45 protein-coding genes and 1 tRNA gene (1 of these 46 only partly in view) are annotated in these 50540 nt (G+C 72.2%); 19 read left to right on the top strand and 27 right to left on the bottom strand.

Annotated elements, in window-relative coordinates; translation table 11 throughout:
* Positions 1-374: hypothetical protein (locus MUE36_06965; GenBank protein MCU0310666.1), on the bottom strand; the 374-nt coding region annotated here is incomplete at its 3' end.
* Positions 375-727: 353 nt separating this feature from the next.
* Between MUE36_06965 and MUE36_06960 the strand changes: the two genes are divergently transcribed.
* Together MUE36_06960 and MUE36_06955 are read left to right on the top strand one after the other, a co-directional pair.
* The gene (locus MUE36_06960; GenBank protein MCU0310665.1) at positions 728-1972 is read left to right on the top strand and encodes a hypothetical protein; all 1245 of its coding nucleotides are present in this window, start codon (positions 728-730) and stop codon (positions 1970-1972) included.
* A 132-nt stretch (positions 1973-2104) separates the two neighbouring features.
* On the top strand, positions 2105-3373 hold the full coding sequence (locus MUE36_06955) for a cytochrome P450 (GenBank protein MCU0310664.1): 1269 nt from the start codon (positions 2105-2107) through the stop codon (positions 3371-3373).
* A 25-nt stretch (positions 3374-3398) separates the two neighbouring features.
* On the opposite strand, the gene MUE36_06950 is transcribed toward MUE36_06955, so the two are convergent.
* The gene (locus MUE36_06950) at positions 3399-5033 is read right to left on the bottom strand and encodes an NAD(P)/FAD-dependent oxidoreductase (protein ID MCU0310663.1); all 1635 of its coding nucleotides are present in this window, start codon (positions 5031-5033) and stop codon (positions 3399-3401) included.
* Between the two features lie 152 nt (positions 5034-5185).
* On the opposite strand from MUE36_06950, the gene MUE36_06945 reads away from it, so the two are divergent.
* The 3 genes from MUE36_06945 (at position 5186) to MUE36_06935 (ending at position 8832) form a co-directional block, all read left to right on the top strand.
* Complete coding sequence (locus MUE36_06945) at positions 5186-6934, top strand: amidohydrolase family protein (protein ID MCU0310662.1); 1749 nt, start codon at positions 5186-5188, stop codon at positions 6932-6934.
* Between the two features lie 76 nt (positions 6935-7010).
* Positions 7011-7853 carry an SDR family oxidoreductase gene (locus MUE36_06940; GenBank protein MCU0310661.1) on the top strand — a complete coding sequence of 281 codons (843 nt, stop codon included), beginning with the start codon at positions 7011-7013 and terminating at the stop codon, positions 7851-7853.
* Between the two features lie 7 nt (positions 7854-7860).
* Positions 7861-8832, top strand: coding sequence for an LLM class flavin-dependent oxidoreductase (locus MUE36_06935; GenBank protein ID MCU0310660.1), 972 nt, complete (start codon positions 7861-7863; stop codon positions 8830-8832).
* Between the two features lie 57 nt (positions 8833-8889).
* Here MUE36_06935 and MUE36_06930 read toward each other — a convergent pair whose 3' ends face one another.
* Together MUE36_06930 and MUE36_06925 are read right to left on the bottom strand one after the other, a co-directional pair.
* Positions 8890-9594 (bottom strand): DUF2071 domain-containing protein, encoded by a 705-nt coding sequence (locus MUE36_06930; protein MCU0310659.1) that lies wholly within the window; start codon positions 9592-9594, stop codon positions 8890-8892.
* Positions 9595-9735: 141 nt separating this feature from the next.
* Positions 9736-10566 carry an SDR family NAD(P)-dependent oxidoreductase gene (locus MUE36_06925; protein MCU0310658.1) on the bottom strand — a complete coding sequence of 277 codons (831 nt, stop codon included), beginning with the start codon at positions 10564-10566 and terminating at the stop codon, positions 9736-9738.
* 96 nt (positions 10567-10662) lie between these two features.
* Here MUE36_06925 and MUE36_06920 point away from each other — a divergent pair, with 96 nt between their 5' ends.
* Together MUE36_06920 and MUE36_06915 are read left to right on the top strand one after the other, a co-directional pair.
* Entirely contained in the window at positions 10663-13293 is a 2631-nt protein-coding gene (locus MUE36_06920) for a glycosyltransferase (protein ID MCU0310657.1), read from the top strand.
* 26 nt (positions 13294-13319) lie between these two features.
* Positions 13320-14378 (top strand): alpha/beta fold hydrolase, encoded by a 1059-nt coding sequence (locus tag MUE36_06915; protein MCU0310656.1) that lies wholly within the window; start codon positions 13320-13322, stop codon positions 14376-14378.
* A gap of 6 nt (positions 14379-14384) precedes the next feature.
* Here the strand turns inward: MUE36_06915 and MUE36_06910 are convergent, their stop codons facing one another.
* Entirely contained in the window at positions 14385-15209 is an 825-nt protein-coding gene (locus MUE36_06910) for an SDR family oxidoreductase (GenBank protein ID MCU0310655.1), read from the bottom strand.
* Between the two features lie 138 nt (positions 15210-15347).
* On the opposite strand from MUE36_06910, the gene MUE36_06905 reads away from it, so the two are divergent.
* The 6 genes from MUE36_06905 to MUE36_06880 all read left to right on the top strand — a co-directional run bounded on the left by MUE36_06905 (position 15348) and on the right by MUE36_06880 (position 21658).
* The gene (locus tag MUE36_06905; protein ID MCU0310654.1) at positions 15348-16166 is read left to right on the top strand and encodes a TauD/TfdA family dioxygenase; all 819 of its coding nucleotides are present in this window, start codon (positions 15348-15350) and stop codon (positions 16164-16166) included.
* Positions 16167-16247: 81 nt separating this feature from the next.
* On the top strand, positions 16248-17069 hold the full coding sequence (locus MUE36_06900; protein MCU0310653.1) for a hypothetical protein: 822 nt from the start codon (positions 16248-16250) through the stop codon (positions 17067-17069).
* A 4-nt stretch (positions 17070-17073) separates the two neighbouring features.
* Positions 17074-18279 (top strand): NADH:flavin oxidoreductase, encoded by a 1206-nt coding sequence (locus MUE36_06895; protein MCU0310652.1) that lies wholly within the window; start codon positions 17074-17076, stop codon positions 18277-18279.
* Between the two features lies 1 nt (position 18280).
* On the top strand, positions 18281-19345 hold the full coding sequence (locus MUE36_06890) for a phosphotransferase family protein (protein ID MCU0310651.1): 1065 nt from the start codon (positions 18281-18283) through the stop codon (positions 19343-19345).
* A 30-nt stretch (positions 19346-19375) separates the two neighbouring features.
* Positions 19376-19873 (top strand): flavin reductase family protein, encoded by a 498-nt coding sequence (locus MUE36_06885; protein ID MCU0310650.1) that lies wholly within the window; start codon positions 19376-19378, stop codon positions 19871-19873.
* Positions 19874-20044: 171 nt separating this feature from the next.
* A complete protein-coding gene (locus MUE36_06880) occupies positions 20045-21658 on the top strand; it encodes an HNH endonuclease (protein MCU0310649.1) in 1614 nt (537 codons plus the stop codon).
* Positions 21659-21775: 117 nt separating this feature from the next.
* Here MUE36_06880 and MUE36_06875 read toward each other — a convergent pair whose 3' ends face one another.
* The 8 genes from MUE36_06875 to gltX form a co-directional block, all read right to left on the bottom strand.
* Positions 21776-22678: an alpha/beta hydrolase gene (locus MUE36_06875; GenBank protein MCU0310648.1), complete on the bottom strand. Its 903-nt coding sequence runs from the start codon at positions 22676-22678 to the stop codon at positions 21776-21778.
* Positions 22679-22894: 216 nt separating this feature from the next.
* Positions 22895-23362: a nuclear transport factor 2 family protein gene (locus MUE36_06870; protein MCU0310647.1), complete on the bottom strand. Its 468-nt coding sequence runs from the start codon at positions 23360-23362 to the stop codon at positions 22895-22897.
* Entirely contained in the window at positions 23359-24222 is an 864-nt protein-coding gene (locus tag MUE36_06865; GenBank protein ID MCU0310646.1) for an SDR family oxidoreductase, read from the bottom strand. Before MUE36_06865 ends, MUE36_06870 begins: the two co-directional genes overlap by 4 nt.
* Before the next feature lie 48 nt (positions 24223-24270).
* The gene (locus tag MUE36_06860) at positions 24271-25446 is read right to left on the bottom strand and encodes a D-alanyl-D-alanine carboxypeptidase family protein (GenBank protein ID MCU0310645.1); all 1176 of its coding nucleotides are present in this window, start codon (positions 25444-25446) and stop codon (positions 24271-24273) included.
* A 189-nt stretch (positions 25447-25635) separates the two neighbouring features.
* Positions 25636-26847, bottom strand: coding sequence for a geranylgeranyl reductase family protein (locus MUE36_06855; protein ID MCU0310644.1), 1212 nt, complete (start codon positions 26845-26847; stop codon positions 25636-25638).
* Between the two features lie 94 nt (positions 26848-26941).
* Positions 26942-27013 (bottom strand) — tRNA-Gln (locus MUE36_06850).
* Between the two features lie 57 nt (positions 27014-27070).
* The gene (locus MUE36_06845) at positions 27071-27667 is read right to left on the bottom strand and encodes a YdcF family protein (protein MCU0310643.1); all 597 of its coding nucleotides are present in this window, start codon (positions 27665-27667) and stop codon (positions 27071-27073) included.
* Between the two features lie 7 nt (positions 27668-27674).
* Entirely contained in the window at positions 27675-29123 is a 1449-nt protein-coding gene (gene gltX / locus MUE36_06840; protein ID MCU0310642.1) for a glutamate--tRNA ligase, read from the bottom strand.
* Between the two features lie 24 nt (positions 29124-29147).
* Here gltX and MUE36_06835 point away from each other — a divergent pair, with 24 nt between their 5' ends.
* Complete coding sequence (locus MUE36_06835; protein ID MCU0310641.1) at positions 29148-30008, top strand: L,D-transpeptidase; 861 nt, start codon at positions 29148-29150, stop codon at positions 30006-30008.
* Between the two features lie 33 nt (positions 30009-30041).
* On the opposite strand, the gene MUE36_06830 is transcribed toward MUE36_06835, so the two are convergent.
* Genes MUE36_06830 through MUE36_06815 form a run of 4 tightly spaced genes read right to left on the bottom strand, consistent with a single transcriptional unit; the run spans position 30042 to position 34187 of the window.
* A complete protein-coding gene (locus MUE36_06830) occupies positions 30042-30605 on the bottom strand; it encodes a hypothetical protein (GenBank protein ID MCU0310640.1) in 564 nt (187 codons plus the stop codon).
* 32 nt (positions 30606-30637) lie between these two features.
* Positions 30638-32284, bottom strand: coding sequence for a citramalate synthase (gene cimA / locus MUE36_06825; protein MCU0310639.1), 1647 nt, complete (start codon positions 32282-32284; stop codon positions 30638-30640).
* Complete coding sequence (locus MUE36_06820) at positions 32274-33191, bottom strand: branched-chain amino acid transaminase (GenBank protein MCU0310638.1); 918 nt, start codon at positions 33189-33191, stop codon at positions 32274-32276. The genes cimA and MUE36_06820 overlap by 11 nt, the downstream gene beginning before the upstream one ends.
* A gap of 9 nt (positions 33192-33200) precedes the next feature.
* A complete protein-coding gene (locus tag MUE36_06815) occupies positions 33201-34187 on the bottom strand; it encodes a 3-isopropylmalate dehydrogenase (GenBank protein MCU0310637.1) in 987 nt (328 codons plus the stop codon).
* A gap of 228 nt (positions 34188-34415) precedes the next feature.
* Here MUE36_06815 and MUE36_06810 point away from each other — a divergent pair, with 228 nt between their 5' ends.
* Together MUE36_06810 and MUE36_06805 are read left to right on the top strand one after the other, a co-directional pair.
* Positions 34416-34883 (top strand): transcription elongation factor GreA, encoded by a 468-nt coding sequence (locus MUE36_06810; GenBank protein ID MCU0310636.1) that lies wholly within the window; start codon positions 34416-34418, stop codon positions 34881-34883.
* 4 nt (positions 34884-34887) lie between these two features.
* Complete coding sequence (locus tag MUE36_06805; GenBank protein ID MCU0310635.1) at positions 34888-35835, top strand: alpha/beta hydrolase; 948 nt, start codon at positions 34888-34890, stop codon at positions 35833-35835.
* A 14-nt stretch (positions 35836-35849) separates the two neighbouring features.
* Here MUE36_06805 and MUE36_06800 read toward each other — a convergent pair whose 3' ends face one another.
* Positions 35850-37433, bottom strand: a complete 1584-nt coding sequence (locus tag MUE36_06800) for a Ppx/GppA family phosphatase (protein ID MCU0310634.1) — start codon at positions 37431-37433, stop codon at positions 35850-35852.
* Positions 37434-37501: 68 nt separating this feature from the next.
* The gene (locus tag MUE36_06795; protein MCU0310633.1) at positions 37502-38161 is read right to left on the bottom strand and encodes an IclR family transcriptional regulator; all 660 of its coding nucleotides are present in this window, start codon (positions 38159-38161) and stop codon (positions 37502-37504) included.
* 96 nt (positions 38162-38257) lie between these two features.
* Between MUE36_06795 and leuC the strand changes: the two genes are divergently transcribed.
* Both leuC and leuD read left to right on the top strand, forming a co-directional pair.
* Positions 38258-39661: a 3-isopropylmalate dehydratase large subunit gene (leuC, locus tag MUE36_06790; GenBank protein MCU0310632.1), complete on the top strand. Its 1404-nt coding sequence runs from the start codon at positions 38258-38260 to the stop codon at positions 39659-39661.
* 12 nt (positions 39662-39673) lie between these two features.
* Complete coding sequence (gene leuD, locus MUE36_06785) at positions 39674-40279, top strand: 3-isopropylmalate dehydratase small subunit (GenBank protein ID MCU0310631.1); 606 nt, start codon at positions 39674-39676, stop codon at positions 40277-40279.
* On the opposite strand, the gene MUE36_06780 is transcribed toward leuD, so the two are convergent.
* The 5 genes from MUE36_06780 to MUE36_06760 form a co-directional block, all read right to left on the bottom strand.
* A complete protein-coding gene (locus tag MUE36_06780) occupies positions 40280-41881 on the bottom strand; it encodes a 2-isopropylmalate synthase (protein MCU0310630.1) in 1602 nt (533 codons plus the stop codon).
* Positions 41882-42115: 234 nt separating this feature from the next.
* Positions 42116-43675, bottom strand: a complete 1560-nt coding sequence (serA, locus tag MUE36_06775; GenBank protein ID MCU0310629.1) for a phosphoglycerate dehydrogenase — start codon at positions 43673-43675, stop codon at positions 42116-42118.
* Between the two features lie 41 nt (positions 43676-43716).
* Positions 43717-44157, bottom strand: a complete 441-nt coding sequence (locus MUE36_06770; GenBank protein ID MCU0310628.1) for a hypothetical protein — start codon at positions 44155-44157, stop codon at positions 43717-43719.
* A gap of 45 nt (positions 44158-44202) precedes the next feature.
* The gene (locus MUE36_06765; protein ID MCU0310627.1) at positions 44203-46239 is read right to left on the bottom strand and encodes a prolyl oligopeptidase family serine peptidase; all 2037 of its coding nucleotides are present in this window, start codon (positions 46237-46239) and stop codon (positions 44203-44205) included.
* Positions 46236-47432: a pyridoxal phosphate-dependent aminotransferase gene (locus tag MUE36_06760; GenBank protein ID MCU0310626.1), complete on the bottom strand. Its 1197-nt coding sequence runs from the start codon at positions 47430-47432 to the stop codon at positions 46236-46238. Before MUE36_06760 ends, MUE36_06765 begins: the two co-directional genes overlap by 4 nt.
* A 118-nt stretch (positions 47433-47550) precedes the next feature.
* Between MUE36_06760 and serC the strand changes: the two genes are divergently transcribed.
* Positions 47551-48684 carry a phosphoserine transaminase gene (gene serC / locus MUE36_06755; protein ID MCU0310625.1) on the top strand — a complete coding sequence of 378 codons (1134 nt, stop codon included), beginning with the start codon at positions 47551-47553 and terminating at the stop codon, positions 48682-48684.
* Positions 48685-48694: 10 nt separating this feature from the next.
* Here the strand turns inward: serC and MUE36_06750 are convergent, their stop codons facing one another.
* The 3 genes from MUE36_06750 to MUE36_06740 all read right to left on the bottom strand — a co-directional run.
* Complete coding sequence (locus MUE36_06750; GenBank protein ID MCU0310624.1) at positions 48695-49660, bottom strand: SDR family NAD(P)-dependent oxidoreductase; 966 nt, start codon at positions 49658-49660, stop codon at positions 48695-48697.
* On the bottom strand, positions 49653-50417 hold the full coding sequence (locus MUE36_06745) for an SDR family oxidoreductase (protein MCU0310623.1): 765 nt from the start codon (positions 50415-50417) through the stop codon (positions 49653-49655). The genes MUE36_06750 and MUE36_06745 overlap by 8 nt, the downstream gene beginning before the upstream one ends.
* 103 nt (positions 50418-50520) lie before the next feature.
* Positions 50521-50540 carry the 3' portion of a bifunctional o-acetylhomoserine/o-acetylserine sulfhydrylase gene (locus MUE36_06740; GenBank protein ID MCU0310622.1) on the bottom strand. Its footprint extends 1294 nt past the window's final position, so 20 of the gene's 1314 nt are visible here — the last part of the coding sequence; the start codon falls outside the window, past its right edge; the stop codon is at positions 50521-50523.

Raw genomic sequence — 50540 nt, 5'->3', positions numbered from 1 at the left:
ACCGGCTCGACCATCGCCCGGTTGTACCAACTCCGGTCGAACAGGACCATCTCCCCGCCGTGGGGGAACTGGGCGACGTAGCGCTGGAAGTACCACTGGGTGCGCTGCTCCTCGGTGGGCTTGCCGAGGGCCACGACCCGGTAGTGCTTCTCGTTCATGTACCGGGTGACCCGCCTGATGGTCCCACCCTTGCCGGCCGCGTCGCGCCCCTCGAAGAGCACGATCATCCGTCGCTGGTGCTGCTCGAGGTGCACCTGCAGCTTCAAGAGCTCGGCCTGGTAGGGCTTGAGCTCCTCCTCGAGGAGGTAGCGCCGGACCGCCTTGCGCTTCTGCGCCGGGGTGGGCCCGGCCGTGGTGGTGTCGTCGCCGGGCACGCCCGCCTCCTGGTCGTCTGCCCCGCACGATATTCCCCCCGCCCGCGCCGGGCCGACTGCACCCGGGCGAACTGACCGAAGACCCTGTGCGAGCGCACGACCCCGACGGATGGTGGACACGAGAGCGACGCCTCGAGAAGGGCAGTGCCATGAGCACTCTTCCTCCCCCACCCCCCGGCGGTCCGGGTTCGCCCCCTCCGCCCCCCACCCCCCCGGCGGGCGGCTGGTCCCCCCCGCCGGTCCCCCCGGGTCCCCCGCAGGCGCCGCCACCGGGCTGGGGAGGCGGCCCACCCCAGCCGCCCGGCGGGTGGCAGCCCCCGCCGGCGACGCCGCCCCCGGCGCGCCGCTCGCCGGTGCTGCTGATCATCGTCGCCGTCGTCGCGGTGATGGCCCTCGTCACCAGCGCCGTCGTGGCCTTCGTCGTCCTGGACGACGACGAGACCGCATCCGGGGAGATCTTCCTCGAGGAGGCGGGGAGCACGGGCCAGGACCCGTTCGGGTCCCTCCCCGGCCCCGTGATCCCGGTCTCGGCGACCACCCCCGCCCCCCAGGCCACGACCGCACCGGCCACCGTCGCCACCCGCACGGTCAACGGCGGCGAGCGCGGCCTGTACGGCGGGTCGCTCGACGGTGGTCGCTGCGACCCGGAGGGCCAGATCGCCTTCCTCGCCGCGAACCCGTCGCTGGCATCGGCGTTCGTCAACGCCCTCAACCGTGACCCCGCCCTGCGCTGGAGCGGAGGGACGACGGTGAGCACCGCCCAGCTGCCCCAGTACATCCGCGAGCTCACCTCGGTCACGCTGGCCAACGACACCCGCGTCACGAACTACGGGTACCGCAACGGCCGGGCCACCCCGCGCCAGGCCGTCCTGCAGGCCGGCACGGCGGTCATGGTCGACCGCTACGGCGTCCCGCGGATCAAGTGCAACTGCGGGAACCCGCTCACCCCGCCCCAGGCCGTGTCGACGACGCCTGTCTACACCGGCACCCGCTGGCCCGGGTTCAATCCCGCCACGATCGTGGTGGTCAACCAGTCGACCGTGCAGATCGACGTCTTCGTTCTGGTGAACCTCACGGGCACGGGGACCATCGAACGGACCCCGGGCTCGGAGGGGACCGACGTCCCAGTCGGCGCGGAGCCGCCCACCACGACCCCGCCGGCCACGACACCTCCGGCCACGGCCCCGCCGGCGACCGCACCCCCGGCGACCGCACCGCCCGTGACGCCCGTGCCGCTCGGGACGGGTGACGTGCGGGTCACGCTCACGTGGACCGGTGACTGCGACCTCGACCTGCACGTCATCGACCCGACGGGGTTCGAGATCTCCTATGGGGATCCCACCTCCCCCTCGGGCGGACAGCTCGACGTCGACGACATCCCCGACGCCGGCGAGACGGGCACCCACGTGGAGAACGTCTTCTGGCCGGCGGGCGCCGCGCCACGCGGCACCTACACCGCCTTCGTCCGCAACCTGGGCGGGTACTCGTCGTCGGCGTGCGACTACTCCCTCCAGGTCTTCGTGAACGGCGTCCCCGCCGGCGGCAGCTCGGGGAGCCTCGGCGACACCGACTCCCCGGAGACGGTCTTCACCTTCTAGAGGTCGGGCCGGCGCAGGTCAGGGCCCTGCCCGCGGGACCGGGCCGAACCGGCGCCGAACGAGCGTTAGAGTTGGCGCACGTCACCGTCCCGACCGCCAGCGCCCCGGCCCGGTCGGCTCACAGGGGGAACCATGCGTACCGTCGTACCCGAGGGAATCGACCTGCTCGACCTCGACCGCTTCCGCCGGCTCGAGCACCACGAGATGTTCACCAGGCTCCGCGCCGAGGCCCCCGTCGCCTGGCAGGACCACAACCTCCCCGGCGCGGCCGGGTTCTGGAACGTGGCGAGCCACAAGGATCTCGTCACGGTCAACCGCGACACCGGCCTCTACTCCTCCGAGATCGGGGGCATCTCGATCCTCACCCCCGACGAGTACGAGACCAGCTCGGGCACCGACCCCCGCGGGCTGATGATGCTCTACATGGACCCGCCCAAGCACACCCGCTACCGGTTGCTGGTCAACAAGGGGTTCACCCCCCGCATGATCGGCCTGATCGAGAAGTACCTCGAGCACCGGGCGATCCTCATCGTCGACAACATCATCGAGCGGGGGTCCTGCGACTTCGTCGTCGACCTCGCCTCCGAGCTGCCGCTCCAGGCCATCGCCGAGATCATGGGAGTGCCCCAGGAGGACCGCAAGCTCCTCTTCGACTGGTCGAACCGCATGATCGGCATCGACGACCCCGAGTACGCCGGGGAGGACGGCGCCGCCGCCTCCGGCGAGCTGTTCATGTACGTCAACGAGCTCGGCAAGCAGCGCAAGAGCGATCCCCGTGACGACATCGTCACGAAGCTCCTGAACGCCGAGATCGAGGGCGAGAAGCTCTCCGAGCTCGAGTTCGACATGTTCATGATGCTGCTCACCGTGGCCGGCAACGAGACCACCCGGAACACCACGTCGTGGGGCATGTGGGCGCTCATGCAGAACCCCGAGCAGTACGCCGCCCTGCGCGACGACATGGACGGCAAGCTCGACAACGCCATCGAGGAGATCCTGCGCTGGGCCACGCCCGTGTACCACTTCCGGCGCACCGCCACCGCCGACACCGAGCTCGGCGGCCAGGAGATCGCCGAGGGCGACAAGGTCGTGATCTGGCACATCTCCGCCGACCGCGACGAGGCCGTCTTCGACGACCCGTTCCGCTTCGACATCGAGCGCTCCAACGCCTCGGAGCACATCGCCTTCGGCGGCGGCGGCCAGCACTTCTGCCTCGGCGCCAACCTGGCCCGCATGGAGCTCAAGCTCATCTTCCGAGAGATCCTCGAGCGCATCCCCGACATGGCCCTCGCCGGCGACGTCGACATGCTCCGCTCGAACTTCATCGGCGGCGTGAAGCACATGCCGGTCACCTACACCGCCGGCGCCCGCCGCAACCCGGCCCCGCTCGCCACGGTCTGACCCGTCCGCCGGTCGGCGGCGCCCGTCAACCGGCGGGGGCCGCCGACGCGGCGCGGGTGCGCACGAAGCCCCGGTAGCCGTCGGCCACCACCCCGTCACAGATCTGGCGGTACCCGGCCACCCCACCCAGGTAGGGCATGAACACCCGGGGCTTGCCGGGAACGTTGGCACCCAGGTACCAGGAGTTCCCCTCGCCGAAGAGCGTGTAGGACGCCAGCTCGTTCACGTGGTCGACCCACTCGTCCTGGGCCGGGCGGTCGGCTTCGATGGTCGCCCAGCCGTCGGTGTCCATCGCGGCGATGCAATCGGCGACCCATTCCACGTGCTGCTCGATCGACACGAGCATGTTGGTGAGCACCGAGGGCGACCCGGGCCCGGTGATCATGAACAGGTTCGGGAACCCGGCCGTGGCCAGGCCCAGGTAGGTGCGGGGGCCGGCCACCCAGGCGTCGCGCAACGTCTGCCCACCGACGCCGCGGATGTCGGGCGCCAGCAGCGCGCCGGTCATGGCGTCAAAGCCGGTGGCGAACACCAGGGCGTCGAGGTCGTGGTCGCCCGCCGTCGTGCGCACGCCCGTCGGGATGATGGCCTCGATCGGGGTCTCCTGGAGGTCGACGAGCGTGACGTTCGGCCGGTTGTAGGTGGCGTAGTACCCGGTGTCGAGGCAGACCCGCTTGGCCCCGAAGGGATAGGTGCTCGGCGTGAGCTTCGCGGCCACCTCGGGATCGTCGACGATCTCGGCGATGCGACGCCGGGTGTAGTCGACGGCCATGGCGTTGGACTCGCGGTCCAGCATCAGGTCGTCGAACGAACCGAGGAGCCCGAAGAGCAGCCCCGACTCCCAGCCCGCCCGGAAGCCCTCCTCCCGGGTCGCCTCGTCGACCTGGCTTGCCGACGCGGTCGGTTCGGGCACCACCACGCCTCCCCGCGTGAGCGTGCGCAGCGTCTCGCGGTGGGCTCGGTAGTGGGCCTTGCGCTCGGCCACGAAGGCCGGGTCCAGGGGAGCGTTCTTGGCCGGGACGGCGAAGTTGGGGGTGCGCTGGAAGACCGTCAGGTGCGCGGCCTGCTCGGCGATGGGCGGGATGCACTGGATGCCCGACGAGCCCGTCCCGATCACGCCCACCCGCTGTCCGGCGAAGTCGACGCCCTCGTGGGGCCAGTGGCCGGTGTGGTAGGTCGACCCCGCGAAGCTGTCGATGCCGTCGATCTCGGGGAGCTTGGCCGCCGAGAGACAGCCCACGGCCATGATCAGGAACCGGGTCACGTAGCTGTCGCCCCGGTCGGTGGCCACAGACCATCGGGCGGCGTCGCCGTGCCACGTCGCGGCCGTCACGCGTGTCTCGAAGCGGATGTCACGACGCAGGTTGAAGCGGTCGGCGACGTGCTCGGCGTAGGCCAGGATCTCGGGCTGGGTGGCGTAGCGCTCGGTCCAGTCCCACTCCTGTTCGAGCTCCGGGGAGAACGAGTAGGAGTAGTCCATCGACTCGATGTCGCAGCGGGCACCGGGATAACGGTTCCACCACCAGGTGCCACCAACGTCGCCGGCCGCCTCGACGACCTGCACCCGCAGCCCCTGGCCGCGCAGGCGGTGCAGCAGGTACATCCCCGCGAAGCCCGCTCCGACCACCACCACGTCGACGTCGATCGGCTCCTGGGCCATGTCGTCCTCCCCCTGGTCGGCCCCATCTTCCCTTCTCCCCGCCGGCGCCGGCAACGACGCCCGGAAAGACGCAGACCACTTCCTGTAACAGCGCTACCCGCCCGCCGAGGGGATCCTCTAGGGTGACGCCAGACACGTCTCGGGAGGCACCCATGTACGACCTGAAGATCACCGGCGGCACCATCGTCGACGGCACCGGCGCAGAGCGCTTCGTCGGCGACGTCGCCGTGAAGGACGGCCGGATCGTGGCCGTGCAGCGGGGCGGCGGCCTCACCGGCGACGCCGTCGAGACCATCGACGCCACCGGCCGGATCGTGGCCCCCGGCTTCGTCGACATCCACACCCACTACGACGGCCAGGTCACCTGGGACGACCTGCTCGAGCCGTCGAGCGCCCACGGCGTCACCACCTTGGTCAGCGGCAACTGCGGCGTGGGCTTCGCGCCCGTGCACCCCGGCGGCGAGACCGAGCTGATCGAGCTCATGGAGGGCGTCGAGGACATCCCGGGCACCGCGCTGCACGCCGGGATGACCTGGGGCTGGGAGAGCTTCCCGGGCTACCTCGACAAGCTCGAGAGCCGCGAGCTGGCCGTCGACTTCGGCGTGCAGATCGCCCACGGCAGCGTGCGCACCTACGTGATGGGCGACCGTGGCTCGCGCAACGAGCCGGCCTCCCCCGAGGACATCGACCTGATGGCCAAGCACGTCACCGAGGCCATCGAGGCCGGGGCGCTCGGCTTCTCCACCTCGCGCACCCTCGGCCACCGGGCCATGAACGGCGAGCCCGTCCCCGGCACCTTCGCCGCCGAGGACGAGCTGTTCGGCCTCGGCCGGGCCATGGCCGCGGGCGGCCAGTCCGTGTTCGAGCTCGCGCCAATGGGCGCCGCCGGCGAGGACCTCGTGGCCCCCAAGACCGAGGTCGAGTGGATGCGCCGCCTCGCCGCCGAGATCGACCGGCCCGTGTCCTTCGCCCTCATCCAGGTCGACCCGGCGCCCGAGCTGTGGCGCGAGATCATGTCCGAATCGATGGCCGCCCACGAGGCCGGCTCGCCCATCTACCCGCAGGTGGCCGCCCGCCCGTTCGGCATGCTGTTGGGCTTCGCCGGCCACCACGCCTTTGCCAAGCGCCCCACCTACGTCGAGCTCGCCGCCCGGCTCGGCCCCGCCGAGCTCGCCGCCGAGCTGATGAAGCCCTCGGTGAAGGCCGCCATCCTCTCCGAGACCGACCTGCCCGCCGACCCGAACGTGCTGTTCGACGGGATGAACAAGCTCGCCCAGGGGATGCTGCCGCGCACCTACCCGCTCGGCTCGCCGGTCGACTACGAGCCCACGCCGGACCGCACCGTCGCGGCGCTCGCCGAGGCCCAGGGTCGGGACCCCTTCGAGGTCCTCTACGACCTGTACTGCGAGCACGACGCGACGGCGATGCTCATGGTGCCGTTCTTCAACTACAGCCACGGCAACCAGGACGCCGTCCGCGAGATGCTGCTCCACCCGGCCGGCGTGGCCGGCCTCTCCGACGGCGGCGCCCACTGCGGGCTGATCTGCGACGCCTCCTACCCCACCTACCTGCTGTCGTTCTGGGCCAAGGGCCGCACCCGCGGCGAGGGCCTGCCCCTCGAGTTCGTCGTCAAGAAGCAGTCCCACGACACCGCGACGCTCTTCGGGCTGAACGACCGGGGCGTGCTGGCCGAGGGCAAGAAGGCCGACATCAACGTGATCGACATGGATGCGATCGACGTCGGTCGGCCCTACATGGCCTACGACCTGCCCGCCGACGGCAAGCGGATGCTCCAGGGAGCGACGGGCTACACGCACACCATCGTGAGCGGTGTCGTCACCCGCCGCGACGGCGTCGACACCGGCGCCCGGCCCGGACGCCTGGTGCGCGGGGCCCGCTGAGCCGGCCCTCCCGGGCCAACCTAAGGTGCCGGGGCCGCCCGGCACACCCATCGAACGACCAAGGGGAACTCCATCCATGTCTGACGCGTCTCGTACCGCCATCGTCACGGGGGGCGGCACCGGCATCGGCGCCGCCTGCGCCCAGCGCCTCGCCGCCGACGGGGTGGCCGTCACGATCTGTGGCCGCACCGAGAGTCGGCTCACCGACGTGGTCGCCCGGATCGCCGCGACGGGCGCACCGGGCACGGTCCGCCACCAGGTCACCGACGTCACGGTCGAGGACGACGTCGCCGCGCTCGTGACCGGGCACATCGACGCCTTCGGGCGCCTCGACGGGTTCGTCGCCAACGCCGGCGGCGGCGGCGGGATGGGCCCGTACCACCTCCAGGACACCGACGAGTTCCTCCGCGTCCTGCACCTCAACGTCCTCGGCACCATGCTGTCGGTCAAGCACGCCGTACCCCACATGGTCGCCGCCGGAGGCGGTTCGTTCGTCGGCATGTCGTCACTGGCCGGGCACCGCACCCACGTGATGTTCGGCGCCTACACCGTGGCCAAGGCCGGCATCGAGGAGATGATGAAGAACGCCGCCGACGAGTACGGGGAGGTGAAGGTGCGCTTCAACGCCGTGCGCCCGGGGTTCATCTCCACCGAGATCATGGAGGGCATCCCCCGAGACGGAGAGGTGTACGACAGCTACATCGAGCAGACCCCGCTCGGCGACGTGGGCGAACCCGAGGACGTGGCGAACCTGGTGCGGTTCCTGCTCTCCGACGAGGCCCGCTGGATCACCGGCACGGCCATCAACTGCGACGGAGGCCACCACCTGCGTCGGGGCCCGCTCTTCACCTCGTTCATCGAGCCGGTCATCGGCCACGACGCCCTGGTCGCCAGGGGCCCGGTCCCCACCGGCGAGTGAGCCGGCCGTGAAGGTCGGGATCTACCTCGACCTGCGCAACCCCGAGCCGTGGGCGCGCCCGTGGCCCGACGTCTACGGCCGGGCCCTCGACCTCGCCGTCGAGGCCGAACGGCTCGGCGCCGACATGGTGTGGCTCTCCGAACACCACCTCTTCCCCGACGGCTACCTGCCCCAGCCGCTCACCATGGCCGCGGCCCTCGCCGCATGCACGACCCGCATCGGCATCGGCACCGCGGTCCTGCTGGCCGCGCTGCGACCGGCGATGCTGGTGGCCGAGGAGGTCGCGGTCGTCGACCAGATCTCCGGCGGACGCCTGGTCCTCGGTGTCGGGGCCGGGTACAGCGTCCCCGAGTACGAGGCCTACGGCGTCGACATCGGGCGCCGCTACGGCCTCACCGACGCCGCCGTCGCCGAGGTCCGCCGTCTGCTCGACGAGGGCGTCGTCACCCCGCCGGCGGCCCAGAACCCGTTCCCGATCTGGCTGGGCTACCAGGGCCCGCAGGGCGCCCGACGGGCGGGACGCCTCGGCGTGGGCCTGCTCAGCCTCGACCGCACGCTGCTCGAGCCCTACCGCGACGGCCTGCTCGAGTCCGGGCACGACCCGGCGACGGCGCGCACCGGCGGCGTGCTCGACATCGTGCTGGCCGACGACCCCGAGCAGGCGTTCGAGGCGATCCTCCCGCACTACGCGCACCAGCTCAACAGCTACCGCCACGCCGCCGTGGCCGGCACCGGCCGGCCGCTGCCGAAGACCGTCACCGTCGACAAGCTGAAGGGCGGCGCAGAGCGACGCCACGGCATCCCCGGGCTCCGGGTGATGACGCCGACCGACGCGGTCGCCGCGCTGCGCGACGCCACGGCCGGCGCCCCCGTCGAGCACGTGTACCTGTGGGCGAGCGTGGCGGGCATGCCCGACGAGCTCGTGGAGCGCCACGTCGAGCTGCTGTGCACCGAGGTGGCGCCGGCGCTGCGGGGCTGAACCGGGCCGGGCCGGCGGGTCCACCGGGGTGACGGCCCGAGGAGTGGCGGAGACCGTTCAGACCCGTTGTGGGAGGCCGACCCGCACGGTCGCAGCATCGGCGGCGACGGCGTGGACCGGTACGTCGTCCACCGGGTAGCCGGCGGCGCGGACCAGACCGGCGTCGACCTCGATCCCGTCGCAGCGGCGCAGCTCCCACGGCTCGTGTCGGACCGGTGCCCACAGCGAGCCGCGCCGCGACCACCAGGGTGGGGCGTACAAGGCGTAGCGCTCGGTGAGGAAGGTGTCGATGGCACCGAGCCCGGTGGCCGGCGCACCCACCTCTGCGGCGACCATGCCGGTAGTCCCGTCGGAACGCAGGATCGACCAGTGCCGCCGACCCATCCCTTCGTCGGCCGTCGCACTGATCCTGGCCGGCACGTAGGGCAACGACCACGCGAGGCGAGCCACCGCGGAGGCCAGTCGAGACGAGGCGTCCAACGAGTCGAACCACACCCCGGGGCCTCTCGGTCCGACGACGTAGGTCCGGACGTTGACCTCGCTGAAGTTCTCCGCCGTGACGACGGGAGGGAGGTCACGCCCCGCCAGCACCAGCCGGAGGCGACGCATCTCGAAGGGGACGAGACCCACCCATGCCCACCCGTCGAAGAGGTCCGGCCGTACGCCGGGAGGCAGGCGACGAGCCACCACCTCGGGCCGGACCGGCCAGTGGCACCAGACGATCGCACTCCAGCGCTGGCTCATCACCACGGGCCGGGGCATCGGGCCCCCGGCGGACGAGGCGCTTCGTCCCCGGGGAGGAGGGGCGGTCGCAGGATCGGTCACGATCGGCGGAACGGTCACGCACGGACGACTATTCCTCTCGAAAGAGCAGGCGGTGGCCCGACGCGGTCCTGACGTCGCTCAGCTCGTGCTCGGCTGATCCGTCGGGGGCAACAGGCCGAGGGCCCGGGCGATGTCCTGGGCCTCGTGGTAGCTGCCGTTCTCGGCCGCCTCGTCGTCGACGAGCCACGCGATGGCCTCCCCGACGATCGAGGGATCGACGCCTCGGCTGGCCACGTCGGAGAGCCCGGCGACGAGGAGGGTCCGCTCCGTCGCGACGTACCCGGGGTCGACCGTGTACGCCCGGATGCCGGCGTGGCCGTACTCGTTGGCGAGACGATCGGCGACCCGGTGGAAGCCGGCCTTCACTGCGGCGTACGTCAGCGCCGACCCGCCCTTCCCGATGGGTCGGCGCAGCTTGTAGCGCCCCGAACCCGACCCGATGTTCACCACCGTCCCCCCGCCCCGTTCGACCATGTGGGCCACGACCGGCTGCAACAGCAGCAGCTGGGCGGTGAGGTCCCCCCACACCTGGTTCACGATGTCGTCGGGGTCGGTCTCGAGGAACGGGCGAGGTCCCTGGGCCGACACGTAGATGGCGTTGTTCACCACGACGTCGAGGTGGCCGAGGCCCTCGACGGCGGCCCCTACGGCGGGCACCAGGGCGTCACGGTCGAGGAGGTCGAGGGGCACCGTGACGGCCCGTCGGCCGAGCGACTCGATCTCCGCGGCGGTCGACTCGAGGCTCCCCGGCAGCGTGACGGCCGGATCGGCGGTGCGCGCCGTGGGGTCGCCGTCGCGCACCGTCCGGGCGGTGATCGCGACGTCGAAGCCCGCGCTGGCGAACGCCAGCGCCGTGGCCCGCCCGATACCCCGACTGGCGCCGGTGACGAGTGCGGTGCGTACGGTCATGAGGTCCTCGTGGTCGATCGTCGGTCGCGGGCGGGCGCCCGGACGGCCACCGCCGGCCGCGGTCGCACCGGTGGGCCGTCGGTACGCTACGCGCCCATGGCGGCGACCAGGGTCCTGTGGGTGGCGTTCGACGCGTGTGACCCGGTGTTGGCCCGCCGGCTCGCCGACGACGGCGCCATGCCCCACCTGGCCCGGTTCCTCGGCGACGCCGCCGTCGCTCCGACGATCACCGATCCCGGCCTGTTCGTGGGGAGCGTCTGGGCGTCGATCGCCACCGCCCGCGAGCCCACCCGCCACGGCTTCCACTGCTGGGGGGTCTACGACTCGGACACCTACGCCTACCGGGAGACCTCGCCCCACGACATCGTCGGTACGCCGTTCTGGCAGCACCTGTCGAACGCGGGTCACCGCGTCGCGATCCTCGACGTACCGCACGCCGATGCGCACGTGCCCGTCCACGGCGTCGTCGTCTCCGAGTGGGGTTGCCACGACCGCCACTTCGGGCTCCGGTCCTATCCGCTCGATCTCGCCGACGAGCTGCTCGACGAGATCGGTCCCCACCCGGTCGGTTCGCTCGCTCCCCCCGCTCCCGACGAGCTCCAGTTCGCCCCCTGCGACCGGGCCCACAGCACGGGGGCGCGGCGCACACCTGCCGAGGAGGCCGCGCTCCTCGCCGACCTGCTGTCCGGCGTGGACAACAAGCGCGACCTCTCCCTTCGGGTGCTCGACCGGGGCGGCTGGGACGTGGTCATGACCGTGTTCGGCGAGTCGCACTGCGCAGGCCACCAGCTGTGGCACCTGGCCGACCCGTCCCACCCCCGCCACGACCCCCACACCGTCGAACGGGTCGGTGGCGACCCGATCCGTCAGCTCTACGGGCGCCTCGACGACGCCCTCGGCGAGCTCCTCGGCCGCACCGACGACTCGACGACGGTCGTCGTGCAGCTCTCCGACGGGATGAGCGCCCACCACGACGGCACCCACCTCCTCGCCCCACTCCTCGAACGGCTCCAGGACCTCCACGACGGGCTCACGCCGCCCCGTCTCCGGAGCCGGGTCGGGCGCGCCGCCCACGTCGTACCCGCCCGGCTGCGCCGGTCGGTCCTCACCGCCGCCGCCCCCGCCCTACGCCGGCGCATCGACGCGACACCCGGCGAGGCGCCGACGACCGCCGACCACGACCGCCCGCCCGGACCCGACCGGCTGTGGTGGTCCACCCCGAACAACACCGTCAGCGGCGCCGTCCGCCTCAACGTGGCCGGCCGGGAAGGCCAGGGCCGCATCGCCCCGGAGGCCTACCGGCCGGCGCTCGAGTGGCTCCGCGACGCGTTCCTCGACCTGGTCAACGTCGACACCGGGCGCCCGGCCGTCCGCGACGTCCTCTTCGCCGACGACCTCTACGACCGGCGCGGCGCCGACACCTTCCCCGACCTGTTCGTCGAGTGGGACCACGACGCCCCGATCGAACGTGTCTGGTCGCCCCTCACGGGGGTGGTCGCCCGCCCCTACGACCACTGGCGCACGGGTGACCACCGCCCCGGGGGGCTCGTCGCCGTGAAGGTCCCCGGCTCGGCGGTCCCCGCCCACGTCCCCCCCGTGCGGTCCATCGACCTCGCCCCCACCGTCAGCGCCGCCATCGGGGTCACCCTCCCCGAGGTCGACGGCCGCCCGCGTGCCGACCTCCTGGGTCCGCTCGCCTCCGCGGGCCCGGTGGCCGCACCAGCGTCGGCGGATCCGGCCAGGCCCTGGCGACCCACCCGCCGGGGCCTGCGGACCGGGCTCACCACCCTCGCCCGATCCGTCGAGGACCTGCGCGCCCGGCAGCGCCGAGTCGAACAGGAGACCGGCGCGACCGTCGCCGAGCTGGACGACGAGGTGACGCGGATCGGAGAGGTGAGCCGCCGGCTCGAGACCGAGAACCGGGCCCTCACCGACCGGCTCGACCGCGCCGAACGGCTTGCGTCGCTCTTCACGACCACGGCCTGGGTCCGCAACGCACCGCGGCCCGACGGCCCCCTGGTGTCGGTGGTGACCGCCACCTACAACCGGGCCGACCTGATCGTCGGGGCCATCGACTCGGTGCGGGCGCAGTCCTACGGCCGGTGGGAGATGGTGATCGTCGACGACGGCGGCGACGACCGCACCGACGCAGTGGTGGCCGCCTACGACGACCCGCGGCTGCGCTACCTGCGAGTGGAGCACCGCGGGTGCAACCCGGCCCGCAACGCCGGCCTCCGCGCCGCCACGGGCGCCATCGTCGCCCACCTCGACGACGACAACCGGTTCGACCCGGACTGGCTCAAGGCGGTCGTCCTGGCCTTCGGCGAGCACCCCGATCGGGTCGTCCTGTATGGCGCCCGGGTGATCGACGACATGGACCGCATCTGGGGCGGCGAACCCGGCGGCATGCCCGGCGTGCACTTCGAACCCTGGGACCGCGAGGTCCTCGAGGACCACAACTTCGTCGACATGAACGTCCTCGCCCACCGGGCCGACCCGGCCCTCAGGATCGAGGAGGACGCCAACCTGCTCGGCGACTGGGACCTGGTGCTCAAGCTCTCCGAGAAGGCGGCGCCCCTCGAGGTCCCCGTGATCGCCGCTTACTACACGACGACCGCACCGGGGCGCATGACCTACGACCTGCGCTCCGCGGAGCACGACCGCCAGTACCGGGTGGTGCGGGCCGGTGTCGAGCGGCGCAGAGGGGACGCACCCACGACGGGCTGAGGGCGCATCGGCGCGACCATGGAGTCATGGCGAGGTCGCGTGCCCGGGGAGGGCTCCTGTTCGGTGTCGGCGCCCTCGTCACGGCGATCGGCGTCGGGCTGCTGCCCCACCTGTTCGCCGGATCCGTGGCGATCGTGACGGTGCTCTCCATCGTGGCGGTCCTCGGCGGGGTGGCCCTGGTGATCCTCGGGACGCGGGCGATCCTGCGGGGCAGCGGTCGGTTCGTGAGGGTGGCGGGCATCGGCGGGGCGATCGTCATGGTGGCGGTCGTGACGTGGCTCGTCGCTCCGCCGGTCGCCGCCACGAACGTGCCGGCCACCGAGATCACCGCGACGCCGGCCGACGTCGGCCTGGACCACGAGGACCTGACCCTGACGACCTCCGACGGGGTGGACCTGGCCGCGTGGTTCGTACCGGGGACGAACGGTGCGGGCGTCGTGGTCGCCCACGGCGCCGGCTCGACCCGCTCCGACGTGCTCGAGCAGTCCGCCGCCCTCGCCGAGGCGGGCTACTCGGTCCTCCTCGTCGACGCCCGCGGCCACGGCGGGAGCGACGGCACGGCCATGGACTTCGGCTGGTACGGCGACGCCGACCTGGCCGCGGCCGTCGACCTCCTCGCCACGCGGGTCGACCCCGACCGCATCGGGGTCGTGGGGTTCTCGATGGGCGGCGAGGAGGCCATCGGCGCCGCCGCGGCCGACGGGCGGATCCGGGCGGTGGTGGCCGAGGGGGCGACCGGGCGCCAGGCCGATGACAAGGCCTGGTACTCGGAGGTGTACGGCTGGCGGGGCTGGCTGCAGGAGCAGCTCGAGAAGGTGCAGTTCGGCGTCGCCGACCTCCTGACCGACGCGTCGCCCCCCACCCCGCTGCGCGCCGCCGTGGAGGCGACGGACGCCCACGTGCTGTTGATCACCGCCGGGGGGGTCGAGGACGAGGGCCACGCCGCGTCCCGGATGCGCGACGCCGCCGCCGACCGGGTCACCGTCTGGGAGGTGGAGGGTGCCGGCCACACCGGCGGGTACGAGCGCGACGCCGACGAGTGGCGCCGCCGGGTGGTGGCCTTCCTCGACGACCAGCTGCGCTGATCGGGGTCAGGCCAGGCCGCTGAAGTCGATCTGCCCGGTGGTCATCGCCGCGCTGAACCCGGAGTCGACCAGCAGGTTGACCCCGCTGATGAACGCCGCGGCGTCGCTGCCCATGAACGCCAGCGGCGGGGCGATGTCGGCGGCCACGGCCATGCGCTGCTCGCCCTGTTGGGTGACGCTCCACTCGATGACCTTGTCACCCATCGTCTCCCGGAAGTCCTTCATGAGCGGGGTGTCCACCGGTGCCGGGCAGATGCTGTTGGTGCGCACGCCCTTCGCCATCGTGACCTTCGAGTTGCGCATGGTGAACACCTGCATGCACATCTTCGAGAAGGCGTAGACGTCGGCGACCACGTCGGGATGCTCGTCGCACCAGGTCAGGAAACGGTCCCAGTCGGCGATGTCGAGCAGCTCGTTGATCTGGTCGACCTGCGCCGGCCAACCGTTGCCGGCCATGGACGCGGTGTAGACGATCGTGCCGCCCGACGGGATCCGGTCGAGGAGGTTCTCGGCGAGGCGTCGGGAGGCGAGCACGTTCACCGCCATGCAGGTACGCACCCCGGCGTTGGCGGCCACCCCGGCGTTGGAGAAGAGGACGTCGATGCGGCCCTCGAGCCGCCCACAGGCGCCGTCGATGCTGGTCGGGTCGGACAGGTCGACCTCGACGAAGGCGTCGGCGGAGCCCTCGGGCCGCTTGATGTCGAGCACGGTGACGTGCTCGACATCAAGCTCGCGGAGCAGCTCCACGAGGGCCGCCCCGATGCCGGTGGCCCCACCGGTGACCACCACGCGCTTGCCCTCGTAGCTGAACAGGTTCGACACGGTCCGCATCCCCCGGGAGTCGTCGGCGACAGTGGCACCACGCTAGTGGCCGCCGCCCCGGCCCCCGCCCGGCGCACCGGCACGGCGAACGGCCCGTGAGAGGATCACCGGGTCGGCGAGGGGCCCGACGGACGAGGAGCGACGACGGTGGAGACGACACGCCTGGCGGGAGCCCTGGGCGCCGAGGTGACCGGGATCGACTTCACCCGGGAGCTCGACGACGCCGCGCTGGCCCACGTGCACCGGGCCCTGCTCGACCACCAGGTCCTGTTGCTGCGGGCCCCCGAGATGACGCCCGACCAGCACATGGCACTGGGCCGTCGGCTCGGCGAGATCGAGGTCCACGCCTTCTTCCCGAACCTCGGCACGGGGTACGAGCAGGTCAGCGTGCTCGACTCCGACGACGGGACCACGGCATCGATGTGGCACACCGACGAGACGTTCCTCGAGTTCCCCCCGATGGGCACGCTCACCCACGCCAAGGTGCTCCCCGCCGTGGGCGGCGACACGCTCTTCGCCAGCACCACGGCCGCCTACGAGGCGCTGTCGGTGCCCATGAAGCGCTACCTCGAGGGGCTCTCGGCCGTGCACGACCTGAGTCGGGTGACCGAGCTGCGTCTGAGGTTCGGGTCGGCGACGGTCGAGGAGTACGCGGCGGCGATCGCCGCCGACCGGCGCCACGTGCACCCCGTCGTGCGCACCCATCCCGAGACCGGAGCCAAGGGGCTGTTCGTCAACCCCACCTACACCCGCCACGTGGTGGGGCTGCCCCCCGACGAGAGCGACATGCTGCTCGGCCACCTCTTCCGCCACGTGACCAAGGAGCCCTTCACCTACCGCCACCGCTGGCAGGTCGGGGACCTCCTCGTCTGGGACAACCGGGCCACCATGCACATGGTCCTGGCCGACTTCGCCGGGCGGCGCCTCATGTACCGCGTGTCCGTGGTCGGTGCCCGGGGAGGTTGAGGCGCCGAGCCCCGGTGGGATCCGGCCACGGGCCGGCGGGGTACGGTCACGGAGCACGGACGAGGAGCCAGGGGGAGGACCATGACCTATCCGCTCGAGGTCGGCGGCGCCGACGACTACGCCGTCGAGGTGGGGAGCATGCTGCTCACGATGGTCGACCCGAACCCCGGGTTCGAGAAGGCCTACAACCGCTGGTACGAACGGGACCACTTCTACGCCGGTTGCATGACCGGACCCTGGCAGCTCGCCGGCAGCCGCTGGGTGGCGCCGCGCTCCCTCAAGGACCTGCGCTGGCCGGCCGGCGAGGAGACCATCGCCTCGCCGACCGACGCCGGGTCCTACGTGGCCATCTACTGGGTCGAGAAGGGACACCACGACGAGTGGGTGGCGTGGGGTCAGGAGCAGGTGGCCTGGCTGTACGGGAACGGCCGCGGCTTCTCCGAGCGGCGCCACACCCACACCGTGCTCTACGACCACGTGGGCAGCGACTACCGCGACGACGACCCCGTCCCCATGCTGGTGGCCCTCGATCACGGGTACGACGGCATCGTCCTCGTCTGGTTCGACGGACTCGACGGGCTCGAGGCGCCCGACCTCCTCGACCGCCTCCGCGCCGACGCCCTGCCGGCGCTCCTCGCCGGTTCGTCCATCGAGATCGTGTCGAGCTTCCGCCCCAACGCCGACCCCGCCAAGGACCAGCCCATGGACCTCGGCACCCCGGCCGGAGGCCCCGAGCGCCTCTGCCAGATCCTGTTCCTGCACGGCGACGTGACCGAGGCACTGGCCGGGGTGAGGGCCTACACCGACGCCGTCGAGGCCGCCGGCCTGGCCGAGACCCGCCTCGTGGCCCCCTTCCTGCGCACCGTGCTCGGCACCGACACCTACGCCGACGAGCTCTGGTAGCCCCGTGGACGCACCCGACCCCTTCGCCCCCGCCCAGCTCGGTCCCCTCACGCTGCGCAACCGCGTCGTCAAGGCCGCCACCTTCGAGGGCGTGGTCCCCGAGGCCCTGGTCACCGAGGAGCTGATCGACTTCCACCGACGCCCCGCTGCCGGCGGCGTGGCCATGACCACGGTCGCCTACCTCGCCGTCAGCCCCGAGGGTCGCACCCACGCCGAGTGCATCTGGCTGCGACCCGAGGCGGTGCCGGGGCTGGCCCGCCTCGCCGACGCCGTCCACGCCGAGGGCGCCAAAGTGTCCGCCCAGATCGGCCACGCCGGACCGGTGGCGAACGCCAAGAGCAACCGGGCGCCTGCACTGGCGCCCTCACGCTCGTTCAACCCCGTGTCGATGAAGGTCACCCGCGCCGTCACCGACGACGACATCACCCGGATCACCCTCGACTACGAGCGCGGCGCCCGCTACGTGGCCGCGGCCGGGTTCGACGCCATCGAGATCCACCTGGCCCACAACTACCTGCTCTCCTCGTTCCTGTCGCCGAGGGTCAACAAGCGCTCCGACCACTGGTCGGGCAGCCTCGAGAACCGGGCCCGCTTCGCACGCCAGGTGGTCCGGTCGGTGCGCGAGGCGGTGGGGCCGGCGATGGCGGTCACCGCCAAGGTCAGCCTCGACGACGGTGTGCCGGGCGGCTTCAAGGCGCCCGACAGCGCGGAGTTCGCGGCGATGCTCGAGGCGGACGGCCACCTCGACGCGCTCGAGCTGACCGGCGGGAGCTCGCTCGCCAACCCCATGTACCTGTTCCGGGGCGACGCCCCGCGCGAGGACTTCGCGAAGACGCTCCCCCCGGTCGCCCGGCTCGGCTTCAAGCTCGTCGGGGAGAAGATGATGCCCGCCTACCCGTTCGAGGAGGCCTACTTCCTCGACAAGGCGAAGGCCGTGCGGGCCCGGGTCGACATGCCCCTCATCCTGCTGGGGGGCATCAACACCCGGGCGACGATCGACCTCGCCATGTCCGAGGGCTTCCAGTTCGTGGCCATGGGTCGGGCGCTGCTGCGCGAGCCCGATCTCCTGCAGCGCATGCAGGCCGGCGAGACCGACGCCGGGAACTGCATCCACTGCAACCGCTGCATGCCGACCATCTACTCGGGGAGCCGCTGCGTGATCGACCACCCCGCACCGATCGTGGTGCCCCCCGCCCACTCCATCCGCTGACATGGCGGGGCCCGCGGCGCCGTTCCCCGTGGAGGAGGCCGTGCCCGCCGAGGCGCTGGGGTCGTGGGTGCACGACCACGTGGCCGGGGCGTCCGGGCCGGTGCGCATCGACCACCTCTCCGGCGGTTCGTCCAACCTCACGTTCCGGGTGCGCGACGACCTCAACGACTGGGTCCTGCGGCGCCCGCCGATGGGGCGGCTCCTCGCCACCGCCAACGACATGGGTCGCGAGTACACGGTGCAGGCCGCGCTGGCCGGCACCGACGTGCCCGTGGCCACCCCGGTGGCCCGGTGCGACGACCCGGGGGTGATCGGCGCGCCCTTCTACCTGATGGAACGCCTGGACGGCGTCGTGTACGACGACGCCGAGGCCGTCGACCACCTCAGCGAGGTGCAGGCCGCGGCGGCCACCGACGAGCTGGTCGACGTCCTCGCCCGACTCCACGCCGTCGACCCCGAGGCGGTCGGGCTCGGGGGGTTCGGCCGCCCGGCGGGCTTCCTCGAACGCCAGGTGGCGCGGTGGCGGACGCAGTGGGAGGCCTCCCGGCGTTGCGAGGTGCCGGCGATCGACGAGGTCCTCGATCGGCTGGCCCGGTCGCTGCCCCCGGAGGCGGGAGCGTCGATCGTCCACGGCGACTACAGCTTCAACAACACGATGTGGGACCGCGTCGAGCCGACCCGGATGATCGGGGTGCTCGACTGGGAGATGTCGACCCTGGGGGACCCGCTCACCGACCTGGGCATGGTCGTCATGTACTGGGGCGACATGGGGGCGCTGCTGTGGCGCCAGCGCGTGCCCCAGCCCCACCGCCTCAACCCCGGCTTCCCGTCCGGCGACCACCTCGTCGACCGCTACGCCGCCGTGAGCGGACGCGACGTCGACCACATCGACGTCTACTGCGTGCTGGCTGCGGTGAAGATCGCCGTGATCGTGGCGGGCAACCAGGCCCGGATCGCCGCCACCGACCCCGACCGGGCGGCGGGCATCCAGCCCACCGTCGACGCACTGGCCCAGCTGGCCCTCGAGCGGGCGGCGGCCTCGTCGGTGCCGACGCTGCGTCGCTGAACGCCGGTCCTCGGTCCGTAGGATCGCCGCATGGCCATCGACGACGAGCTGCTCAACCGCGTGACGTGGAAGATCCCCAACGCCCTGGCCCTGGTCGGCTCACGGGCCGGGGACGAGCGCAACGCCATGACCACGAGCTGGATCACCCAGCTCTCGATGGAGCCGGTGCTGATCGGCGTCGGTGTCGACAACAGCGCGGTCACCCACCGCCTCATCAGCTCTGGCGGCTCGTTCACGGTCAACCTTTGGGACGCCGAGGACACGCGCGTGTTCGTGAAGTTCTCGAAGCCCGCCACGGCCGACGGCGACACGCTCAACGGTCGTCCCGTCCGCACCGCGGCGACGGGTGCGCCGGTCTTCGACGAGGCGATTGCGTGGATGGACTGCGAGCTGCGCCACACCCTCGACCTCGGCAGCCACACGTTGTTCGTCGGCGAGGTGGTCGACGCCTCGATCCGCGATGACGAGGCCCGGCCGGCCTCGATGAGCGACACCCGCATGAAGTACGGCGGAGTGAAGCGCCACTGAGCGCCGGCACGGACCGACGGGGCGACACCGTCGGCCGTCGGCCGCGGTTGCGAGCGACCACAACCGTGACCGCTCCGCGCGCCGGCCAAGCCACGGACGGTCGTGATCTTCTCCAATGATTTTCTAGGTTTTCATGTTGTTGTTCGTACATGTGTTTGATAGTGTGGAGGTATGGTCAGAGGGATCAAGCGACGCCAACTGAGCGAGGCGATCGACGGGGTGGATCCGCAGTCGAACTCGGTCGTGGTCGCGGAGTTGCTGGCGGCGCGACAACGGCTCGAGGCCAAGGTCTGCGAGGCACTGTCGGGGTTCCTGGCCCGGGGCTTGCACCAGGTCGAGGGGTGGTCGTCGCCCGTCGGCTGGTTGAAGGCGCACGGCCTGTCCGATCCGGACGCGAAGCGTTTGGCGGTGCGGGCCGCCCGCCTGGCGGCGTGGCCGGAGCTGGCCCGGCGGTGGTTCGACGGCGAACTGTCGGCCCCGCAGGTCGAGGCCGTCGTCGCGTTGGTGCCGAAGCGGTTGGTCGACCTGTTCGCCGAGCACGACACCGAGGTGTCGCCGTTGCTGGTCGGGTTGTCGTTGGTGGACACCACCACCGCGGTGCGGCACTGGGTCGCGCGCGCCGAGGCCGTCACCGATGAGACAGACCGTCCGGAAGCGAGCGGATCGATGGTGCACCTGTCACGCACCCTCGACGGGCGAGCCATCCTCGACGCCGAACTCGACCCCGACACCGCCGCTCTCGCGGAGGTGGCGTTGCGGATCGCGGAGCGTCCCGACGAACCCGGTGAGTTCCGCACGCTGACCGAACGACGCGGCGATGCCTTCGGCACCGTGGTCCGGTTCTTCTGCGACCACTACGCCGAGCTCGGGTCGCGCCCGGGGCGCCAACACCCGCATGTCGCGGTGACCATCGATCCCGATGCGCTGATCGCCGGCGCGCTGCGGGGCCTGGGGATCACCACCGTCGAGGACCTCGAACGGCTCGTGGCGGCGAGGTATGTCGGGGTCTTCGAAGAGGCCCTGTTCCGCGACGCCCTCGCCCATGCCGCCGGCACCCCGGTCGACCACGACCGCCACCCGCTCAGTGCCGAGAGCCTGGCCCGGTTGTTCACCGAGGGAACCCTCCTGCACCGACTGCTCACTGCCGAGGGCCAGGTCATCGACCGGGGTCGCGACCTGCGCCTCGCCTCACCGAACCTGCGCGACGCCATGATCACCCGCGACCGCGGGTGCCGGTTCCCGCACTGCGACGCCCCCACCGCCTGGGTGCACGCCCACCACCTGAAGCACTGGGAAGCCGGCGGGCGGACCGATCTCGCCAACCTGGCCGGTCTTTGCGCCACCCACCACGGCGTCGTCCACCGTCACGGCTGGGACCTCGAGCTCGAGCCCGACGGGACCCTGATCTTCCAACGACCCGACGGCCAGACCCTCACGTCCCCGCCACCCCGACGGCACCGACCAGCACCCCTGCCGCTCCACCACCCCAAGACCGGCGGGCTCATCCCCCAGTTCCCCGACCCCGCACGGCCCTCGACGGCGGCCGGCCGCACCAAACCCGCCGCGATCAACCCGACGAGCCCAGGAGACACCGACGATCTCAAGGGTTCCGGCCGCCCGGCCCCCGGTGATGCGCTCCCCGACACCGACGAAGCCAGCGAACACGAGACCGCCCTCATGGTCCGAGCCCGCGTCGTCGACCTCGTCCGACGCCACCACCGGCCCCGACGACAGCCGCACCCCGATCAGCCTGCCGAGCCCGACGCGTGGCCCGAGGGCGGCTGAGCGCTCGAGCCCGGTCGCAGACCACACGTCGAGTCGGGCCCAGGCCAGCCGGGCCAGTTGGACCCGGAATCAGTCGATCCGTGCTGAGCCCGTCGAGCGCACGGCCCGGAGGCCGGGTCACTGCGAGGGCGAGCCCTCCCGATGGCGGTCGAGGAAGTCGAGCACGGCCGCAGTGAACAGGTCGTTGCGGTCCCCCGCCACCATGTGACCGGCACCGGCCACGTCGACGAACTCGACCTCGGGGAACCGCTCCAGGAACCGGCGACACCGCTCGGGGCTGACGAGATCGCTCACTCTGCCCCGGACCAGCAACACGGGACCCGACGCCACCATCACCTCCACCGCCCGGTGCAGTCGGTCCTTGTCGCCGATCTCCGACGGCGGCAGGTCGGCCGTCCCGCCCACGAAGGCCGGATCCCAGTGCCAGTAGTAGCGGCCGTCGCGCTCCCGCACGTTCTTGGCCAGTCCCGACAGATCGGTCGGGCGGGGTCGGTGCGGGTTGTAGGCGGCGATGGCATCGGCGACCTCCTCGAGGGAGTCGAAGCCCGTGACGGCGTGCTCGGCCATGAACGACTGGATGCGGCTGGCGCCGCCCGGCTCCATGTCGGGGATGATGTCGACCAGCACCACGCCGCGGGCGATGCCGGGGGCGAGCTCACCGGCCAGGAGCATCGAGGTCAGGCCTCCGAGCGACGCCCCGATCAGGAAGGGGCGCTCGGCCAGGCTCTCGGCCACCACCTGCACGTCGGCGGCGAAGCTCACGAGCCGGTAGTCGGTGGCCTCGGACCAGTCGGACTCGCCGTGGCCGCGGGCATCGACGGTGATCGCCTGCCAACCCTTCTCGGCGAGGGTCCTGGCCGTGCCGTCCCAGGAGTGACGGGTCTGGCCGCCACCGTGCAGTAGCAGCACCGGCGGCGCATCGGCCGTCCCTCGCCGGTCGGCGACGAGGCCCACGCCACCGGTGCTGTGGAACGTGAGACGAGTAGGTTCGATCTCGCTCTCCCCCGGTTCGTTCTCCATGAGCCCCCCGGCTGGGTGACGATCCCGGCAACCTACCGCCGTCGACGCTCGCCGACGACCGGCCGATCTACGAACCGACCGAGGGTCGCCCGCAGCACGGCGAACACCGCTTCCGCCGGGGTGGGGATGGTGCGGTGGACCTCGATCCGCTCTGTCTCAGCCGTGACGGCAGTCTCGCCGAGCGCACTTGAGAGCGTCCGAGACCAGGTTCCCGGCTCAGGGCCCGCTCACCGCTCGGTCCTCGGTGAACTCGACCTGGAGGTGGCGCTGAGCGATGCGCCAGCCCTCGTCGAGGCGGACGTAGCGGTCGAGGTACCGGATGTGCATGACGTAGTCGAAGGGGGCGGTCACACCGTCGGGCCCCTCGACGTCACGGAGGTGGTGGGCCAGGCAGTAGGTGTGCCCGGTGGCGGTGTCGCCGTCGATCTCGACCGCCTGGTTGGCCACGACGTGAAGGGTGCGGTCGTAGCGGCTGAGGCCCCCCATGGCGGTGGCGATGGCCTCGCGTCCGATGCGCTCGCGCACCGGCTCGGCCTGGCCGGCGTCGAAGATCCGCAGCGCACCCTCGGGGGCGAAGAGCTCCGCCGCCGACGCCGGGTCGTCGCTGTCGACGCGGAAGGCGTAGGCCTCGACCAGGTCGCGCAACGCGAGACGGTCGAGCAGATAGGCCTGTCCGTCGCTCACGGCTGGACGCCCTCCGGCGGCCAGTCGGGCAGGAGCCCCAGGTCGGCGCACAGCTTGGGTGCGTAGATCCACTTGCCGACGAAGCGCAGGGCGCCGGGGTCGGTGCACAGCCACGCCACCACCGCCGCAGTGGCCTCGGCGGGCGCCGAGCCGAAGCCGCTCTCGAAGTCGTCGTCGGGGTTGAGGGCCTTGCGCTTCTCGGTCGCCACGTTGCCGGGGTCGACGTTGAACGCCCGCACGCCGCGGTCGCGGAACTCCGCCTCGATGCCCCCGGCGACCCGCCCGAAGGCCGCCTTCGACGCCGAGTAGGCGATCCCCCATCCCCCGTCCCCGGCGGGCCCGGGCGGGTCGTGGCGGGCGGACCCCGACACCATGTTCACGACCTTGCCCTCGCCCCGTTCGAGCATGTGGGGGACCACGAGCTGGATGAGGCGGATCTGGTGGGAGAAGTTCCCGCGCATCAGGTTGTCGAGATCACCCTGGCGCATGTCGAGGATGCGGTCCATGGTGCCGCCCCCCTGGTAGATGGCGTTGTTGAACAGCACGTCGATGCGGCCCCAGGCGTCGAGCACCGTGGCGGGCACCGCTTCGACGGCGGCGAGGTCGAGCAGGTCCATGGGGATGGACAGCGCCCGGCGACCGCGGCGCTCGATCTCGGCGGCGGTCGACTCGAGGCTCCCGGGGACGGCCACCACCGGCTCGTCGCCGCGCACCGAGTTCGGCTCGCTGCGCCCCTCGCCCTCACGGACGGTGCGGGCGGTGATGGCGACGTCGAACCCGGCCTCGGCCAGCGCCAGGGCGGACGCCTTCCCGATCCCCCGACTCGCTCCGGTCACCACCGCGACGGGTGTGTCCCCCATTGCCGCCCTCCTCGTCGTCCCGGAGCGGGACCCTATCCCGGGGCGGGTTCAGCTTCCGTCGACCGACCAGTGCCAGGGCTCGCTGGGCAGGTTCACGAAGCCCCAGCGCCCGGCGTTGGCCGCCAGCCACTGGAACCCCGGGTCGCTGCGGCTCTGGATGATGCGACCGTTCACCGCGAAGTCGATGGCCAGGCCCTGCTCGTGCTTCGACCGGCCGGGGATGGCCGTGGGCGGGCTGCACTGGTCGGGCGGCATCTGGTAGATGGCGTAGTCGCTGGTGCCGCAGTGCTGGCGCCGTAGGGCGATCTGGGCCGAGGAGTCGCGATAGCCGGTGCCGGAGAAGGCGAAGCCGTCGGCCCGGGCGGCGTCGAGGAGCGCGGCCACGTTGGAGGCGATCGATCCGGCGACGGTGATCCCGCCCACCGTGGTGAGCCCACCGGGGCGGGGGATGACGGTGACCGGGCCACCGCCACCGCCACCGCCGCCGCCACCCCCACCGCCGGAGGACGTCGATGCCTCACGGGCGGCGGACAGCTGCGCGGCGATGGCCGCCTGCTCCGAGGCGATGCGCGACGCCAGCTCGGCGTCGAGGGCGGCGAGGGACTGCGACTCGGCCAGCCGGTCGCTGAGGCGGTCGCTGATCTGGGCGGCGACCCGCTGTTGCTCGGCCTGGGCCGCCTCGAGGCCGGCGGCCTTCTCGCTCAGGGAGCGACGACGACCCTCGGCCTCGGCCCGGGCCGCTTCGGCCTCGTCGCGCTGGTCCTCGAGGAGGCGCTTGGCGGCACCGAGCTCGTCGACGGCGTCGAGCTTGTCACCGTTGGTGACGTCGAGGAGGGCCTGCTTGGTGCTCGCCTCGTTGGCCGTCTCCTCCTGGAACAACGACAGCACCTGATCGGCGCCCGGGCGCACGTAGGCGTCGACGGCCGCCGAGACCACCTGGCCGCGGAGCTCCTCGATCCGCGCCTCGGTGGCCCGGGCGTCGCGCTCGGCCCGGGCCGCTTCGGCCTCGGCGTCGTCGACCGCCCGTTGGGCGTCGGCGACCTGGGCCCGCGTGGCCCTCACGTTGGCGTCGAGGTCGGCGAGGGCCTGGCTCACCTGGGCGTCGCTGGCCCGCAGCGTGTCGATCTGCCCGGCGACCTCGGCGCGCTGACGCTTGACGTCGCGCTGCTCCGCGGCCGAGTCGGCCGCCGCGCCGGTCGACGGCGAGAAGCCGGCAAAGGCCACGGCGACGACCGTGACCCCGGCGAGCAGACTCCGGGTGCGGCGCGAAAGATGAAACGGCAACGACATGAAGAGGGCGCTCCGAACGGCTGCGGGGTGCGGGTCACGGCTTGGCCGTAACGGAACCGCAATATAGCCGACCTCGACCCCCGCCCGGCGGACAGCTCGCGGGGACGGGCCCGGAGGCCTCCCCTAACGTGCCGCGGGGCGGGTGAGCACCGGGTCGAGCAGGGCCAGGCCCCGCCCGCCGATCGAGAGCGCCCGGCCGGCGAGGCCGGGGTGCTCGGGTTCGACGAGGTTGGCCATGATGTCGAGGACGAGGCGCATGGTGAACCCCGTCGAGAGGGCGAAGCCCAGCAGCACCCGCAGCAACTGCGGCCGGCCGATGACCCACGCGAAGCGCCGGGCGGTGGCGAAGAACTCGTCGTACTCCGCCTCCAGGCGATGGAGGTAGGCCACGTGGGCATGGTGAGGTGAGTCGACGAAGCAGGCTGCGGCGAGACGACCCGTCTCCATGCCGTAGTCGATCCCCTCACCGTTGAACGGGTTGACCAGCCCGGCGGCGTCGCCGATCGCCACCCACCCGGGGCCGCCCCGGTGGGCGACGTGCATGGGGAGACGCCACGCCTTCGGGCGGGCGATCACCTCCCCGAGCCCCCAGCTCTCACGGATCTGCTCGGTGTAGGCGGCGAGCATCCGGTTGAGGTTGAGGTCGGAGAAGTTGCGCATCGTCGACAGCGCTCCCACACCGACGTTCACCATCCCGTCACCGGCCGGGAACACCCAGCCGTACCCGGGGACGATGCCGCCGTCCGGACCCTTCACGGTGAGGCAGGCCTCCATGTAGCGGTCGTCGGCCCGGGTGGACGGGATGTAGGCGCGGATGGCGAGGCCGAACGGCGAGGAGGGGACCCGCACGGCCCCGAGGGCCCGGGCCGCCGGGGAGCCCGCACCGGACGCCACCACCACGAGGTCGGCGGTGACGTCGCCAGCCGCCGTTCGGACGCCGGTGACCCGCCCCCGATCGACGATCGGCTCGGCGGCGCAGTGCTCACGGAGGTCGGCGCCGGCCTTGGCCGCCGTGTCCATCAACAGCGCGTCGAACTGGGCCCGGGGGGCGACCGCGCCGCGGGCGGGGAAGGGCCCGTCGGGCCAGAGGACCTCGCGCTCGGCGCGACCCGCCTGGACCCGCAGGCCGTCGATGCGGTGGAAGCCGTCCATGTCGACCCCGAGATCGTCGAGCTCCGCGACCGCCCGGGGCGTCAGCCCGTCACCACAGGACTTGTCGCGCCCCCGCGCCGCCTTCTCGAACAGCACCACGTCGGCCCCGGCGCGGGCCGCCCAGGTGGCGGCCGCGGAGCCCGCCGGGCCGGCTCCGATCACTGCGACGTCGCACCGTTCCACGCCCCGGAGTCTCGCCGGGTTCAGCGCGAATTCCCCCATCGGAGCCCGGACGCGTCACGGGCGCCGACCGGAGTCGGCGCCCGTGATCGTCGTGCTCGGGGGGGAGGACTCGAACCCCCAACAGCTGGACCAGAACCAGTCGTGTTGCCAATTACACCACCCCCGAAGGATGGTCCCCGGAGGGCACGCCGAGGGTACCGGCTGACCCGAGGGGCGACCAACCTCACGAGAGCCAGGAGGACAGCCGCCGGTAGCCCACGATCCGCCCGGCCGCCACCGCCGCGGTCTCGCGGACGAGGCCCCGGAGCGTGGTCGAGGAATCGGTCGGCGAGACGTGGGCGTCGAGGCCGACCTCTCGGGCGATGGCCTCCACCCGCTCGGCGTGGTAGGGGTCCGTCACGACGATCACGTTGCGCCCCGTCCCGGCCTGGTCGACGATCAGCGCCGACGCCGACAGCTCCTCGTAGCTGTTCGTCCCCTCGACCTCCACCTTGATGGCCTCGTCGGGGAGGCCGATCTCGCGCAGGTACCGATACCCGCTCTGGCCCTGGGTGACGGCGTCGCCGATCTGCTTCCCCCCGGTGACCACCACGATCGGGGCGGCGCCGTCGCGGTACAGCTGGGCGGCGTGGTCGAGCCGGGCCTGCAGGACCGGGGACGGGCGCCCGTTCCACTGGGCGGCGCCCATCACCACGATCGCCGAGGCGGGCGTGGCGTCGTCCTGGTTCGAGGCCTGCCAGACCTGCACGAAGGTGACGCCGACGTACAGGACGCCGAGGAGACCGAGCAGCACGACCAGCCGGAGGCCCCAGCGGATCACCCCCGGCTCACGCCTCTCGCACCCCGTCCCGCGCCGCGCCGAGGCGACGCAACGACTCCTCGCGGCCGAGCACCTCCAGCGATTCGAAGAGCGGGGGGCCGACGGTGCGACCGGTGACGGCGACCCGCACCGGCGCCTGCACCTTGCCCTTGGCCACGTCGTGCTCCGCGGCGTAGGAGAACAACGCCGCCTCGATGCCGGCGACGTCCCACTCGCAGTCGGCGAAGCGCTTCACGGCGTGGTCGAGGACCTCGACGGCGAGGTCGCGGCCCTTGACCATCACCTTCGTCCAGGACGCCTCGTCGACGACCGGGTCCTCGAGGAACAGGAAGTCGACGTAGTCCGGGACCTCGGACAGCACGGCCACCCGCTCCTGCACGAGCGGCGCCATCCGTTCGAAGCCGGCCGCGTCGAAACGACCGGGCGCCCACGCCACATCGGGCGCGAAGAGCCACGGCGTGGACCGGGTGACGAACTCGGGGGTGGGCAGCGCCCGGATGTACTCGCCGTTGAAGTGACGGAGCTTCTTGACGTCGAAGAACGCCCCGGCCCGGTTGACGTCGGCGAGGCGGAACGCCTGCACGATCTCGGGCAACGGACGGATCTCGATGCCGTCGGGCGGGCCCCAGCCCAGCGTGGCCAGGTAGTTGACCATCGCCTCGGCGAGGTAGCCGCGGTCGATGTAGTCGCCCACGCTCACGTCGTCACGACGCTTCGAGAGCTTCTGGCGCTTCTCGTTCACGATCAGCGGCAGGTGGGCGAACACGAGCTCGCCGGGCAGGTCGAGAGCGTCGCGGAGCAGGAGCACCTTGGGCGTGACGTTGATGAGGTCCTCGCCCCGCACGACATGGGTGATCCCCTGGGCGGCGTCGTCGACGGCGTTGGCGAGGTGGAACATCGGTGTGCCGCTCGAGCGCTGGACGACGAAGTCGTCGAGGTTGGCGTTGTCGAACACGACCTCGCCCCGGATCACGTCGGTGAAGGCGGTGACGCCGTCGGTGGGCACGCGGAACCGGACGACCCGGCCCTCCCCCGGGCCGAGTCCGCGGTCGCGGCAGTGCCCGTCGTAGCCGGGAGGGCCACCGCGGGCCTCGGCTCGGGCCTTCACCTCGTCAGGGGTGCAGTCGCACCAATAGGCCGCCCCGTCGACCAGGAGCCGGTCGATCGCCTCGGCGTAGGCCGGTGCCCGCTCGGACTGGTGGACCGGCGTCCCGTCCCACTCGAGGCCCAACCACTCGAGGGCACGGAAGATGACGTCGATCAGCTCGGGCCGCGACCGCTCGGCGTCGGTGTCCTCGATCCGCAGGAGGAACTCGCCCCCCTGCTGGCGGGCGAAGAGCCAGTTGAACAGCGCCGTGCGGGCCCCGCCGATGTGGAGATACCCGGTCGGCGAGGGGGCGAAGCGCACCCTCACGGGACCCGTGGGCGGCGGCTGGGGCGCGCGGAGAGAACTCACGCGGCGATGGTACCGTCGGCACCCGTGAACCCCCGTGACAGCCGGCTGGCCCGGCTCCTCGTCATCCTGGCCGTCGCCCTCGGCCTGGCCACCGGAGCGGCCGCGTGCTCGAGCGGCGACGCCCAGGTCGTCGGGGTCGTCGAGACGACCACCACGACCGCCGCCGCACCCGACCCGTTCGTCACCGTCGTCGCCACGGCGAAGGTCCCCGAGATCGAGGTCCTCGCCGAGCGGCCGCCCGAAGCGGTCAACGACCAGCCCACCCCGCCCACCACCACGCCCTCCGAGGCCGATGCCGTGGAGCCCATCCCCAGGGTGGGGCTCAACTCGGCGGGCAGCGCCAAGACCGACGCCGGGTGGAGCTTCGAGAACCCGACGTACTTCGACAACCCCCTGGTGATGGTGGTCACCGAGTCGGCGGGCGACTGGCTCCGGGTCATGCTCCCGGCCCGTCCGAACGGTATGGAGGGGTGGGTGCGCGCCGCCGACGTGGAGCTCACCTCGCACTCCTACCGCATGGAGCTCAACCTGGCCGAGTTCGACCTGAAGGTCTACGACGGCGAAGAGCTGATCGAGCAGACCGGGGTCGTCGTCGGCAAGGACGCCACCCCGACCCCGGTCGGGATCTACTACCTGAACGAGATGATCCCGCAGTCCAACGCGGGCGGGGCGTTCGGCCCCTGGATCCTGTCGACGAGCGCCTACAGCGAGACCCTCGAGACGTTCGACGGCGGGCTCCCGGTCATCGCCTTCCACGGCACCAACCAACCCGACCTCATCGGCAGCCAGGCCTCGAACGGCTGCATCCGGATGCCCAACGACGTGGTCACACGGCTGGCCGAGACGCTGCCGGCCGGCACCCCCGTCACGGTCGTCGCCGGCTGAACCTCGGCGCCCCCGGGCACCGAGGCCGCGCCGTCAGTGCGTGACGGCCCCGAGGTCGGCGCCGTCACGTATCGCCGTGGCGATGGCGACCACCCGCGACGGGTCGTTGCGGGTGAGCTCGGAGATCTCCGCCGGCGACCGGCGCAGCACGTCCTCGGGCACGCCGTCGGCGATCGCCCGCCGCTCGGTGTAGTGGTGGGTGCTCGCCACCCCGGCGAACACCGCGCGGCGCACGACCGCCAGGTCCGCCGGCGGTTCGACCAGGTAGCTCCAGAGGCCGAGGGCGACGGTGAGGTCGTGGATCATCGGCGCGCGTCCGAACAGCGCGGCCCGGCGCATGGCGATGGCCAGGCAGCCGGCCAGGGCGTCGTCCTCGTGCTCGCCCGGCGTGAGCACGAGCCGGTCACGGAACTGGTTGGCCAGCTTCAGGGCATAGCCCTGATCGGGACCGGGGCTGCCGAGCCCGGGGCCCGACGGCTGGCGCCCGGCGAGCTCGGCGGGCCGGTCGGCCATCCACGAGTCGGGTCGCCAGGGAGGCGAGACGTAGACGCGGGCCTTGTCGTCGGTCGGGGCGGGGACGTAGTCGGGGGCTGCCATCGCCGCCCACGATAGTGGGCGGCGCAGGCCCCTCAGCCGTGCCCGTGGAGCAGACCGAACTCGATGGAGTCCATCAGCGCCTGCCACGCCGCCTCGATGACGTTGCTGTCGACGCCGACGGTGGTCCACACCCGCTCGCCGTCGGTGGAGTCGACCAGCACCCGCACCATGGCCCCGGTGGCCGCCCCGCCGTCGACGACCCGCACCTTGAAGTCGGTGAGGTGGATCCGGTCGAGGACGGGGAAGCGCCCGTTGAGGGCGCGCCGAACCGCGGCGTCGAGCGCGTTGACCGGTCCGTTGCCCTCCCCCACCGCCGCCACCCGGCGGCCGTCGATCCAGAGCTTCACGGTCGCCTCGACGCTGACCTCGACCTCGCCGGCCGGCATGACGGGGCCCTCGCGGTGGTAGCTGGACACCCGGTAGGCCTCGACCTGGAACCAGGGCTGCTCCCACCCGGCGGCGCGTCGCATCAACAGCTCGAGCGACGCGTCGGCGGCCTCGAAGAGCCACCCCTCGCTCTCGAGGCGCTTGAGCTCCTCGCTGAGGGTGGCCGCGGCCCGGTCGTCGAGCTCGAGGCCGAACTCGTTGGCCTTCATCACCATCCCCGCCCGTCCCCCGAGGTCGGACACGAGGACCCGGGTGTGGTTGCCCACGACGGCCGGATCGACGTGCTCGTAGGTGGCACCACCGGCCCGCCCGAGGGCGCTGGTGTGGAGCCCACCCTTGTGGGCGAACGCCGACATGCCGACGAACGGATCAGCGGGCTGGGGCGGGAGGTTCACGAGCTCGGCCACGCGGTGGCTGACGACGGTCAGGCGTTCGAGGCGCCCCGGCGGGAGGGTGGCGACCCCGAGCTTCAGGGTGAGGTCGGGGATCACCGTCATCAGGTTGGCGTTGCCGGTGCGCTCGCCGTAGCCGTTGATGGTCCCCTGGACCTGCGTGGCGCCGCCGAGCACGGCGGCCAGCGAGTTCGCCACCGCGCACCCCGAGTCGTTCTGGGTGTGGATCCCCACCGCCACGTCGGAGCCGAAGTGCGACGTCACCTCGCCGGTGATGCGCTGCACCTCGTGGGGAAGGGAGCCGCCGTTGGTGTCGCACAGCACGACGACTGCGGCGCCGTTGACCGCCGCCGCCTCGAGGACGCGCAGGGCGAACTCGGGGTTGGCCTTGTAGCCGTCGAAGAAGTGCTCGGCGTCGAAGAAGACCCGCAGCCCCTCCCCGGCCAGGAACGCCACGGACTCGCCCACCATCGCCACGCCCTCGTCGAGGGTGGTGCGCAGCGCCTCGGTGACATGGAAGTCCCAGCTCTTCCCCACGATGCAGACCGTGCCGGTGCTGGCCCCCACCAGCGCGGCGAGCGTCGGGTCGACGTCGACCTTGCCCGCCGGGCGGCGCGTGGAGCCGAACGCCACGAGTCGGGCCGTGGTCAGGTCGAGCTCCGAGGGAGCCCGTCGGAAGAACTCCTCGTCCTTCGGGTTGGCCTGCGGGTAGCCACCCTCGATCCAGTGCACGCCGAGCCAGTCGAGCTGCTCGGCGACCCGGAGCTTGTCCTCCACGGACAGCGAGATGCCCTCGAACTGGGCGCCGTCGCGCAGCGTGGTGTCGAAGATGTCCACGGCCGCGGGCATGGCCGGGGTGCCGGCGGCCGTGGGACCGACGGGGGTCGGATCAGTTGACATGCTCCAACCAGTCCTTGTAGCGGTCGACCTCACCACGGACGGTGCGGGCGTACTCGGCGGCGATGGCGGTGGTCATCGGCCCGGGGCACGGGATGGGACGGTCGTCGACGGCGTTGACCGCCGACACCTCGGCGGCGGTGCCGCAGACGAACATCTCGTCGCACACGTAGACGTCGCTGCGGGTGAGCAGGTCGAAGCGGGTCTCGAAGCCGAAGTCGGCGGCGATCGCCATGACGGTGTCCTGGGTGATGCCCTCCAGCGCCCCGGCGGCGACGGGCGGGGTGATGAGGACGCCGTCGCGGGCGACGAAGATGTTCTCCCCGGTGCACTCGCTGACGAAGCCCTGCGGGCTGAGCATGATCGCCTCGTCGTAACCGGCCCTCAGGGCCTCGACCTTCGCGAGCGACGAGTTGACGTAGTTGCCGGTCGTCTTCGCGGCGGGCGGCATGGTGTTGTGGTCGTGGCGGGTCCACGAGGAGACCTTCATGCTGACGCCCTTGGTGACGGAGTCCTCCCCGAGGTACGCGCCCCACGGCCAGCAGGCGATCGACACGTCGACGCTGCACGGCAGGGTGTTGAGGCCCATCTCGCCGTAGCCGTAGTAGGCGATGGGGCGGATGTAGGCCGACGGCAGCCCGCTGGCCCGCACGACGTCCTTGGTGGCCGCGACCAGCTCCTCGACGGAGTAGGGCATGTCCATCCCCATGATCTTCGCCGAGTTGTGCAGGCGGATCATGTGGTCGGTGAGCCGGAACACGGCGGGCCCCTCGGAGGTCTCGTAGGCGCGCACGCCCTCGAAGACCCCCATGCCGTAGTGGAGGGTGTGGGTGAGCACGTGGATGCGGGCGTCGTCCCAGTCGACGAGCTCGCCGTTCATCCAGATCTTCTCGGTGGGTGTGATGGGCACGGGGTTCCCCTAAGGCTGGAGGCGGGCGGCGACGGCGTCGCCGACCTCGGTGGTCGAGCCGGTGAGCGTCGAGGTGTCGGCGCAGGCGGCGCGGATACGGGCGGCGGCGTCGGCCTCGCCCAGGAAGTCGAGCATCATCGCCGCCGAGAGGATGGCGGCGACCGGGTTGGCGCGGTTCTGCCCGGCGATGTCGGGCGCCGAGCCGTGGACCGGTTCGAACATCGACGGACCGGTGCGGGCCGGGTTGAGGTTCCCCGACGACGCCAGTCCGATGCCGCCGGAGACGGCGCCACCGAGGTCGGTCAGGATGTCGCCGAAGAGGTTGTCGGTCACGATGACGTCGTAGCGCCCGGGGTCCTCGACGAAGTAGATGCAGGCGGCGTCGACGTGGTTGTAGGCCGTCGTGACGTCGGGGTACTCGGCGGCGACGGCGCTGAAGGCCCGGTCCCAGAGGTCGCCGGCGAAGGTGAGCACGTTCGTCTTGTGCACCAGCGTGAGGTGGCGGGCGTCACGGGAACGGGCGAGCTCGAAGGCGTAGCGGATGCAGCGCTCGACGCCGAACCGGGTGTTCACCGACCCCTGGGTGGCGATCTCGTGCTCGGTGCCCTTGCGCAGGAAGCCGCCCTCCCCGGCGTAGGTGCCCTCGGTGTTCTCCCGGATCACGACGAAGTCGTGCGACCCGTCGGGGGCGAGGAACGGCCGCTGGTTGACGTAGAGGTCGAGATCGAAGCGCATCTTGAGCAGCAACCCGCGCTCGATGAGCCCCGGGGGGACGTCGGGCGTGCCCACCGCGCCGAGCAGGAGGGCGTCGAGGCCGCGCCACTCCGCGACGGTCGCGTCGTCGAGGACGACGCCGTCGCGCCGGTAGCGGTCGCCGCCGAGGTCGTAGTCGACGGTGTCGACGTCGACCCCGGCGGCGCGGACCACCTTCAACGCCTCCGGAACGACCTCGAGGCCGATGCCGTCGCCGGGGATGACTCCGATGGTGTGGCTCAACGTGTGCTCCGGTGGAGAGGGGGACGGTGTCCGGGTCCGACGGTGCGCGGGGCCCCTACAACGACAAAGCCGCCCACCAAGTGGACGGCCTGAGAAGCGCACACCGTACGGCGTGCGCTACCGAATGATCGCTACCGGGGTCGGAAGGGCGCAGGACACGGCGCAAGTGTACCCACAGCGCTGCGCCCGTGCGGCGTTCCCTCCGCGACGCTGGGTACGATGCGCACGATGCCCGAGGTCCACCATCTCTCCCAGTCCGCGCACGACCGGCTCAGCGCCGAGCTCGAGGAGCTGACCACCCACGGACGCGTCGACATCGCCCGCAAGATCCAGGCCGCACGCGAGCTCGGCGACCTCTCCGAGAACGGCGACTACCACGCCGCCAAGGAGGAGCAGGGGAAGATGGAGGGCCGCATCCGCCACCTCCAGGCGATCCTCCTCGACGCCGAGATCGTGGAGGCCGGCGGCACCGACTCGGTCACCCCGGGTGTCGTGGTGTCGATCTGCTACGAGGGCGAGGACGACGCCGAGCGGTTCCTCATCGGCTCGATCGAGGAGCGCCACGGCGATGTCGAGGTGGTCTCGCCCCGCTCGCCCCTCGGCGAGGCCCTCATGGGCCATCGCATCGGCGACGTGGTCTCCTACGAGGCACCGGGGGGCGCGCTGCGCGTCGAGATCGTCGACATCGAGAACTGACCTCGTGAGCACGGCCGATCCCCCGGCCTCAGAGCCCCCGGTCTCCGACTCCGCGACCCCCGAAGCCCTCCCGCCCGATCCCCCGACCGTCACGCCCGACCCCGAGGCCGCCCCCTTCCCGACCCCGGGTCTCCCGCCGGGCAGGGTGGTCGAGCTGCCCGGGCGGGGTGCCACCTTCGTACGGGAGGTCGCCGGTCCCCCGGGTGCGCCGGTCGTGGTGCTCCTCCACGGGTGGACGGCCAACTCCGCACTCAACTGGTTCCCGGTCTACGAACCGCTCGGGGCCCACTTCCGGGTGTTGGCCATCGACCACCGCGGGCACGGGCGCGGCCTGCGCACCTGGCGGCGGTTCCGGTTGGAGGACTGCGCCGACGACGTCGCCGCGCTCGCCGACGTGCACGGCATCGGGCAGGTGGTGCCCGTGGGCTACTCGATGGGCGGACCGATCGCCCAACTCCTGTGGCGCCGCCACCCCGACCGGGTGGCAGGCCTCGTGCTGTGCTCCACGGCCCGCAACTTCAAGAGCCACCCGAGCGAGCACGCCGCGTTCGGGGTGATCGCCGGCCTCACCTACGCCGCACGCGCGACGCCCCCCGGCATGCGCCGACGGGTGGCCGATCGCGTGGTCGTGGCCCGCTACGACGACACGCCCCTCGGCACGTGGGCCCGCGAGCAGTCGCGGTTGAACGACCTCCGGTCCATCCTGGAGGCGGGCCGGGCGCTGTCGGCGTTCTCCTCCAAGGGCTGGATCGGCGACGTCGACGTCCCCACGGCGGTGCTGTTGACGCGGTTCGACACCACGGTGCCGGTCCGGCGACAGCGCGCGCTGGCCGACGCCATTCCCGGGGCGCGCCTCTGGGAGATCGACGGCGCCCACGACGTGTGCGCCACCGATCCCCCGGCGTTCGTGCCCTCCCTCGTCGAGGCCTGCCGTCACGTCACCGGCGGCTGACCTCGGCCCGGCGCTCAGGCCGGCACGAGCTCGATGCGGTGGCCGAGGACCCGTTCGAGCAGGTCCTTGCGTTCGCTGCCGGAGTGCAGCTCCAGGCTGAGGTCGGCGCCGGGGGCGCCGTGGACCACGAGCCGCAGCGGCCCGGAGCCGTTGGCGCTGGTGACCTGCACCCGTTCCACCGGGCCACGGTGGGAGCGGTCGAGGGCGATGGCCACCCGCAGGATCCCGGCCAGCGCCGTGACCGCGTCCCGGTCGTCCGGACGGAGACGGGCGAACTCGACGTGCTTGGCCTTGGGAGGGCTCTTGCGGTGGTACCGGGCCACGAGAGCGATGAGCTCGATCTCGTGGTCGGTGAACCCGGCCAGCCGATCGGAGTGGCGGATGACGTAGTAGCTGTGCTTGTGGTGCTCGGAGTGCGACACGGCCCGCCCGACGTTGGCGAGCAGCGCCGACGCCTCGAGCAGCTCACGCCACCGGTCGTCGAGTCCGTGCCATCGCTTCGTGCCGTCGAAGAGCTCCAGCGCCAGCTCGGCGGTGCGCGCCGAATGCTCGGGCTCGTCGTCCATGGCGAGGGCGAGGTGGAGCACCGAGCGCCGCCGCAGGTCCCGGAGGTGGTGCAGGGTCGCCCCTCGGCGGCGGGCCAACGCGTCGAGCAACGCACCTTCCCGGAGTGCGTTGTCGGAGAACACCAGCTCCTCGATGCCGAGCGAGGCCATCGCCTCGTCGAGGATGAGTGCGCCGCCGAGGACGATGTCGGCCCGGCTCTGGTCCATCCCGGGGAGGCGGCGACGCTCGTCGAGGGTGCGGGCCTGGGCGAGCCGCCTCACCACCCTGGCGACCTCGGGACGCGTCACCGTCGCGTTGTTGAACGAGCGCGGGGCCGGGTCCTCGTCCCGGCCCGCGTACACCATGGCCACGACCGCCTCGGCGGTGCCCGAGGACGCGACCGCGACGTCGAAGCCGGCGCGTTCGACCTCCCGGGCCATGGGCACGAGCGAGCTGCGAATGTGCCGTCGACAGCTGTCGACGGCACCGGGGTGCAGCGAGGCGCTGCGGAAGAAGCGCCTCGTGAGGCGGATGGCGCCCAGCTTCAGGCTGCCCGCGGCGAGTGTCTCGCCGCGTTGGCCGACCAGGATCTCGGTGCTCCCCCCGCCGATGTCGATCAGCACCATCCGGTCCTCGTACACGGGCACCGCCTGGAGCACGCCGAGGTGGATGAGCCGGGCCTCCTCGACCCCGGAGATCACCTCGACCTCGACGCCGGCCTCGACCCGCGCCCGGTCGATGAACTCGGCGGCGTTCTCGGCCTCACGCACTGCCGAGGTGGCCACGGCGTGGACCGAGGCGTCGTGGATCGCGGCGATCCGGACCATGCGACCGAGGGCCGCCACACCCCGCTCGACGGCGTCCGCGGAGAGCTGCTTCATGTCCCCGGACCCGGAGCCGAGGCGCACCATCTCCTTCTCGCGGGCGATGACCTCGAAGGCCGGTGCGCCGGGCGCCCCGGCATCCGCGGCGACGCGGGCGACGACCATGTGGAAGGAGTTGGTGCCGATGTCGATCGCCGCCAGCGGCCGCTCGTCGAGGTCGTCGCTCACCTCACGACTCTTGCCGCTCGCGGTGAGGCGGTTCCAGTGCGCTCCGGCACCACCGGGAGGGCCGACCGTCACACCGTCCGGGCGGCGAGCTCGATGCGCCGGGCTGCGGCGACCACCGCGGCCCCGTAGCGCCGACCGGGAGCCCGTGTGGTCCGCTCCACCGGTCCCGAGACGCTCACCACCGCCAGGATCCTGCCCTCCGGGTCGAGCACCGGCGCGCTGACCGAGGCCACCCCCGGTTCGCGCTCGCCCACGCTGTCGACCCAGCCCCGGGTCGGCACCTCGGCGTCGGGCAGGAGCAGTCGCCCGCCGGACCCGACGCCCAGAGGGAGACGGGCGCCGACGGGGACGATGGTGCGCAGCCCGTGCGGGGACTCGAGAGCGGCGACGCAGACCCGACGATCGCCCTCGCGGACGTAGAGCTGCACGCTCTCGCCGGTGGCGTCGCGGAGCTCGGCCATGGCCGCGTCGGCGACCTCGACGAGGGAATGGCCGCGAGCCGCCGCCCTGCCCAACGAGACGAGGCGGCTGCCGAGCACGAAACGTCCCTCGTCATCCCGACCGACCAGGCCGTGGCTCTCGAGGGCGACGGCCAGGCGGTGCGCGGTGGCACGGCTCAGCCCGGTGGCCTCCACGAGCTCGGCGAGGCTGGACGGCCCGTGCTCGAGGGCGTCGAACAGGAGCACCGCCTTGTCGATGACACCGACACCACCTACACTCGATCCCACGGGCCGAGACTACTGTCCCAAATAATGAGACACAACCCCCGCTCGGACCCGAGCCCGTGCGCCACGGGCTCCCCATCGCAGCGAAAGGCACCGACCATGGCCGCCAGGACCCTGAGCGAGAAGATCTGGGACGCCCACGTCGTCCACCGGGCACAAGGGCAGCCCGACGTCCTCTACGTCGACCTCCACCTCGTCCACGAGGTCACCTCCCCGCAGGCCTTCGACGGACTGCGCATGGCGGGGCGCACGGTGCGTCGGCCCGACCTCACCGTGGCCACCGAGGACCACAACGTGCCCACGCTCGACATCGACCGGCCGATCGCCGATCCGATCTCGCGCAAGCAGGTCGAGGTGCTGCGGGCCAACACCGACGAGTTCGGGATCGTCGAGCACCCGATGGGCTCGTCCGGCCAGGGCATCGTCCACGTCATCGGGCCGGAGCAGGGCCTCACCCTGCCGGGCATGACGATCGTCTGCGGTGACAGCCACACCGCGACCCACGGCGCCTTCGGGGCGCTGGCCTTCGGGATCGGGACCAGCGAGGTCGAGCACGTCCTCGCCACCCAGACGCTGCACCAGCACGTGCCCGGCACGATGGCCGTCGAGGTCGAGGGCACGCTCCCCGACGGCGTCACCGCCAAGGACCTCATCCTGGCGATCATCGGGCGCATCGGCACCGGGGGCGGCATCGGCTCGGTGATCGAGTACCGCGGCGAGGCGATCCGCGGCCTGTCGATGGAGGGCCGCATGACGGTGTGCAACATGTCGATCGAGGCCGGGGCCAAGGCGGGCCTCATCGCGCCCGACGACACCACGTTCGCCTACCTCGAGGGCCGGGCCCACGCCCCGACGGGGCGCGAGTGGGAGGAGGCCCTCGACCACTGGCGCAGCCTGCCCACCGACGAGGGCGCCACCTTCGACAAGGTCGTGACCATCGACGGTTCCGTCCTGAGGCCCTACGTCTCGTGGGGCACCAACCCCGGCCAGGTCGTCGAGCTGAGCGGGAAGGTCCCGTCCCCCGACGAGTTCGCCGACGCCTCGGGGCGCGACGCCGCCGAACGGGCCCTCGAGTACATGGGCCTGTCCGCAGGCACGGCCATCCGCGACATCCCCGTCGACACGGTGTTCATCGGCTCGTGCACCAACTCCCGGATCGAGGACCTCCGCGCCGCCGCCGAGGTCGCCGCCGGACGGCGGATCAAGGACGGCATGCGGGCCATGGTCGTGCCCGGCTCGTTCCAGGTGAAGCGCCAGGCGGAGCGCGAAGGCCTCCACGACGTCTTCACCGCCGCCGGCTTCGAGTGGCGCGAACCCGGGTGCTCGATGTGCCTCGCCATGAACCCCGACAAGCTGGCCCCCGGCGAGCGGGCCGCCTCGACCTCCAACCGCAACTTCGAAGGCCGGCAGGGCAAGGGCGGGCGCACCCACCTCGTGTCCCCCGCCGTGGCCGCCGCCACCGCCATCGCCGGCACGTTCGCCGCTCCCGGCGACCTCGACTGAAAGCGACTCCCCATGGATCCCGTCACCACCCTGACCGGCACCGCCCTCCCCCTCGACCGCTCCGACGTCGACACCGACCAGATCATCCCGAGCGACTGGCTCAAGCGGGTCGAACGCACCGGCTTCGGCCAGGGGCTGTTCTCCGAATGGCGCGAGGACCCGGAGTTCGTGATGAACCTCCCGCAGTTCGCCGGCGCGTCGATCCTCGTCGCAGGGGAGAACTTCGGCGTCGGCTCGTCACGCGAGCACGCCGTCTGGTCGATCGTGGACTACGGCTTCACCGCCGTCGTCACGCCCCGCTTCGGCGACATCTTCCGCAACAACGCCACCAAGAACGGCCTCGTGCCGGTGGTGGTGAGCCACGAGGTGGGCGAGCAGCTCCTACGGGCCGTGGAGGCCGACCCGACGCTGGAGATCACCATCGACGTGGCGACCCGCCGGCTCTCGGCCCCGGCCATCGGGCTCGACGTCGAGTTCCCCCTCGACGAGGCCACGCAGCACCGCTTCCTCAACGGTCTCGACGACATCGGGATCACCCTCGCCAACGAGGACGCCATCACCGCCTACGAGGCCACCCGCCCGTCGTGGATGCCGAGGAGCACCCCCACCGAGGCGTGATCACCGCTGGCGCAGCGAGCCGGGGCGATCGACCGCGGTCGGGTCCTCACCCGAGTCGCGGACCCGCACGATGCGGTTCATGGCGTTGAGGAACGCCCGAGCCGAGGCCTCCACGACGTCGGTGGACAGCCCCCGACCCGGCATCGACATGCCGTCGACCTCGAAGCGCAGGGCGACGTCGGCCAGGGCGTCCACCCCGCCGCTCACCGACGTGACGGTGTAGTCGGTGAGCACACCGTCGATCCCGGTGGCCGACTTGATGGCCTTGCAGGCCGCGTCGACCATGCCGTCACCCTCGGCGGTGGCCTCGAGCTTCTCGCCGTCGGAGTCGATGACCACCGTCGCCGTCGGCGTCGTGCTCGACCCGCCGTGGGCGTCGATCGAGCTGAGCTGGTAGGCGTAGCGGACGGTGTCGCCCATCTCCTCGGCGACGAGCGCCTCGAGGTCGGCGTCGCTCAGCTCGACCTTGCGGTCGGCGAGCTCCTTGAACCGGTTGAACACCTGGTTCAGGGCGTCGCCGTGCAGGTCGTAGCCCATCTTCTTCAGCGTGTCGGCCAGGGCGTGGCGTCCCGAGTGCTTCCCCATGACGATCTTGGACTCGCCCTGCCCGACCGCGGCCGGATCCATGATCTCGTAGGTCGTGCGCTCGGTGAGGACGCCGTGCTGGTGGATGCCGGCCTCGTGGGCGAAGGCGTTGCGGCCCACCACCGCCTTGTTGTACTGCACCGGGTAACCGGTGAGCCGGCTCACCAGACGGCTGGTCCGGGCCAGCTCCTCGGAGCGGATGGCCGTGTCGACACCGCCGAAGTAGTCGGCCCGGGTGCGCAGGGCCATGACCACCTCTTCGAGGGCGGCGTTGCCGGCGCGCTCGCCGAGGCCGTTGATGGCGCACTCCACCTGACGGGCCCCGGTGTGCACCGCGGCCAGCGAGTTGGCCACGGCCAGGCCGAGGTCGTTGTGACAGTGGGTCGAGATCACGTAGTCGCCGGGGACGATGTCACGGATGTCGCGGAGCCGCTTGGCGTACTCCTCGGGGATGCCGTAGCCCACGGTGTCGGGGATGTTCAACGTCGTGGCCCCGTTGTCGACGGCGATGCGGAGGACCTCGCACATGAAGTCGAAGTCCGACCGCGACGCGTCCTCCGGGGAGAACTCCACGTCCTCGGTGTACCGGCGGGCATGGGCGACCGCGGCGCCCGCTTCGGCCTTCACCTGGTCGGGGGTCATCCGGAGCTTGTGGGTCATGTGCGTCTCGCTGGTGGCGATGAACACGTGGATGCGCCGCCGGGGAGCGGGCTCGATGGCCTCCCAGCAGCGGTCGATGTCCTTGCGGGCGGTGCGGGACAGCCCGCACACGACCGGGCCGACGACGGATCGGGCGATCGCCTGCACGGACTCGAAGTCGCCCTGGCTGGCGATGGGGAACCCGGCCTCGATGACGTCGACCCCGAGGCGGGCGAGCTGCTCGGCGATCTCGACCTTCTCGCCCTGGTCGAGCGCGATGCCGGGCGACTGCTCGCCGTCGCGGAGCGTCGTGTCGAAGATGATCAGGCGGTTCGGGTCGTCGGCGACCTGGCGGACGGGGTCGGGGGTGGTGTCCATGGTGATCAGCGTGCCTTTCGGGGGCGGGAGGAGGGTGGACCGGAGACGAGGGGGCGAGCGCAGTCGGTGCGAAAACGCAAGAACCTCCCGGCCTGGTGGGCACAGGAGGTTCGGCGAGCACCGATATCGGGGCGCTCGCCCTACATAAGGAGAAGCTCGAAGGGCGTCGGGACGGCGGACATGCGGGTCAGTGTGCCGGGAGGGCGGCACATCGTCAACCCCGTTCGCCGCCGATCAGGTGAGCGCCGCCACCGACACGATGCCCTCGACGGCGCGGAGGGCGTCGCACACCTCCACCGGCGTGGCCTCCCCGGTGGCCAGGACCATCAACGCCGACTCGCCGGTGGCGGCCTGCCCGACGTCCATGTCGGCGATGTTGATGCCCGCCTCACCCATGATCGTGCCCACCCGGCCGATCATCCCGGGACGGTCGTCGTTGCGCACGACGAGCATGTGGCGCGCCGGCGGGACGTCGATGCGGTGGTCGTCGATCCCCACCAGACGGGCCTCGCCCTCCAGGCCGACGAGCGTGCCGGAGATCGAGTGGCCGGCACTTCGGATGCCGATCTGGTTCACGTAGTGGTGCGAGGTCGTCGTGGCGGACTCCATGACCCCGATCCCGTGCTCCTCGGCCAGCTTCGGGGCGTTGACGTAGCTCACCGGGTCGTCGCTGATGCGCCCGAAGAAGCCCTTGAGCACCGACAGCGTCAGGATCCGGGTGTCGTAGCCCCCGATCTCGCCCTCGTAGGTGATCTCGAGGTCGCTCACGCCGCCGGTGAGACCGGCGAAGAGCGCGCCGAGCCGCTCGGCGAGGGAGAGGAAGGGCCGCACGGTCTCGCTCGCCTCGGCGGCGTTGACGTTCACCGCGAAGGGCACGAACTCGCCAGCCAGGGCCAGCTCGACCATGTCGGCGATGGTGTCGCCGGCCTTGTCCTGGGCCTCGTGGGTGCTGGCCCCGAGGTGCGGGGTGACGATCACCTGCGGCAGAGCGAAGAGGGGCGACTCGGTGGTGGGCTCGGTGGCGAAGACGTCGAGGGCGGCCCCGCCGACGTGCCCGCTCTCGATGGCGGCGGCGAGGTCGGCCTCGACGACGATCCCGCCCCGGGCCACATTGATGATGCGGATGCCCGGCTTTGCCCTGGCCAGGCGGTCGGCGTCGATGAGCCCGAGCGTCTCGGGGGTCTTGGCGACGTGGATGGTGACGAAGTCGCTCACCGACATGAGGGTGTCGAGGTCGACGAGCTCGATGTTCATCTTGCGCCCCATCTCGGGCGAGACGAACGGGTCGTGGGCCACGATGCGCATGCCGAAGGCCATCGCCCGCTGGGCGACGAGCTTGCCGATCCGGCCGAGACCGATCACCCCGAGGGTCTTGTCGGCCAGCTCGACGCCCGTCCAGCGGCTGCGCTCCCAGCGGCCCTGCACCAGCGCGGCGTGGGCCTGGGGGATGTTGCGGGCCTGGGCCAGGAGCAGGGCCATGGTCTGCTCGGCCGCCGAGAGGATGTTCGACTGCGGGGCGTTGACGACCATCACGCCGCGCTCGGTGGCCGCGGCGACGTCGACGTTGTCGAGCCCGATGCCGGCCCGGCCCACCACGACCAGGTCGCCGGCGGCGGCGAGGACCTCGGCGGAGACCTGCGTGGCCGAGCGGATGATGAGCGCATGGGCTCCGGGGACGGCGGCGAGGAGCTCGTCGGGGCTCAGCCCCTCCCGGACGTCGACGGTGTGGCCGGCGGCCCGGAGGCGGTCGAGACCGCCGTCGGCGATGGCTTCGGTGACGAGGATGCGGGCCATAGGGGGACGATCCTACGGCCGGCTCCGGCGGGTCCCGACCGTCAGCCCCCGGAGGCCTTGAAGCTGATGTAGAAGGCCAGGGCGGGGATGACGACCATGGCGACGGCGAAGAGCAGCAGGACCCGCACGATGCCGTAGCGGGGGCCGGGCGCCTCCCCGCCGTCGACCTCCCGGGCCCGGCGGCGGGCTTCGCGGGCCGCCGTCCCGGCCGGCTCGGAAGACCACTCCGGGCCACGCACCCCGTCCGCCTCGGGGAGGACGTCGGCGAACGGACCGGGGTCGGGGTCGGGTGCGGCGAGGACCTCGACGGCCCGCGGGCCCTGACCGGCGACCACCGTCACCTCCACCGTCCCGTCGGGCCCGGGGCGCGTCGAGGGTCCGAGGCCGGCCAGGAGGAGGGCTTCGACGACGGGTCGGGCGGCGGCTTCGTCGTCCAGGACGGCCACGACTTCGTCCTCGGCGGCGTCAGGGTCGTGGCTCACCCCCTGTTCGTCGGCACGTTCGCGGCCGTCGTTGAGGGCCGGGGCTCAGAGCCCGACGACGTCGAGGGGCTCGATGTCGTCGGCGAGATCGAAACCGAGGACCTGGGCGTAGAACGAGGCCTCGGCCTCGAGGGCCCGGATGATGGTCTCCGCCCGGCGGAAGCCGTGCTGCTCCCCCTCGAAGGCCAGATAGGCGTGGGGCACGCCCTTGTCGGCCAGCGCCGCCACGATCATCTCGCTCTGGGCGGGGGGCACGACCTCGTCCTCCAGGCCCTGGAGCACCAGCAGCGGGCACTCGAGCTCGTCGGTGTGGTGGATCGGCGAGCGCTCCTCGTACAGGTCACGCCGGGCCGGGTAGGGGCCGACGAGCGAGTCGAGGTAGCGGGCCTCGAACTTGTGCGTGTCGCGGGCCAGGGCCTCGAGGTCGGCCACCCCGTACATCGAGCAGCCGGCCGCGAAGACCTCCCGGAACGTGAGGGCGGCGAGCGTGGTGAAGCCGCCGGCGCTGCCGCCGCGGATGATGAGCCGGTCCCGGTCGGCGTGGCCGTGGTCGACCAGGTAGCGGGTGGCACCGACGCAGTCGTCGACGTCGACGATGCCCCACTCCCCGATGAGCCGGCGGCGGTAGCTGCGGCCGTACCCGGTGGAGCCTCCGTAGTTGACGTCGACGACCCCGAAGCCTCGTGACGTCCAGAACTGCACGCCCAGGTTCAGCTGGGGACGGGCGGCCGACGTCGGCCCGCCGTGGATCATGACGATCAGCGGAGGAGCCTCGTCGTCGGGGCCCACCGTGGTGGGACTGGTCGGCGGGTAGTGGAGCGCGTGGGCGAACCGGTCACCGGTGGTGGCGAACAGGATCGGGTGCGGCCGTGAGAACCACTCGGGCGCGACCCCGAGGTCGCGGGGCGGGCGCAGGACGGCGTGGCCCACGGGGGTGGTGCCGTCGGGGTCGACGTCGGCCGGCACGTCGAGGGCGTACACGGTGGCCTCGGTGACCGGTGACGCGCCGACGGCGACGGCACCCTCGCCGAAGCCGCGGAGCGACGACCACGCCGTGACGTCCGAAGCGAGCGGGAGGACCGATCCCCCGCCGGCGGGGACGACCCCGAGGTGGTCGAGCCCGTCCCGGAAGTACGCCACCAGGATGCGGCCGTCGGCGAGGAGGGCGTAGCGCGACTGGTCGAACACCCAGTGGGGCACCCCGACCTCGGCCTCGATGGGAGCCACCGACTGCGGCTCCGGCGGCGGCGCTCCCGGGCCGGCCGCCACCCTCGTGACGACGGCGTCGGCGTCGAGGCGGTGGAGGTTCCACCAGTTGGTCCGGTCGGAGACGAACAGCAGCGAACCGTCGGGCGTCCACTCGGGCTGGCTGATCGACTCGTCGCGCCCGCCGGCCAGCACCACGACCGGCCCCGCCGCGAGGTCCTCCTGGCGGTCCGGGCCGTCGTCGAGGGTGACCACGCACAGCTCGGTGCCGTCCCACGGCAGGTCGGGGTGGTTCCAGCGGAAGAAGGCGAGGAACCGTCCGTCCGGGCTGGGCCGGGGACCGGCCACGAAGTCCGAGCCCGACACGAGCACGATCGGTTCACCGGGCTCACCGCGAGGGCGCAGGGCCACCGCCACGATCTCGTTGCTCGGCTCGCCCTCGGTGTGGTGACGCTCGCGGACGCACACCCACCATCGACCGTCGGCGGTGGGTCGGCCGTCGGCGTAGCGGTCGCCCATCGGGATGGCCGGCTCGGGCGTCAGCGGTATCGGGGCGTCGGTGCCGCCGTCGAGGCGGTACAGGCGCTGGTCCGCCCAGTTGGCGAACACGACATCGGGACCGTGCAGGTACCAGGCCCCGCCGCCGTACTCGTGGACCCGGGTCCGGGCCGAGAACCCCTCGGGGAGCATGTCGACCGGGGTGCCGTCGGCGCCCTGGCGGACCAGCTGCACCCGACCGCCCTCCTCAGGGCGCCCCTCGGCCCACCACACCCCGACCGGGCCGACCGCCAGCTCGCCGATCGACGCCGACCGGGCCACGATCGCCGCCGGGGTGATCGGCGAGGACCACGACCCGTGAGGGACGACCTCGGTCATCGTCGGAGGAGGTCGGCGATGCGCCCGACGCCCTCGACGATGTCGTCGTCGCTCACCGCGAACGACAGGCGGGCGTAGCCGGGCGCCCCGAACGCCTCACCGGGCACGATCGCCACCTTGGCCTCGTCGAGCACCACCTCGGCGAGCTCGATCGTCGACGTCGGGGTGGTTCCGCCGACGGGACGTCCGAGCACGCCCTCGAACGACGGGAACGCGTAGAAGGCCCCCTGGGGCGCCATGCTCGTCACACCGGGGATCTCGTTCAACAGGTCGTGGATGAGCCTCGCCCGCCGGGCGAAGGCCGTACGCATCCCGTCGACGTACTCGAGACCCCCCTCCAGCGCGGCCAGCGCCGCCCGCTGGGAGACGTTGGCGACGTTGGAGGTGGAGTGGGACTGGAGGTTGGTGGCGGCCTTCACCACGTCGGCCGGGCCGATCATCCACCCGACGCGCCACCCGGTCATGGCGTAGGTCTTGGCGACGCCGTTGAGGATGACGCAGGTGTCGGCGAGCTCGGGGACGAGGCCCGGCATCGACGAGAAGACGTGGTCGCCGAAGGTGAGGTACTCGTAGATCTCGTCGGTGAGCACCCAGATGCCGTGCTCGACCGCCCACTCGCCGATGGCCCGTACCTCGTCGGGCGGGTACACGGCGCCGGTGGGGTTGGACGGCGACACGAAGACCAGCGCCTTGGTGCGCGGGGTGCGGGCCGCCTCGAGCTGGTCGACGGTGACCCGGAAGCCGCTCTCGACCCCGGTGGGCAGCACCACGGTGGTGCCCCCGGCCAGGGCGATCGGCTCGGGATAGGTCGTCCAGTACGGCGCCGGCAACAGCACCTCGTCGCCGGGGTTGAGCAACGCCTCGAAGGCGTTGTACACGGCGTGCTTGCCGCCGTTGGTGATCAGCACCTGCGCGGGGGTCACCGCGGTGCCGGAGTGGCGGTTGGTGGCCTCGGCCACCGCCGCCTTGAGCTCGGGAAGGCCGCCGGCCGGGCTGTAGCGGTGGTTCCGGGGGTCGGCGCACGCCGCCTGGGCCGCCTCCACGACGTGGGGCGGCGACGGGAAGTCGGGCTCACCGGCCCCGAAGCCGATCACCGGTTCCCCCGCGGCCTTCAGGGCCTTGGCCTTGGCGTCGACGGCGAGGGTGGCCGACTCGGTGATGGCGGCGACGCGGGCGGACAGGCGCTCGGACATGGGAGATCCTTCGGCGGGGGTACCGGACGGGGCCGACGCTACCGGAGCGGCGATGGGCGCCCGTCCGAGTTGCGCCATCCGGTTTCGACCGGCGCGGCCGAGGCGCGAGACTCGCCCGGTGAGCCCCTCCGTCCCCCAGATCACCATCCCCGCCGACCTCAAGCCGGCCGACGGCCGTTTCGGCTGCGGACCGTCGAAGATCCGTCCCGAGGCGCTGGCCGCCCTGACCGCCGAGTCCGACTACCTGGGCACCAGCCACCGCCAGCTACCGGTGCAGATCATGGTGAGCCGACTGCGCAACGCCCTCGCCGAGCTGTTCGCCCTGCCCGACGGCTACGAGATCATGCTCGGCAACGGGGGATCGACGGTCTTCTGGGACGTCGCCACGTTCGGCCTCGTCGAACGCCGGAGCCAGCACCTCACCTTCGGTGAGTTCTCCTCGAAGTTCGCGGCTGCCACCGCCGCCGCCCCGTTCCTCGACGAGCCCCAGGTCCTCCGCAGCGAACCGGGCACCCACCCCGATCCGGTCGCCGACCCCGACGTCGACGCCTACTGCTTCACCCACAACGAGACCTCGACCGGGGTGGCGATGCCCCTCGTGCGCCCCGAGGGCACGACGAGGGACGACGCCCTCGTGCTGGTCGACGCGACCTCCGCCGCCGGCGGGCTGCGCTTCGATCCCGCACAGACCGACGTCTACTACTTCGCCCCCCAGAAGTGCCTCGCCTCTGACGGTGGGCTCTGGCTGGCGGCGGTCTCCCCCGCCGCCGTCGAGCGCATCGAGCGCATCGGGGCGTCCGAGCGCTGGATACCGGAGTCCCTCAGCCTCACGGTGGCCCTCGCCAACTCCCGCAAGGACCAGACCTACAACACGCCGGCGCTGGCCACCGTCTTCCTGGCCACCCACCAGGCCGAGTGGATCAACGAGAACGGCGGCCTGCACTTCGCGGCGTCACGCTGCGACCGGTCGGCGGCCACGATCTACGACTGGGCCGAGAGCCGCCCGTGGGCCACCCCCTTCGTGAAGGACCCGGCGGATCGCAGCCACGTGGTGGCCACCATCGACCTGGACGACTCGATCGACGCCACCGTCGTGAGCAAGGTGCTGCGGGCCAACGGCATCGTCGACACCGAGGCCTACCGCAAGCTGGGGCGGAACCAGATCCGGGTGGCGCTGTTCCCGGCCATCGACCCCGACGACGTGGCGGCGCTCACCGTCTGCGTCGACCACGTGGTCGACGCCCTGAGCTGAGCCGACCGGTTCAGCGGGGCCGACGCGCCCAGTGGAGCGCCCCTCCGGGAGCCAGCGCCTCGGGGAGGTCGCCACCCAGGGTGTGGGCCTGCCAGGTGACCTCGTCGTTCATCGAGCGGGGGAACACCACCTCGTCGGTGGCCATCAGCTCGTCGACGGCGGCCGCCCAGCGAGCCGGCTCCCGGTCCTCGAGCACCACGCCCCGGTTCTCACCGAGCACCACACGTGCCGCCCGCCCGGCGCCGACCGAGAACGACTCGCCCGACACGGTGCAGCTCGGATGGCACAGCCACGCCACGAACGACGCCACGTCCTCGGGCGGGTACCGGGCGGCGAACAGCTCGGCCATCGGCCCCGCCGGGAGGGAGCGGGTCAGGCGGGTCCACGCCGACGGCATGATCGCGTTCACGCCGATGCCGTCGCGCCGCCCCTGCCCGGCGAGCGACCGGGTGAGGCCGTAGAGCGCCGACTTCGCCGCCGAGTACGGCGGGGTGGTCGAGGCCCCGAACATCGACGGCGACGAGGTCATCACGACGCGGCCGGCGGGAGCGGCCGCGAGGTGGGGCCAGGCGGCCGCGGTGACGGCGATCGAGCCCCGCAGCGTGACGTCGATCGTCGGGCGCCACCGGGCCTCGACTCCCGGCCCGATCGGGCCGCCGGCCCCGATGCCGGCGTTGTTGACCACGATGTCGACCCGGCCGTAGGCGCCCAGCGCCGTGTCGACGACGGCCGCACCGTCGGTCACGACGTCGTGGCTGTCGGTCGTGGCCTCGCCCCCGGCGGCCACGATCTCGGCGACGACGGTCGCCGCCGAGGGCACGTCGTCACCGTGGGGGAGGCCGACGTCGTTGACCACCACCCGGCATCCCCGCTCGGCGAGGAGGAGGGCATGGGCCCGGCCGAGCCCTCCGGCCGCCCCGGTCACCACGGCCACCTCACCGTCGAAGACGAGAGGGACCACGGGACCGTCATCCACGCGGCATGCCCCCCGACACCGAGTGGAACTCCCCGGTGACGTAGGACGAGGCGTCGCCGGCGAGGTAGAGCACCGGCCCGACGATCTCCTCGGTCTCGGCGACGCGCTTGAGCATCGTCGCCGAGCCGGCGCGCTCGTAGAAGCCGGGGAACGCCGCCTCGGCGCCCTCGGTCATCTCACTGCGGATCGGTCCCGGACAGATGGCGTTGACGCGGATGCCCCACTCGGCCCACTCCTGGGCCATCACCTTGGTGAGCGTGAGCAGGCCCGCCTTCGAGGCCCCGTAGGACCCGTTGCCGGGCCCGCCGATGAAGGCGCCGACGGTGGAGATGTTGACGATGCTGCCGCCTCCGCCGTCACGCATGATCGGGGCGGCCAACGTGGAGAGCCGCAACGGGCCGTCCAGGTTCACCGCGAAGACCTTGCGCCACAGCTCGTGGCTGATGTCGACGAGGGGGTCGGACGTGGGGTTGATCCCGGCGTTGTTGACCACGACGTCGATGCGGCCGAAGCGCTCGACGACGTCGTCCACGAGCTTCGGGATCTCGTCCCAGTCGCCCATGTGGCAGGCCCGACCCATGACCGCCGCCCCGTGGCGCTCGCCGAGCTCGGCCGCCACCCGGTCGCAGAGGTCCTGCTTGCGGCTGACCACCACGACCGACCCGCCGCTGGCCGCGAAGCCGTCGGCCATGGCCCGGCCGAGGCCCTTGGTGGCCCCGGTCACGATCACGACCTTGCCCGAGAAATCGAACGACACCGGCACTTGTGCTCCCCTTCGTCGGATGCCCGGGCGCGGACCGGCCCACGGCGCACGCCGGAGCGTAGGCGCCGCGGGCCGGCCGTCCCCCCGTCCCGCTCGGTCAGCCGGCGGCTGCCGCGA

The sequence above is a fragment of the Acidimicrobiales bacterium genome (assembly GCA_025455885.1).
Lineage (GTDB): Bacteria > Actinomycetota > Acidimicrobiia > Acidimicrobiales > Acidimicrobilacustridaceae > Rhabdothermincola_A.
This window is presented reverse-complemented; position numbering and strand designations above follow the sequence as displayed.

Bases quoted from the DNA above. Each gene is read 5' to 3' on its own strand.
- MUE36_06765 (MCU0310627.1), bottom strand. From the start codon at position 46,239: ATGACCGAGGTCGTCCCTCACGGGTCGTGGTCCTCGCCGATCACCCCG.
- cimA (MCU0310639.1), bottom strand. From the start codon at position 32,284: ATGTCAACTGATCCGACCCCCGTCGGTCCCACGGCCGCCGGCACCCCG.
- MUE36_06780 (MCU0310630.1), bottom strand. From the start codon at position 41,881: ATGGACACCACCCCCGACCCCGTCCGCCAGGTCGCCGACGACCCGAAC.
- MUE36_06910 (MCU0310655.1), bottom strand. From the start codon at position 15,209: ATGCGGACCGTGTCGAACCTGTTCAGCTACGAGGGCAAGCGCGTGGTG.
- MUE36_06930 (MCU0310659.1), bottom strand. From the start codon at position 9,594: ATGCCCCGGCCCGTGGTGATGAGCCAGCGCTGGAGTGCGATCGTCTGG.
- MUE36_06925 (MCU0310658.1), bottom strand. From the start codon at position 10,566: ATGACCGTACGCACCGCACTCGTCACCGGCGCCAGTCGGGGTATCGGG.
- MUE36_06830 (MCU0310640.1), bottom strand. From the start codon at position 30,605: ATGGCAGCCCCCGACTACGTCCCCGCCCCGACCGACGACAAGGCCCGC.
- serA (MCU0310629.1), bottom strand. From the start codon at position 43,675: ATGGCCCGCATCCTCGTCACCGAAGCCATCGCCGACGGCGGTCTCGAC.
- MUE36_06875 (MCU0310648.1), bottom strand. From the start codon at position 22,678: ATGGAGAACGAACCGGGGGAGAGCGAGATCGAACCTACTCGTCTCACG.
- MUE36_06865 (MCU0310646.1), bottom strand. From the start codon at position 24,222: ATGGGGGACACACCCGTCGCGGTGGTGACCGGAGCGAGTCGGGGGATC.
- MUE36_06945 (MCU0310662.1), top strand. From the start codon at position 5,186: ATGTACGACCTGAAGATCACCGGCGGCACCATCGTCGACGGCACCGGC.
- MUE36_06890 (MCU0310651.1), top strand. From the start codon at position 18,281: ATGGCGGGGCCCGCGGCGCCGTTCCCCGTGGAGGAGGCCGTGCCCGCC.
- MUE36_06950 (MCU0310663.1), bottom strand. From the start codon at position 5,033: ATGGCCCAGGAGCCGATCGACGTCGACGTGGTGGTGGTCGGAGCGGGC.
- MUE36_06915 (MCU0310656.1), top strand. From the start codon at position 13,320: ATGGCGAGGTCGCGTGCCCGGGGAGGGCTCCTGTTCGGTGTCGGCGCC.
- MUE36_06760 (MCU0310626.1), bottom strand. From the start codon at position 47,432: ATGTCCGAGCGCCTGTCCGCCCGCGTCGCCGCCATCACCGAGTCGGCC.
- MUE36_06810 (MCU0310636.1), top strand. From the start codon at position 34,416: ATGCCCGAGGTCCACCATCTCTCCCAGTCCGCGCACGACCGGCTCAGC.
- leuD (MCU0310631.1), top strand. From the start codon at position 39,674: ATGGATCCCGTCACCACCCTGACCGGCACCGCCCTCCCCCTCGACCGC.
- MUE36_06920 (MCU0310657.1), top strand. From the start codon at position 10,663: ATGGCGGCGACCAGGGTCCTGTGGGTGGCGTTCGACGCGTGTGACCCG.
- leuC (MCU0310632.1), top strand. From the start codon at position 38,258: ATGGCCGCCAGGACCCTGAGCGAGAAGATCTGGGACGCCCACGTCGTC.
- MUE36_06955 (MCU0310664.1), top strand. From the start codon at position 2,105: ATGCGTACCGTCGTACCCGAGGGAATCGACCTGCTCGACCTCGACCGC.
- MUE36_06880 (MCU0310649.1), top strand. From the start codon at position 20,045: ATGGTCAGAGGGATCAAGCGACGCCAACTGAGCGAGGCGATCGACGGG.
- MUE36_06900 (MCU0310653.1), top strand. From the start codon at position 16,248: ATGACCTATCCGCTCGAGGTCGGCGGCGCCGACGACTACGCCGTCGAG.
- MUE36_06940 (MCU0310661.1), top strand. From the start codon at position 7,011: ATGTCTGACGCGTCTCGTACCGCCATCGTCACGGGGGGCGGCACCGGC.
- MUE36_06885 (MCU0310650.1), top strand. From the start codon at position 19,376: ATGGCCATCGACGACGAGCTGCTCAACCGCGTGACGTGGAAGATCCCC.